Source organism: Salinispora goodfellowii (genome assembly GCF_059570675.1).
The window spans coordinates 1-55,881 of sequence record NZ_JCANTD010000023.1 but is presented as its reverse complement, the minus strand read 5'-3'; the positions used below and the strand labels follow the sequence as shown (position 1 = coordinate 55,881).

The 55,881-nt window shown below is 67.5% G+C and carries 57 protein-coding genes, 2 pseudogenes and 1 riboswitch (1 of these 60 only partly in view); of the genes and pseudogenes, 18 read left to right on the top strand and 41 right to left on the bottom strand.

Annotated features, from left to right (window positions below):
• Nucleotides 1-850 carry the 3' portion of a hypothetical protein gene (locus T398_RS19535; protein ID WP_496448858.1) on the top strand. Its footprint begins 1,142 nt before the window's first position, so only the last 850 of its 1,992 coding nucleotides appear in the window; its start codon lies beyond the left edge, outside the window; it ends in the stop codon at nucleotides 848-850.
• A gap of 88 nt (nucleotides 851-938) precedes the next feature.
• Here T398_RS19535 and T398_RS19530 read toward each other — a convergent pair whose 3' ends face one another.
• The 5 genes and pseudogenes from T398_RS19530 to T398_RS19510 form a co-directional block, all read right to left on the bottom strand.
• Complete coding sequence (locus T398_RS19530; RefSeq protein WP_496448856.1) at nucleotides 939-1,184, bottom strand: DUF6244 family protein; 246 nt, start codon at nucleotides 1,182-1,184, stop codon at nucleotides 939-941.
• A gap of 101 nt (nucleotides 1,185-1,285) precedes the next feature.
• A complete protein-coding gene (locus T398_RS19525) occupies nucleotides 1,286-1,729 on the bottom strand; it encodes a hypothetical protein (protein ID WP_496448854.1) in 444 nt (147 codons plus the stop codon).
• Nucleotides 1,726-1,899 (bottom strand): hypothetical protein, encoded by a 174-nt coding sequence (locus T398_RS19520; protein ID WP_496448853.1) that lies wholly within the window; start codon nucleotides 1,897-1,899, stop codon nucleotides 1,726-1,728. Before T398_RS19520 ends, T398_RS19525 begins: the two co-directional genes overlap by 4 nt.
• A 180-nt stretch (nucleotides 1,900-2,079) precedes the next feature.
• The gene (locus tag T398_RS19515) at nucleotides 2,080-2,556 is read right to left on the bottom strand and encodes a thioesterase family protein (protein WP_496448895.1); all 477 of its coding nucleotides are present in this window, start codon (nucleotides 2,554-2,556) and stop codon (nucleotides 2,080-2,082) included.
• A gap of 21 nt (nucleotides 2,557-2,577) precedes the next feature.
• A pseudogene (locus tag T398_RS19510) lies at nucleotides 2,578-2,670 on the bottom strand (thioesterase family protein); the annotation flags it as partial.
• A 223-nt stretch (nucleotides 2,671-2,893) separates the two neighbouring features.
• Here T398_RS19510 and T398_RS19505 point away from each other — a divergent pair.
• Complete coding sequence (locus T398_RS19505) at nucleotides 2,894-3,397, top strand: nucleoside 2-deoxyribosyltransferase (protein ID WP_496448851.1); 504 nt, start codon at nucleotides 2,894-2,896, stop codon at nucleotides 3,395-3,397.
• Nucleotides 3,398-3,407: 10 nt separating this feature from the next.
• On the opposite strand, the gene T398_RS19500 is transcribed toward T398_RS19505, so the two are convergent.
• From T398_RS19500 to T398_RS19440, 13 genes are all read right to left on the bottom strand, one after another.
• On the bottom strand, nucleotides 3,408-4,013 hold the full coding sequence (locus T398_RS19500; protein WP_496448850.1) for an NUDIX hydrolase: 606 nt from the start codon (nucleotides 4,011-4,013) through the stop codon (nucleotides 3,408-3,410).
• Nucleotides 4,000-4,683, bottom strand: a complete 684-nt coding sequence (locus T398_RS19495; RefSeq protein ID WP_496448894.1) for an HAD family hydrolase — start codon at nucleotides 4,681-4,683, stop codon at nucleotides 4,000-4,002. The genes T398_RS19500 and T398_RS19495 overlap by 14 nt, the downstream gene beginning before the upstream one ends.
• Nucleotides 4,684-4,716: 33 nt before the next feature.
• Nucleotides 4,717-5,862: an acyl-CoA dehydrogenase family protein gene (locus tag T398_RS19490; RefSeq protein WP_496448848.1), complete on the bottom strand. Its 1,146-nt coding sequence runs from the start codon at nucleotides 5,860-5,862 to the stop codon at nucleotides 4,717-4,719.
• A 6-nt stretch (nucleotides 5,863-5,868) separates the two neighbouring features.
• A complete protein-coding gene (locus T398_RS19485; protein ID WP_496448846.1) occupies nucleotides 5,869-7,068 on the bottom strand; it encodes an MFS transporter in 1,200 nt (399 codons plus the stop codon).
• Nucleotides 7,069-7,105: 37 nt separating this feature from the next.
• Nucleotides 7,106-7,639 (bottom strand): GTP cyclohydrolase I, encoded by a 534-nt coding sequence (folE, locus tag T398_RS19480; RefSeq protein WP_496448844.1) that lies wholly within the window; start codon nucleotides 7,637-7,639, stop codon nucleotides 7,106-7,108.
• A 44-nt stretch (nucleotides 7,640-7,683) separates the two neighbouring features.
• Nucleotides 7,684-8,727: a type I phosphoribosyltransferase gene (locus T398_RS19475; protein WP_496448842.1), complete on the bottom strand. Its 1,044-nt coding sequence runs from the start codon at nucleotides 8,725-8,727 to the stop codon at nucleotides 7,684-7,686.
• 27 nt (nucleotides 8,728-8,754) lie between these two features.
• Nucleotides 8,755-9,333, bottom strand: coding sequence for a thiamine pyrophosphate-dependent enzyme (locus T398_RS19470; protein ID WP_496448840.1), 579 nt, complete (start codon nucleotides 9,331-9,333; stop codon nucleotides 8,755-8,757).
• Nucleotides 9,330-9,848: a thiamine pyrophosphate-binding protein gene (locus T398_RS19465; RefSeq protein WP_496448838.1), complete on the bottom strand. Its 519-nt coding sequence runs from the start codon at nucleotides 9,846-9,848 to the stop codon at nucleotides 9,330-9,332. Before T398_RS19465 ends, T398_RS19470 begins: the two co-directional genes overlap by 4 nt.
• On the bottom strand, nucleotides 9,845-10,195 hold the full coding sequence (locus T398_RS19460) for a cupin domain-containing protein (protein ID WP_496448836.1): 351 nt from the start codon (nucleotides 10,193-10,195) through the stop codon (nucleotides 9,845-9,847). Before T398_RS19460 ends, T398_RS19465 begins: the two co-directional genes overlap by 4 nt.
• A gap of 43 nt (nucleotides 10,196-10,238) precedes the next feature.
• Nucleotides 10,239-11,438, bottom strand: a complete 1,200-nt coding sequence (locus T398_RS19455; RefSeq protein ID WP_496448834.1) for a cytochrome P450 — start codon at nucleotides 11,436-11,438, stop codon at nucleotides 10,239-10,241.
• Nucleotides 11,439-11,446: 8 nt separating this feature from the next.
• Complete coding sequence (locus T398_RS19450) at nucleotides 11,447-12,259, bottom strand: thioesterase II family protein (protein ID WP_496448832.1); 813 nt, start codon at nucleotides 12,257-12,259, stop codon at nucleotides 11,447-11,449.
• The gene (locus T398_RS19445) at nucleotides 12,234-14,048 is read right to left on the bottom strand and encodes a non-ribosomal peptide synthetase (protein WP_496448892.1); all 1,815 of its coding nucleotides are present in this window, start codon (nucleotides 14,046-14,048) and stop codon (nucleotides 12,234-12,236) included. Before T398_RS19445 ends, T398_RS19450 begins: the two co-directional genes overlap by 26 nt.
• A gap of 1,220 nt (nucleotides 14,049-15,268) precedes the next feature.
• Nucleotides 15,269-15,712: a hypothetical protein gene (locus T398_RS19440; RefSeq protein ID WP_496448830.1), complete on the bottom strand. Its 444-nt coding sequence runs from the start codon at nucleotides 15,710-15,712 to the stop codon at nucleotides 15,269-15,271.
• A gap of 901 nt (nucleotides 15,713-16,613) precedes the next feature.
• Between T398_RS19440 and T398_RS19435 the strand changes: the two genes are divergently transcribed.
• The 3 genes from T398_RS19435 (at nucleotide 16,614) to T398_RS19425 (ending at nucleotide 18,508) form a co-directional block, all read left to right on the top strand.
• On the top strand, nucleotides 16,614-17,033 hold the full coding sequence (locus tag T398_RS19435) for an NUDIX hydrolase (protein ID WP_496448829.1): 420 nt from the start codon (nucleotides 16,614-16,616) through the stop codon (nucleotides 17,031-17,033).
• 183 nt (nucleotides 17,034-17,216) lie between these two features.
• Nucleotides 17,217-18,290: a nitroreductase/quinone reductase family protein gene (locus tag T398_RS19430; protein WP_496448827.1), complete on the top strand. Its 1,074-nt coding sequence runs from the start codon at nucleotides 17,217-17,219 to the stop codon at nucleotides 18,288-18,290.
• A gap of 29 nt (nucleotides 18,291-18,319) precedes the next feature.
• On the top strand, nucleotides 18,320-18,508 hold the full coding sequence (locus T398_RS19425; protein ID WP_496448825.1) for a hypothetical protein: 189 nt from the start codon (nucleotides 18,320-18,322) through the stop codon (nucleotides 18,506-18,508).
• A gap of 52 nt (nucleotides 18,509-18,560) precedes the next feature.
• Here T398_RS19425 and T398_RS19420 read toward each other — a convergent pair whose 3' ends face one another.
• Both T398_RS19420 and metH read right to left on the bottom strand, forming a co-directional pair.
• Nucleotides 18,561-19,850 (bottom strand): choice-of-anchor A family protein, encoded by a 1,290-nt coding sequence (locus tag T398_RS19420; RefSeq protein ID WP_496448824.1) that lies wholly within the window; start codon nucleotides 19,848-19,850, stop codon nucleotides 18,561-18,563.
• A gap of 380 nt (nucleotides 19,851-20,230) precedes the next feature.
• A complete protein-coding gene (metH, locus tag T398_RS19415) occupies nucleotides 20,231-23,806 on the bottom strand; it encodes a methionine synthase (protein WP_496448891.1) in 3,576 nt (1,191 codons plus the stop codon).
• A 65-nt stretch (nucleotides 23,807-23,871) separates the two neighbouring features.
• A riboswitch (S-adenosyl-L-homocysteine riboswitch) is annotated at nucleotides 23,872-23,947 on the bottom strand.
• Nucleotides 23,948-24,261: 314 nt separating this feature from the next.
• Here metH and T398_RS19410 point away from each other — a divergent pair.
• Nucleotides 24,262-24,834, top strand: coding sequence for a helix-turn-helix domain-containing protein (locus T398_RS19410; protein ID WP_496448822.1), 573 nt, complete (start codon nucleotides 24,262-24,264; stop codon nucleotides 24,832-24,834).
• A gap of 104 nt (nucleotides 24,835-24,938) precedes the next feature.
• The gene (locus tag T398_RS19405; RefSeq protein ID WP_496448890.1) at nucleotides 24,939-26,147 is read left to right on the top strand and encodes an MFS transporter; all 1,209 of its coding nucleotides are present in this window, start codon (nucleotides 24,939-24,941) and stop codon (nucleotides 26,145-26,147) included.
• Here T398_RS19405 and T398_RS19400 read toward each other — a convergent pair.
• The 7 genes from T398_RS19400 to T398_RS19370 form a co-directional block, all read right to left on the bottom strand.
• Nucleotides 26,141-26,338, bottom strand: coding sequence for a hypothetical protein (locus T398_RS19400; protein WP_496448821.1), 198 nt, complete (start codon nucleotides 26,336-26,338; stop codon nucleotides 26,141-26,143). The genes T398_RS19405 and T398_RS19400 overlap by 7 nt on opposite strands.
• 58 nt (nucleotides 26,339-26,396) lie before the next feature.
• Nucleotides 26,397-26,969: a GNAT family N-acetyltransferase gene (locus T398_RS19395; RefSeq protein WP_496448819.1), complete on the bottom strand. Its 573-nt coding sequence runs from the start codon at nucleotides 26,967-26,969 to the stop codon at nucleotides 26,397-26,399.
• A gap of 155 nt (nucleotides 26,970-27,124) precedes the next feature.
• Nucleotides 27,125-27,706 carry a DUF1345 domain-containing protein gene (locus T398_RS19390; RefSeq protein ID WP_496448817.1) on the bottom strand — a complete coding sequence of 194 codons (582 nt, stop codon included), beginning with the start codon at nucleotides 27,704-27,706 and terminating at the stop codon, nucleotides 27,125-27,127.
• Between the two features lie 626 nt (nucleotides 27,707-28,332).
• Entirely contained in the window at nucleotides 28,333-28,719 is a 387-nt protein-coding gene (locus tag T398_RS19385; RefSeq protein ID WP_496448816.1) for a GntR family transcriptional regulator, read from the bottom strand.
• Nucleotides 28,716-29,582: a hypothetical protein gene (locus T398_RS19380; RefSeq protein WP_496448814.1), complete on the bottom strand. Its 867-nt coding sequence runs from the start codon at nucleotides 29,580-29,582 to the stop codon at nucleotides 28,716-28,718. The genes T398_RS19385 and T398_RS19380 overlap by 4 nt, the downstream gene beginning before the upstream one ends.
• Before the next feature lie 62 nt (nucleotides 29,583-29,644).
• The gene (locus tag T398_RS19375; RefSeq protein WP_496448812.1) at nucleotides 29,645-29,785 is read right to left on the bottom strand and encodes an ATP-binding cassette domain-containing protein; all 141 of its coding nucleotides are present in this window, start codon (nucleotides 29,783-29,785) and stop codon (nucleotides 29,645-29,647) included.
• A gap of 53 nt (nucleotides 29,786-29,838) precedes the next feature.
• Nucleotides 29,839-30,237, bottom strand: coding sequence for a hypothetical protein (locus T398_RS19370; RefSeq protein WP_496448810.1), 399 nt, complete (start codon nucleotides 30,235-30,237; stop codon nucleotides 29,839-29,841).
• Between the two features lie 261 nt (nucleotides 30,238-30,498).
• Between T398_RS19370 and T398_RS19365 the strand changes: the two are divergent.
• A pseudogene (locus tag T398_RS19365) lies at nucleotides 30,499-30,600 on the top strand (RtcB family protein); the annotation flags it as partial.
• A 44-nt stretch (nucleotides 30,601-30,644) separates the two neighbouring features.
• On the opposite strand, the gene T398_RS19360 reads toward T398_RS19365, so the two are convergent.
• The 4 genes from T398_RS19360 to T398_RS19345 form a co-directional block, all read right to left on the bottom strand.
• The gene (locus T398_RS19360; RefSeq protein WP_496448809.1) at nucleotides 30,645-31,442 is read right to left on the bottom strand and encodes a phosphotransferase family protein; all 798 of its coding nucleotides are present in this window, start codon (nucleotides 31,440-31,442) and stop codon (nucleotides 30,645-30,647) included.
• Entirely contained in the window at nucleotides 31,439-32,212 is a 774-nt protein-coding gene (locus T398_RS19355) for a class I SAM-dependent methyltransferase (RefSeq protein WP_496448807.1), read from the bottom strand. Before T398_RS19355 ends, T398_RS19360 begins: the two co-directional genes overlap by 4 nt.
• 210 nt (nucleotides 32,213-32,422) lie before the next feature.
• Nucleotides 32,423-32,743 (bottom strand): DUF397 domain-containing protein, encoded by a 321-nt coding sequence (locus T398_RS19350; protein WP_496448805.1) that lies wholly within the window; start codon nucleotides 32,741-32,743, stop codon nucleotides 32,423-32,425.
• On the bottom strand, nucleotides 32,740-33,591 hold the full coding sequence (locus T398_RS19345) for a helix-turn-helix domain-containing protein (RefSeq protein WP_496448803.1): 852 nt from the start codon (nucleotides 33,589-33,591) through the stop codon (nucleotides 32,740-32,742). Before T398_RS19345 ends, T398_RS19350 begins: the two co-directional genes overlap by 4 nt.
• Before the next feature lie 699 nt (nucleotides 33,592-34,290).
• On the opposite strand from T398_RS19345, the gene T398_RS19340 reads away from it, so the two are divergent.
• From T398_RS19340 to T398_RS19315, 6 genes are all read left to right on the top strand, one after another.
• Complete coding sequence (locus T398_RS19340; protein WP_496448889.1) at nucleotides 34,291-34,731, top strand: flavin reductase; 441 nt, start codon at nucleotides 34,291-34,293, stop codon at nucleotides 34,729-34,731.
• A gap of 28 nt (nucleotides 34,732-34,759) precedes the next feature.
• Complete coding sequence (locus T398_RS19335; protein ID WP_496448802.1) at nucleotides 34,760-35,614, top strand: polysaccharide deacetylase family protein; 855 nt, start codon at nucleotides 34,760-34,762, stop codon at nucleotides 35,612-35,614.
• A complete protein-coding gene (locus T398_RS19330) occupies nucleotides 35,611-36,831 on the top strand; it encodes an MGDG synthase family glycosyltransferase (RefSeq protein WP_496448800.1) in 1,221 nt (406 codons plus the stop codon). Before T398_RS19335 ends, T398_RS19330 begins: the two co-directional genes overlap by 4 nt.
• A gap of 61 nt (nucleotides 36,832-36,892) precedes the next feature.
• Nucleotides 36,893-37,396 (top strand): S-ribosylhomocysteine lyase, encoded by a 504-nt coding sequence (locus T398_RS19325; protein WP_496448798.1) that lies wholly within the window; start codon nucleotides 36,893-36,895, stop codon nucleotides 37,394-37,396.
• A 111-nt stretch (nucleotides 37,397-37,507) separates the two neighbouring features.
• Nucleotides 37,508-38,536, top strand: a complete 1,029-nt coding sequence (locus tag T398_RS19320; RefSeq protein WP_496448796.1) for a hypothetical protein — start codon at nucleotides 37,508-37,510, stop codon at nucleotides 38,534-38,536.
• Nucleotides 38,537-38,638: 102 nt separating this feature from the next.
• Entirely contained in the window at nucleotides 38,639-39,886 is a 1,248-nt protein-coding gene (locus T398_RS19315) for an MFS transporter (protein WP_496448887.1), read from the top strand.
• 18 nt (nucleotides 39,887-39,904) lie between these two features.
• On the opposite strand, the gene T398_RS19310 is transcribed toward T398_RS19315, so the two are convergent.
• Entirely contained in the window at nucleotides 39,905-40,360 is a 456-nt protein-coding gene (locus T398_RS19310; RefSeq protein WP_496448795.1) for an Lrp/AsnC family transcriptional regulator, read from the bottom strand.
• A 95-nt stretch (nucleotides 40,361-40,455) separates the two neighbouring features.
• Between T398_RS19310 and T398_RS19305 the strand changes: the two genes are divergently transcribed.
• Entirely contained in the window at nucleotides 40,456-41,379 is a 924-nt protein-coding gene (locus tag T398_RS19305; RefSeq protein ID WP_496448793.1) for an SMP-30/gluconolactonase/LRE family protein, read from the top strand.
• Here T398_RS19305 and T398_RS19300 read toward each other — a convergent pair.
• The 4 genes from T398_RS19300 to T398_RS19285 all read right to left on the bottom strand — a co-directional run bounded on the left by T398_RS19300 (nucleotide 41,366) and on the right by T398_RS19285 (nucleotide 46,169).
• Nucleotides 41,366-42,526 carry an MFS transporter gene (locus tag T398_RS19300; RefSeq protein ID WP_496448886.1) on the bottom strand — a complete coding sequence of 387 codons (1,161 nt, stop codon included), beginning with the start codon at nucleotides 42,524-42,526 and terminating at the stop codon, nucleotides 41,366-41,368. The genes T398_RS19305 and T398_RS19300 overlap by 14 nt on opposite strands.
• A 112-nt stretch (nucleotides 42,527-42,638) precedes the next feature.
• Nucleotides 42,639-43,478 (bottom strand): SDR family oxidoreductase, encoded by an 840-nt coding sequence (locus tag T398_RS19295; RefSeq protein WP_496448792.1) that lies wholly within the window; start codon nucleotides 43,476-43,478, stop codon nucleotides 42,639-42,641.
• Nucleotides 43,479-43,572: 94 nt separating this feature from the next.
• On the bottom strand, nucleotides 43,573-44,352 hold the full coding sequence (locus T398_RS19290) for an SDR family oxidoreductase (protein WP_496448790.1): 780 nt from the start codon (nucleotides 44,350-44,352) through the stop codon (nucleotides 43,573-43,575).
• A 26-nt stretch (nucleotides 44,353-44,378) separates the two neighbouring features.
• A complete protein-coding gene (locus T398_RS19285) occupies nucleotides 44,379-46,169 on the bottom strand; it encodes a glycoside hydrolase family 15 protein (RefSeq protein WP_496448789.1) in 1,791 nt (596 codons plus the stop codon).
• Between the two features lie 335 nt (nucleotides 46,170-46,504).
• Here T398_RS19285 and T398_RS19280 point away from each other — a divergent pair, with 335 nt between their 5' ends.
• Complete coding sequence (locus T398_RS19280; RefSeq protein ID WP_496448884.1) at nucleotides 46,505-47,683, top strand: alpha/beta fold hydrolase; 1,179 nt, start codon at nucleotides 46,505-46,507, stop codon at nucleotides 47,681-47,683.
• 141 nt (nucleotides 47,684-47,824) lie between these two features.
• A complete protein-coding gene (locus tag T398_RS19275) occupies nucleotides 47,825-48,115 on the top strand; it encodes a putative quinol monooxygenase (RefSeq protein WP_496448787.1) in 291 nt (96 codons plus the stop codon).
• Nucleotides 48,116-48,273: 158 nt separating this feature from the next.
• Here the strand turns inward: T398_RS19275 and T398_RS19270 are convergent, their stop codons facing one another.
• The 3 genes from T398_RS19270 to T398_RS19260 form a co-directional block, all read right to left on the bottom strand.
• Nucleotides 48,274-49,305: an AEC family transporter gene (locus T398_RS19270; RefSeq protein WP_496448882.1), complete on the bottom strand. Its 1,032-nt coding sequence runs from the start codon at nucleotides 49,303-49,305 to the stop codon at nucleotides 48,274-48,276.
• 193 nt (nucleotides 49,306-49,498) lie between these two features.
• Nucleotides 49,499-50,083, bottom strand: coding sequence for a ClpP family protease (locus T398_RS19265; protein ID WP_496448785.1), 585 nt, complete (start codon nucleotides 50,081-50,083; stop codon nucleotides 49,499-49,501).
• A gap of 221 nt (nucleotides 50,084-50,304) precedes the next feature.
• Nucleotides 50,305-50,880: a helix-turn-helix domain-containing protein gene (locus T398_RS19260; RefSeq protein ID WP_496448783.1), complete on the bottom strand. Its 576-nt coding sequence runs from the start codon at nucleotides 50,878-50,880 to the stop codon at nucleotides 50,305-50,307.
• Between the two features lie 160 nt (nucleotides 50,881-51,040).
• On the opposite strand from T398_RS19260, the gene T398_RS19255 reads away from it, so the two are divergent.
• A complete protein-coding gene (locus tag T398_RS19255; RefSeq protein WP_496448782.1) occupies nucleotides 51,041-52,060 on the top strand; it encodes a potassium channel family protein in 1,020 nt (339 codons plus the stop codon).
• Between the two features lie 108 nt (nucleotides 52,061-52,168).
• Here T398_RS19255 and T398_RS19250 read toward each other — a convergent pair whose 3' ends face one another.
• The gene (locus T398_RS19250) at nucleotides 52,169-53,203 is read right to left on the bottom strand and encodes a 2-oxoacid:ferredoxin oxidoreductase subunit beta (protein ID WP_496448781.1); all 1,035 of its coding nucleotides are present in this window, start codon (nucleotides 53,201-53,203) and stop codon (nucleotides 52,169-52,171) included.
• On the bottom strand, nucleotides 53,196-55,043 hold the full coding sequence (locus T398_RS19245) for a 2-oxoacid:acceptor oxidoreductase subunit alpha (protein WP_496448780.1): 1,848 nt from the start codon (nucleotides 55,041-55,043) through the stop codon (nucleotides 53,196-53,198). Before T398_RS19245 ends, T398_RS19250 begins: the two co-directional genes overlap by 8 nt.
• Nucleotides 55,044-55,881 lie beyond the last annotated feature (838 nt).

Sequence of the window (55,881 nt, the reverse complement as noted above, 5' to 3'; positions counted from 1 at the left end):
CATGGCCCTCCACGTCGGGGGACTGGCCCTCCTCGCAGCGGGGAGCCTCTGGGCCGTTCCTGCGGTCGTGACCAGCGCCCCCTTGTCCGGCACAGGATGGTCCCTGCTCGCGGTGGCGTCCGCGGTGCCGGCGGTGCGCTCGTCGTTTCGGATCGCCGCCGAGCATCGCAGGGTCGCCGACGACCATGCGGAACGCAACGATAAGGACACGGCCCGCTGGGCGGCATACCACCGGTGGTGCCACAAGCTGTCCGGCAAGCCGTCGGACACCGAGATGGCCACCTGGTTGGAAAGCGACCGCAAAGTCCTGGTCGACCAGGCCATGCAGCAATACCGACTCCGCCCCAGCCAGGTAATCGCACACGCCTTCATCGAGGCGCCGGCACCCTCATGCAAGAAGGCCCGCTATCCGCAAGGGCCATGGCGGTACTCCCGGTATCGCCTGCTGCTGTTTCTCCTCACCGAGGACGGCGTCCGGCAGGTCAACATCGATCTCGACTTCGAAACCTCCGCAAGCCACACCACGCAACGGCTCAACTATCGTTTCGACGCCGTCGCCGCCGTACGGATCGACGGCATCGCCACCCGACGGCAGACCTTCGAGCTGACTCTGTTCAACGGAGAACCCATCTCAATCCGAGTGAGCGATCCTGACAACGGGACGGTCCAGCACGACGAGAACCCAACCAAGATCGCTGAGCTATCGCTAGACGCTGCCGGGCTCAGTCACACCCTGCACGTCCTCGAAGGCGTCGCCGCCGAAGGCAAGGAATGGGTCAAACACCGACGCGACCGCGCCGACGAAAGGCTTGCCAACCTCGCCGGCGCCATACGCGGGCTGCTCGATTAGGTCAGGACGAGTCATCCTATTGCCGAGATTGGTAGTATTCGACCTATCTGAATCGTGCACCTTCACGGTGGATGACCGCCAGCCCTCGTCAGCTTCCCGACGACCCCAACTGCCGGGCCTGCGTGATCGCCCCTTCGACGGCCTGCCGGGCCTCGCCAGTGCGCTGTACGACCAGTACCAGGACCTGCTTGAGATCGTGCAGGCCGAGCGGATCTTCGACGTGGTGTCGGTGCGCGTCGACGCCAACCACTACTCGCGTACCTGCGAGGCGTGGCTGGACAACCTGCGTGCCAACCGGGAGGCCGCGGCCGGCGAGGAGGTGTACGCGCAGCATGAGCGCGCGATGGCGGCCGACGTGCGGGCGTAGGCCGAGCGCTTCACCACCCTGCTGCGGATCTCGTGCGACTAAGCACAGGACACGTGTCGTCGGGACCGTCAGGCGTCGACCGGACGATCGCCGCGCTCGCGGACGGGCAGCCCACGCCGCGGGGTGATCGATGCGATTGCCGCCGCGCCGAGGATGAGCGCCGGGACCACGATGTAGACCCCGTCGCCGAGCCCCAGGAGCAGGCCCCAGGCCAGCGTCACCAGCGCGCACAGCGCCGTCGTGGCGCCGACGGCGCGGCCGGCCAGGTCGGCGGCGAGGGGCAGCAGGGCCGCGACCACCGGCACACCCAGCAGGTAGCCGGTGGCGGCGCCGTTGTCGGACACGGTGTCGGGCAGCAGGGCGACGACGATTCCCAGGGTCAACCCCAGGGCGACCAGCCGCAGTGACCGGCCGAGGGCCGGCGGGGCGCCCCGCCGTCGGCTCAGGTAGAGCAGTGCCGCCACGATGACGAACAGCGCGAGCACTCCGCCGACAATGGCAGCGACATTCATGACGACTCCTCGGCCTCGATGATGTCGGCGACCCGGGCCTCGTTCACGTCGACCGGCCACCGCTTCCGCAACGAATCGGTGAGCTGACGCAGCCGCTCCTCCTGCCGATGGGCGGCCACTGCCGACTTTACCCGGTAGGTGACGTCGACCACCCCGTCGCTTTCGGTCACCTCCTTGACGAAACGGGACAGCACCTCCGGATCAGCGGAGGTACGCCGCGCTCCGTTGCGGCGCAGGCCATCGCCTGCATGAAGCAGGTGGCGATCGGAGTCTCACCCTGGTAGCCGATACCCGATCCAAGAACGTCCATCGGTCAACGACCCGTTCTCGACGCGAACCGGTCAACTGGTTCACGATGACCCCGCTATGGCGACATGGGTCATCAGCTGTCGTGACATGGCCACCAACTGTCCCCGTGAGTCCCACAACTCCACGTCCTGCTCCACCAGGCCACCCGCGAGCATCCGACTGCTGGTGCGCGCCTGAATCCACCCGGACGCGGGCTGACGCCGCAGGTGCACGGTGAGTTCCAGGGTTGGCGCCATGCCGTCCACCGCCTCGAGGACGGCCGCCGGGAAGGCGTCGGCGAACAGCACAAGCGACACCAGGTCTACGTCGCTGCCGTCGGCGAGCCGAATCCATGCGTTCAGGTTCGGTTCCCTGGGCCCGGGGCCCAGCCACCGCGACGGCGGGACCACACGGTACTCGTAACGGTCCGCCAACGTGGCGCCCAGCGCGGCCGCAGCCGCCCGAGGGGGTACGGCGCACTGGTCCGGCTCGGGGATCTCAGGGGGAGTTGGCGCGAAGACCGCCGTCCCGTCGAGCATTCCCTGCACTCCGAAGGTGGCCAGGAGGCGCAGCCGTTCCTTCCCCTCCTGCGCCAGGGCGGCTGTCACCGTGCTGGTGATCCGCCCCCGCTTGACGACCTCCACGGTGAGGTCGGCCGACCCATGGCTCTTTTTCCTGCATCATTCGCTCCATCCGGGCGACCCTTGCCGCCGTCCGCCGGTTCTCAGGGTTGCCGGCCCGCTCGTGTCCACGTCGATCGTCCCACGTGGTCGGTGGTAAGCGAGTGGTACGTGCGCCGGTGCGCGCCGTTTACTCCTGTCCGAATGGGCGGTATGTTACTTCGGTGGCCAAGGCTTTCCGGACGGGAGGACGTAGGTGCGTATCTATTTGGGTGGACCAATGTTTGATCTGCCGAATGTCCTGTTCAATGTAGACTTGACTGCCCGGCTTCGGAAGCACGGGTTCGCCGTTTATTGCCCGAACGAAAATGATGCGATCAACGACAAGACCCGCACGGACATCACGGCTGAGGAAGTCTATCGGCAGGACTGCGTTGAGCTACTGGCGTCCAATGTCTTTCTCTGTCAGGTGGCCGAGGATTCTGGCACGAATTGGGAGGCTGGAATGATGGATTGTCTCTCGACGCACGTGGATCCCGACAAGTATTACGGCGTCCTGGGCTTGGCGACGGATATCCGGCTCGCCACCGCGCCCGACCCGACCAAGAGCGGTATCGACAACCAGTCATGGGCGGTCAACGCCTTCGTGATCGGGGGACTGAAGAGTTCCCTCGGTGTGGTCGGCGACGTGGATGAGTTGGTAGCCCGCCTTCTCGAGGTACGAGCGGATCGAGAAGAGCGGGACACTGTTGACGACTGAAGCCGCCGCTTCAGGATGGCGCGGACCGTAGGTCTGACGCATAGCGCTTGATCAGAAATGCCACGGCGAACGTCAGATCCGCAGACCTGCGGATCTCTGACAGGGACATCCATACCGGTGCGACTCCCTCGTCGTTGATGACGATCTCCTCGTCGCCACCGGTGTTGGTGAAATAACAATGCCAATGATGAGCGTCGGCGCCCCGGCGGCACGAATCACCGATGATGTCCACCCCGCCCAGCGGCCGCAGCGCCTCGGCCTGAATCGACGTTTCTTCCCTCAGTTCACGTCGAGCGGCGAACGCGGAAGCTTCGCCGGCGTTGACGTGGCCGGCCGGTATGGTCAGCCCGAAAGGAAAGCGGGTCCGGCGGAACAGCAGGAACTGACGGGCCGGGTTCCGTACGAATATTCCGGCGGTGTCATGCCAGTACTCACCGTCCGAAGCGATCCACCAGGCGATTGCGGGATCGATGATGAGCGCCCGCGGTCGATGCGCGCGGCACGCCGCACAGACGTAGGAACCGGTCACGTCCCGCGTGAGTCGTTCGCTGTCGCACTCTATGCAGGACGTCCGAGGGGCTGTCCCCTCGACGAGGGCCGGGTCAAGCGTGGTCATGGCTCGCTACCTTCACCAGCTCGTCAAGGCCATCCACCCAGTCAACGCCTTCCCGCATGAACTGCTCATCGGTCACGAGCCCGGTGGTGACCCCGACGAACTCTAGGCCCGCATCGATCGCGGCAGCCATGTCCATAAGCGCGTCGCCGACATAGACCGTCTGCGCGGCCTCAACACCAATGCCTGCGAGAACGCCACGCGCGACAGCGAACACCTCCGGATCCGGCTTGTGCGCGCCGGTGACGTCCGCACCGTGCACAAACAGCAGCTTCCGTACGGGGAAGCCGGTTCGCGTCAGGTCGGCGATCGCCGGCGCAGTGTTGGCAGCGGTGACGATGCCGACGTGGACGCCACGTTGCAGCAGGTGGTCGACTAGGTCCAACGCGCCCTCCATGGCTGTCTTCGGGAACTCCGGCTCGAGCGCCAGGTTCGCCGCTCTCATCTCGTCCAGGGAGGCCGCGGACTGGTACAAACTGGTGATCAACTCGTCGAACGGCCGACCCCAGTGCTGCAGCAGATCGTCATCGGTCACCTTCAGGCCGTAGACGCGGGCGGCGACTGCCTTGTGATGGTTCCATTTGGCCTCCCGGCTCCGCAGAAGTGTGTCGTCCAGGTCGAAGACGACTGCGGCGGCGCCAAGCAGTCTCCGGCGTGCTTGCTGCGCTCTCATAACTCGCATGACGGGTCCCTTGGTTGACATGACTCAGAGGAATACCGTTTCCGGCGCCAAGCCGAGCAGCACCCGCCCGTGTATCTCGAGAGCCGAGTCGGCGTTCAACGCTGCATGGAGACTCATCGCCAGCGAATCGCGGTGGATGCGTTGGATGGGCACGTCGCGCCGAATGGACGAGGCGCCGGACGCTCTCTGGACGATGGCCACGGCCTCGTACGCGAGCCTGGCGCTGTACGCCGCGAGCGCCCGCTGCTCGGCACGTTCCGTGAGCGTGTGACTCATCCGGCGGTTCGCCAGGTCGGATACCCTGGTGACAAGCCGCTCGCTGAGGGCGGTCGCCGCGAGAATCTTCATCCTCACCTCGCCGACTTGGTGATGGGTGATAGCCGCATCACGCTGTGACGTGTGCCGCGTGAATGTAATTGCCCGCCCGTCGACGTGGCCAGCGAAGAAGTCCTCCGCCGCCAGAGCAAGCCCCAGGGGAGGCCCGGCGTTGTAGGCCGACAGCAGCGGATAGAGCTCGTAATGGAAGAAGTCCTCGGACGAGCTCGGGTGTGTCTCCGGTCGCGTCCAGCCTAGATCCGGGAACGGCAGGACACGCTGCGGGGGCACCCGCAGGTCTGCGACGCTGACGGTGCTGCTTCCCGTGCCCTGCAACCCGCTGGTGTGCCAATCGTCGTGCACCGTGAGATCACGCTTCGGCGCCAGTGCCAGCATGTGGCGGCCGTTGAGGCGCGCACCCAGCAGGTCCCATGCCGCATCGTGGATCCCGGTGTTGAACGCCCATTTCCCGGTGAGCCGATAGTCGGTTCCGTGTTCGGTGAGCACCCCACTGGGGCTGGACACGATGCTCGTCCGGCTGGCCGGTATCGCGAACACTTCCTGCGCTACCTCCTCGGGGAAAAGGCCAGCGGCCCATGCTCCGGTGAAGTAGATGGCCGTGCACCAGGCGGCTGAACCGCACCCCCGCGCGATCTCGGACAACACTCGGACCTGGTTGGGGAGCGGCAGTTGCTGCCCGCCGTACTGGGCCGGGACCGGCATCCGGAAGACGCCGGCCGCGGTGAGCGCCTCGATGATCTCGGGCGCGACCCTTCCCAGTTGCTCGGTCTTGGCGGCATTTGCGACAAGCACCTGCGTGGTCTCCCGGAGCGGCGCAAGACAGGGGTCCGGCATCGTGGCTCAATCCTCGCTCTCGTCACGGCGGAAACAGAACATCAGCGTCACGGCGGCGACGATCACCGCGACGGCGCTGAGGACTCCCGTCGCCGACCAGTCGAATGTGGTGACCGTAGCTCCGAACAGTGGCGGTGCGAGCAGTGTGCCGAGGCTGCCCAGTTGGGCCAGCAGGCCATTCGCGACGTCCGTTTCCGAGTCGTGGTCAACCGTGTAGGGAACCAGGGCGAACATCAGCGAGACGAAAAAGCCGTTGGAGACGAACGCCACCAGGCCGGCACCGATGGCTACCCAGGTGGGAACGGGCGACAGGAACGTGATCGTCACCGCCACCGGCACGACGGCGATCCACCAGATACCGCGCTGCGGCGACCGTGATCGTCGCAGCAGGACGGCCGCGCCCACACTGCCGAGGACATTGCTGAAGGACAAGACCGCCGTCACGAAACCCGCGTCCACCACGCTGAGGCCGTGCCGTTCGGCGAGGAATCGGGGCAGCAGGGTGGTGATCGCGACGCCGATGGCGGCGACTGCCGCGAAGGCCACCGCCAGCAGCAACGGCCGGCGGCGGACCTTCACGGGGATGTGTTCCTGCTCCGTCCTTGCCGTCGTCGGCGGCACCGCCTGTGTCATCAGGAGGAGAACCAGCAGCGGAGCGACCGCCAGCATCGCGAGCCAGACCCGCCAGCTCGAGGCCGCGGTCACCGCTCCACCCAGCGCCGCCGAGACGCCCAGGCCGATCGGGATGCAGGTGCCCCATAGGGCGAGGGCGGCACCACGTGCTGGGCCCTTGGCCAACCGCGTGAGCGCCACCGGTCCTGCCACGAAGACGAGCAGGTAGCCCAGACCCGCGACGAGCCTACTGACGAGAAGTACGGCAAACGTGTCCGCTAAGGCGGCGCCGGCTCCGGCTGTGCCGAGGACCGCCAGCCCGGCCAGCAGGGCCGCCCGGAATCCCCGACGCCGGATCAGGACCCCTGTCGGCAGCCCCAGCGCCGCGGCGACGCAGGTGATGACGGAGGTGGCCAATCCGATCTCTACCAGGGAGAGACCGAGCTGCTCCTGCATCGCCCCGGAGATCGGAGCGAGGGCACCAAGCACCGCAGCCGCGAGCACACCCGCGCACCACACCGTTCCGATGGCGAACGCCGTTTTGCGGCGGACTCCGTACTCGTCAAGGGCTGTGGTTGTGCCAACGCTGATCATGGGCTTGGTGCCTCTCGCTCTTCACCGTCGGTGAGGATCAGAAGTTCAGCCCGTAGCGATCGAGCAGTTCCTGGTCCCCGGATACGTAAGAAGTGTCGGTGATGACGGTGTGGTCGGACGGACCCCGGCTGCACATACACATGTGCCTGCCGCTCGAGGACACCCGAACGGCACGGGCACCACCGCTCACCATGATCTCTTCGGCGATGTCCTTCACCAGGTACTCCTGGATCTGGAAACGGCGGCTGTATGCCTGGACGAGGCGGGGGAACTTGCCGAGCCCGAGGATCCGGTCGCCGGGCACGTAGTCAATGTGCACCCTGCCGAAGAAGGGAAGGAAGTGATGGGCGCAGATCGAGAAGTAGTTGATGTCGTGCACGCGGACTAGACCGCGATGTTCCCCCTCCACCTTCACCGTGGTCTTCAGGATCTTGGTGGTGTCGGTGTCATAGCCGCTCAGCAACTGCTTGTAAGCCCGGACGATGCGATCCTCGCATTCCGGCTCCTCGTACCAGGCCAGGGCGCGCTGGTCCTGGGTGACATTCTCTTCGAGCCATTGTGCGATCGTCATCATCTGCTCCGTTCTCAGCTGCGAGTGGTAAAACGCTCCGGCTGTTACTGCTGCAAAACCTGACGCTCGTCCAGGTGGTGACCGACAGTGCCTCCTTTCAATGATTCCCATACGCGTCGACCGGCCTCGTATATCCGGTCGTGGTCAGGGTCGGGTTTGGCGACCGCCGGGGCGGCCACCTCGCGCCACTCAGTGAAGGGCAGTGCGAAGTGATGGAGCCCGGCGGTCACCCGGGCCAGGGACTCCAGGCTCGTTTCCGGATGGAACCCCGTCCACCATTCCTTGCGGAAATCGAGGTGCCCCGTGGGGGAGAAGGCGCGAAGACCGCCGTCGTAGACGGCGCATTTCTCGAGCAGGCTGTCTGGGTGGCTCAACCGCTCCCACTCGAACTCGGGCGCCGTTGCGGGCGTACTGCGGAGAAAGTCGAACGGCGCCTGCGGGAATCCGTTGTCCACGCCGGGCTCGGGCAGTCTGAAGATCGACTCGAGGGCGATGATCGTGGCGGACGGTGGTGCCGGCAGGGCGGCGGCGTAGGTGTTCACCAGCGTCTCGATGGCGGCAAGGCCGGGCGCAGCGGCGATCGTGACCACGACGAGATGCGAGATCCGGCGACGATGCGCGGCGACCTCGGCTAGCACCTTCCGCAGCGCCAGTTCGACGGTGGAGCCGGTGGCGACGATGTCGCCCAGCACCAGAACGCCGCCGTCAGCGTCCTCCCAGCGCTCGTAGTCGACCGTCACCGGACCGTCGCCGGGCCGGCGCGTTCCGATGAAGCTGACCGCCGGTGGTATCCCGGACACCGCTTCGACGGCGCCCGGCGCGTCGAACGTCAGTCCCCCGCGGAGGATGGTGAGGATCTCCGCTCGCGTTCGCGTCAGGGCCGCCTCGAGAGCCGGGACCGCGCTCGTCGTCAGGGAAAGGGCGTCGCGGACACCGGTGCGGAGAACGTGGGCGTAGCGACTGCCCACCAGGTGCGGATCCGTGAGGAGTTGCCGGGTAGCCGGCGTCGAACTCACGATGACGTCGACCAGACCCGCGGTGTGGTGCCGGTAGCACGTGGATAGGTCCCGACGGGCGAGAAGTTCCATTAGCCGTCTTCCGTTCTGCGTTGCCGGTCAGGCCTTGCGCGCCGGACGTCGCGCGGGCACGGCCCGGCGTCGCGCGATGGCACGCTCGATCAAGTACGACGACTCGACGCCGTCCACCGTCTTGGCGACGGTGTCCACCGGCTCGTGGTTGTCCACTCGGCACACCACGATGCGGCTCTTCCACCAGTCGTTCAGTTCACCCGGTTCCTCGGCAATGACGACGTCGAGCCCGACGCCTCGGAACAGGCTTCCCCAGTCCAGTTCGCAGGACCGTGACGAGCTGCCACCCCCGGATTCGTAGATGCCGTTGTCGAGAATCACCAGTCCGTAGTGCGGGAGTGTGGGCACGAGCGCGCCCAGTGCGGTGAGGACGGAAAGGTTCATCAGGAAACTGCCGTCGGTGTCCACCGCCACCACCGGAAAGTCCGGACCATTGAGCGCGATTCCCAGCGAAACGGCGGTTACGTCACCCATGCTGTCCATAAAGAGCGTGGCATCTGGGCGCAAGGCATGCATTTCCTCGCTGGTGCGCCCCAGGGAACACGCGAAGATGGCGTCGCGGCCCATGGTGTCGACCACGGCCTGCAGGGCCTCCCGGGAGTTCACGTCGTTCCCCGCAATTCCTGCAGGAACGGCCGTTCCGCGACCACGCAGACGCTGCACTGTCCGGTACCGAGCATCGCGAATGCCGCCTCCAGCGACTCCCTGAGCTGGGCCACCGACTCGACGCTCTTCGACGGAATGTCCAGCATTTCCAGATGTGCTTTCATGGTGCGGGAATGAGCTATACCCCACCAGTTCTCCTCGCCGAAAGAGCCTCGGTGGGAGACCATCAATGCGATGTGTTGCCGGTGAGCCAGCACCAGCCGCGAGAGGGTCTCGCAGGCTCGGCGCAAGCCGGAATTCTCCATGATGACCAGGACCCGTCTCCCCGCGAGGTTCGCGCCGGCGGCCATGGCGACGGCGGTGGCCTCGTCGTTGACCTGTACGTAGGAGATGGCACCGGAATCGGCGAGACGGTTGAGTAGCGGCGACAGCAGGGAGTCCGGCACCGCGACGACTAGGTCGACGTGCACCGCGACGAGCGCCTCGTAGGCCAGATCCACCGCGGTTGTCGTCACCACGGCTTCGTCTTCTCGCCCAGCAGTTCCACGATGATGTTCCGGTAGCGGCCGGTTCCGACGTTGTGCAGCTGGTGCGGTATGCCCATTCCGTGCCGGACGTGGTCGCCGACGGCGTCGGTCACCGGGTCCACCCGCCCGTCCTGGTGGTGTGTCTCCGTGCTCCCCGGGGCGAGGACCACGTAGACGTAGTCGCACGGATGCTGGTGCACCTCGGTGCTTTCCCCGGGCGCCAGTTCGAGGTTCCAGATGCGGACCTCGTCGTCGGCGTACAGGAGCTCCGTACCGATGGGCGCCACATCGCCGCTCAGTGGAATCGCCGAGCTGGGTCTCTTCGGTTCGATCACGTTTCAATCAGCCTTTCGCTCGTGCGGGAGGCCCGGTGCCGTCTCATCTTCCGGCGCCCGCGTGGAACGTCACCGGTAACGAATCAAAACCCCACAGCAGATTCGACCTCAAACGGCGCACCGGGCCGGCGAGACGCACTTCGGAGACGCGGTTCAGCAATTCATCGAACATTACCGTGAGTTCCATGGTGGCCAGGCCGGATCCTATGCAGTGGTGGTTGCCCTGGATGAAACCTAGATGCCGGTTCGGCGAACGCCTGACATTGAATCGATCAGGATCGTCGAACAGCTGCTCATCACGGTTCGCCGAGGGTAGCCAGGCCACCACGTACTCGCCGGCACGAATGTTTATGCCGCCGAGCTCGACATCCCGTGTCGCCGTTCGAAGGGAGTGCATGACCGGGCTGGTGTAACGCACGACCTCCTGGATGGCCGAGGGGAGCAGATCGCGATTCTGGCGGATCGCGCTCCACTCGTCCGGGTTCATTACGAAGGCTAGGAGCCCTCCGACCGTCGCGTGTCGCGTGGTCTCGTTGCCACCGGACAACAGCGCGTCACAGTTGTAGAGGACGTCTTCGTCGGTCAGGGCCCGCCCGTCCACCTCGCCGTGCACCAGCGCACTGACGAGATCCTCCATGGGGCGCTTCCGGCGATCCGCGGCGAGGTCGAGGAAGTAGGCCATGATTTCCGTGTGCGCCGCTACCTTCTCGACCTCCTCCCGGTCGTCCGCGGCGGTGGAACCCCAGGCGAACCTGGTTCGCTCCGCCATGAAGTCCCAGTCCTGTTCTGGAACACCCAGTAGATCGCAGATCACCGAGACCGGAAGCTTGTGGGCCAGCCGCGTCAGTTCACAACTACCGTCCGCTATCGCAAGATCGATGGCCCGGCCGGCGGTTGCCCTCATGTTTGCCTCCAGCCGCCGGATGGTACGGGGCGTGAAGGCCGAGCTGACCAACTTGCGGATCTTGTCGTGCTGCGGTGGATCGGTGACGTTCAACATTTTGCCCGCAGCCCGTGCCAGCACCTGCGGGTTCGAATCCAGCCGCATGCCGTTGGCCGAACTGAAAACCTTCGGATTCGTCAGCATGTCGGTGCACAATTTATGTGTCATCACCGCCCAGAATCGGGCACCGTTGGCGCGTCGATTGTCGTAGACGGGATGTTCCCGGCGGAGTCTTTCCCAGACGGGCAGCGGATCGCTGTTCTGGTAGAAGATGGGGTCGGAAAGATCTGGAGAAATCATCACGATACCTAGACCTCGATCGAGTCAAGTGCCGCGTGCAACACTTCGTCCCGGCATTTCGTGAGGTAAAAGTGCCCTCCGGGGAATGCTCGGAAGCTGAACTGGCTGTTCGTGACGGACGACCAGGCGCGTGCCTCTTCGGCGTCGACGAAGCTGTCCTCCCGTCCGACCAGGGCGGTGACCTCGACGTCGATCACATCGCGCGGCTTGGCGACGAACGACTGGACGAGGCGAAAGTCGTTCCGGATCGCGGGCAGCAAGACGGAGCGCATGTCGGCGTCGTCCAAGAGTTGGAGTCCGTCGACGCCGAATCGCTTGACCGCCTGCACGAGTTGCTCGTCGCTGAGCAGGCTCGCGTTCTCTTGGCCGGGGTAGGGGCGGGCCAGGTGCGGTGCAGCGGATCCCGAGACGACGAGCCGCCGGACGGCGCCGTGCTCACCGACGCCGGTCAGCCTCTGGGCGACCGCGTACCCGACCAGCGCTCCCATGCTGTGGCCGAAGATGACGACGGGCCGGTCGAGCAGGCCGCGGATCCCTTCCGTCACGTCGTCGACGAGCGAGTCCATGTCGGCCGGGAGAGGATCGCCGAGCCGATTCTCCCGCCCTGGGTACTGGACCGCCCAGAGCTCGATGCCCTCGCGAAGCCGCTTGCCCCAATCCCGGAAGTAGCTCGCGGCGCCGCCGGCATGGGGAAGACACACGAGCCTCAGCCGGCCCGACGGCACGGGGTGAAAGAGCCGAACACCACGTCTCGAAGTCAGCGCGCTGTTTCTCATATCGCTGCAGCCCGCCGCATCACTTGCCGCCTCGCGCCACGGCATTCGCCAGCCCTTCGATGGTTGGCGAGGCGAAGAATTCGCGGACGGGCAGCTCGATGCCGAGCGACGAGCGAACCAGCGAGATGATTCTGGCCGCGACGAGGGAGTGTCCGCCCAAGTCGAAGAAATCCTCGGTGACACTGATGCCCTTCTGCTGCAGCGCTTCCTCCCAGATCTGCGCCAACGCCCTCTCCGTCGCCGAGCGCGGCGGAACATGGTCACGCAACGGTTCCACAACATCAAGGGACTGCAGAGCCAGCCGGTCGATCTTCAGGTTCGGGGTCATCGGCAGCGAAGGTACGACGTGCACGGACGACGGCATCATGTACCAGGGGAGTATCTGGCGGAAAAAGGCCCGCAGCTCGTCAACGAAGGCGGCGCCCTCGCGATCGGCGACGACGAAACACACCAGACGCTTGCCATCGAGTTCGCCCTCCTTGACGACGACCGCACAGGCCCGGACAGCACGATGCCCGGAGGCCGCCGCCTCGACCTCTCCCAGCTCCACCCGGTATCCGCGCACCTTCACCTGGTCGTCGCCGCGGCCGGCGTATTCGAGGCAGCCGCCGGATCCCGATCGGACGATGTCGCCGGTCCGATACAGCCGAGCGCCCGGTCGAGCCGAGAAGCGGTCGGGGATGAACCGGCGGGACGTCAGCTCCGGCAAGTTCAGGTATCCGGTTGCCACGCCTGCTCCGCCGATGTAGAGCTCTCCGAAACAGCCGGCGGGCACGGGGTTCAAGTCGGCACCGAGCACATGCGCCTGAACGTTTTGGATCGGGTAGCCGATGGGGACGGTGGTGAAATCGTCGTTCTCCCAACCCGGTGCGGGCTCGTACACCGTTGCCGTCACGGTCGCCTCGGTGGGGCCATAGACGTTGCACCACCGGATGCGGTCGCTGACGTACCTTTGCCAGATGGACAGCGCGCTTCGGTGCGCCTTCTCGCCGGCCACGATCATCAGACGCAGGGATGATTCCTCGGACAGTTGGGTGAGGCAGTCTTTTTCGAGCACCCATCCGTGCCAGAACGCAGTGGGAACACTGAGGAACGTCGCTTCGGTGGCGATCAACTGCCTGGTCAGGGCCCGGAAGTTCTGGCGCAGTGGATCTCCGGCGATGAGCAGAGCGGCGCCTTGCAGCAAGGGCGGGAAGATCTCCTCCACCGAAGCATCGAAGCTCAATGACCTGCATAGCAGGACTCGATCACCGGGACCGAAGTTGAAGATCTTATTGACCGCAGCAGCATGATTCGCCAGCGAAGCGTGCGAGATCATGACGCCCTTGGGGCGCCCTGTCGAACCGGAGGTATGAGTGACGTAGGCGAGGTCAGACCCGCTGATCGCGGTCTCGATCGGATCGGCGGTACCTCCGCCTAGCATTCCTTCGGCCTCATCGACGAAGAGCAGCACTCCCGGGTAATCGGAGAAGAGGTCTGCGAAGCGACGCTCGGTCAGCAGGATGCCGGCCGCGATATCCGAAAGTGTCAGACGAAGACGCGCTTCGGGATACTCCGGGTCGAGCGGCACGTACGCCGCACCAGCCTTAAGAATGCCGAGCAGACCGATAATCATCCATGGCGACCGCTCAACGCATATCGCTACGGTGCTACCCCGGCCTGCGTTTTGATTCGTGAGGAGGCGGGCCAGTCCCGTGGATTTGCGGTCTAGCTGCTCGTACGGGAGTTCCTCGCCCTCCGAAACCACAGCGGCAGCATGCGGGGTCCGCTTCGCCTGAGCAGTGAAAAGCTCCGGCACGTACAAGGAGGATCGTACGCCTGGTGACGCCGCCATCATTGACCTCCAACGCATTGTGGCCGCGGTTATCGCGTAGGGCGCGGCACCGTTCCCGCGCCACACGAAAGCGGCGGCTGAGTGCGAGCAGTTTGCTGGCCGCCATCCGCCCGCTCCACGGGAAGGGCCCGGATCAAGCGCTTGATGTAGTGGCATCGAACTTCATGGCAACGCTATCGAAGCAGAGTTAACGGGCGATACGGCATAAGACGCGTCATTGTCAATCCCCTCGTGCGGATCGAAGCCCCTCGCTGGGAGTGCTAACCCGATCGACCGCCGTCTCCTACATTGCCCTCCTTGGATGGATGAGTCAAGGCGGCTTCACGTGGTCCTTGGCTCTCATGGACAGGAGAACTAGCTTTATCTCGACGTCTCCAGTTCGAATTGTGACATTAAGTGATCGCGGACCCGGCTTGGCAAGTTTGCAGTCAGGGGTGGCTCGCCATCGGCTAACCTCGCCGTTGACCTGCACTTCCCATGGCAGGATCCGAGACGCCGATCAAGGTTCGGAAGCTGCTGCACAGGAGTGGGGATCGCTACTAACGGTTACGGAAAGAAGCCGTAAAGAAGTCAGTGAGCACGCAAGTAGGCTTTGACCCACCGGAGATCACGTCGATGCTGGGAGATGCTCGCGGCCGACGGTGGGCCTCGACGCCGCCGATTGACGTTAATCCACCGCCATCATGCGCTGGTCCGGCCGCAAACGCCTGCGCGAGGGACAAAGCTATGCCATGCGACCGGGGTACGGCCGTTTCAAGATCGATAGTCGCGGTGGGTTACGGAGCGGCGAAAGGCGTGTCGGATATGGACGGAGCTTCGTCATCTCGCAGTCTGTAGTCTTCGTCACCGATCCGGTGTCCGCACCGCCGCCGACCGGGGATGTGTCGTCCACGCGGTCATGTCCCGGTCTGCTGGAGGTTCCTCGCCGGGTCCGACGGCCGTTCGCGTCAGGGCGGTGATCAGCCGGTCGCGGTCGTATTCGCGTTGGTCCCGGCGGCCACGGTAGCTGGGCTGAAGGGCTACACCGCTATCAGAGGGTGGTCCGTAGATGTTCGAGATGATCTATTCTTTGCGCTTGGTTGAAGATCTTTCGGCTGGGTTCGCCATGGGTAGGTGGCGGCCGGCCCGCAGTATGTGAATCTTGGTCGTGACCGTCGGGCGGTAGCAGCGGACCATCCTCTGGGGACGAGGAATTCCCGTCTGCCGGCGTGCCATGGCGATCAATCCAAACATCTGACTCGGACCGCGACATGCACCCGCTGGGCGTCGCCGTTGTCCCAGTCAATGACGGTCAACTCAGCGCGGCGGTGGTCCATGGAAACTGGGCTGCCGCCCTCTCCAGCCAGACAGGTCGGATAGGTGTGACCTTGGTGAATCGTTCCCGCAGCGTCCTGCCAACCGTCGGTGAGCACGGAGTAGAACGTGTCCCCATCGTTGGGCTTACGGGCGACGCCATCCGTCTCGAACGCGATCAGTCGCGTCTCCTCGTTAGACCAGATTACGGTCCCCGTCAACACGACCGCGGTCGCCGAATGCCGCTCACGCGACACCCCCACTCGATAGCCGCCGAGCCCGGCGATGACTGCGACGATGACCGCGAGCGCTATCGACACCCGCGCACGCCGCATCTGACCGGCAAGACGTCGCACTCCCATGATCGGCATCATGACAGGGTATGGCAGCGAGGCACGGTTGCCCCGCCTGGTCCAGGAGCTGCGGCAGGTCAGGCTGTCATTCCGGGGTAACAGGGCCCTAGGCTGCCGGCCTGGCTAGATGCCGGATCCCCGTCCCGTCTCGGGGTGCTGAACAGACTGACGGCCGTTCTCATCGCCGCCGTATGCGCCGTGGCGGCTAGCAATCGCTCGTACACCGCGATCGCCGAGTGATTCGCTGACGTCCAGGATGCCACCGCGCTTGCGGTGGGCATCGCTCCGGGCCGCCGCCCGTCGGAATCGATGATCCGCTGCAGGTTGCAGGCCGTGAATCCATGCCTGTTCACCGCCGCGGACAGCGGCTGACTGGCCACTCCGACGACGGCGACAGCACCGTGCCAGCTGCAGGCGGTCGCCGAGTACGGCAAGATTCTACGCTGCTCCCACACTACCGACACCGCCGCTCAGCGTGTCCTCGCCGCCTGTGATCAAGCTACCGCCGGAGTGGTCCTGGTCAGCACCGAGGTGGACGGCAAGGCCAACGAAATCACTCGCTTCGCGCCGCTGCTTGACCAGATCGGCGACCTGTGCAAACGGTGATAACCGTTGACGCGTTGCACTACCAGCGCGACCATGCCACCTACCTGGGCGAACGCGGCGCTTATTGGATTCTGGCCACCATGGTCAACCAGCCCAGCTTGCCCGTCCAACTCGCCGGCCTGCTCTGGCGGGCCGTCCCGGACAGGACCCGCGACACCGACCGCGGACATGGCTGCCGCGAGATCCGCAACTGCAAGATCCTGACGATCTCCACCGGGATCGACTTCCCTAACGACTGTTGGAGGAGGCGCACCGGGGTCGGTCGCCGAGTGGAGGGGCCGGCTCCGGCTTCCGGGGTAGTAGCATCTTAGCGATGGCCGTGCAGAACCGATCAACGTTGATCGACAAAGTCGCCTGGATCTACTTGAAGGATCGGCGGGTGCTGAGCACAAGGTCTGTCGGTAAGGATGTCTATTACCTGCCGGGCGGCAAGCGTGAGACGGGTGAATCCGACCTCGAAACACTGATCCGCGAGATCCAGGAGGAGCTGTCGGTTCGAATCGATGCGCCGACGGTTGTGCATTATGGAACGTTCGAGGCTCAAGCGCACGGACATGCCGTCGGTGTAACCGTGCGAATGACGTGCTATGTGGCCGGATACACCGGTGAGTTGACCGCCGCGAACGAGATTGCGGAAATCGCCTGGTTGACCATGCGTGACCGGGAGAGAGTCTCACCTGTCGACAAGATAATTTTCGCTCACTTGCATGAAGCGCACTTGCTGAGTAATTGACTCACGCCCCTGCGCGCACGCCGACTGAAGGCGTCTGCTGGATGTGTTCCGTCAGACTGGACTCGATTTGTCCCGGAAGAAGCATGATGAGCCCGCCGAAGACGACCCAGCTCCCGGCTCGCCGCAGTGTTAGGCATGCACACGCCTTGACTCCAACCGGGGTTGAGGCTGAAGACTCGGCCCATGGATAACGTGGACAGCAAGGTGCGCGTGGACGTGGTGCTGGACCTCATCTGCGTGCACTCGTACATTGGCTTCACCCGGCTGGAACGCGCCGCCGAGCGCTGGCGGGAGCAGGGTGGCGAGATCGAGATCCGGATCGCCCCGTTCGAGCTGGCCCCCGGCGCGCCGACGACGGGATCGCCACTGCTGGAGGCGCTGGAGCAGACGTTCGGTCCAGAGGCGGCCCGCAACGTCGGGCACATGGCCGCGGCGGCGGTGCAGGACGGCCTCGAGCTGCACTACGAGCGGGCGATCGCCACCGGGACCTTCGGCGCGCACGCCCTGGTCGCACGGGCCGCACGGCAGGGTCTGGCCGAGCCGGCGGTCGAGCGGCTCTTCCGGGCGCATTTCACCGACGGCCTGAACATCGGCGACCCGCGGACGCTGGCCCGGCTGGCCGGCGAGCTGGGCGTGACCGCCGGCGACGAGGGCATCGACCAGGAGGTCAGCGAGGGGTTGCGCCTGGTACGCGAGGCGGGGGCGACAAGCGTGCCGGTGATCCGCTTCGTCGGCGGCCCGGCCTTCGTCGGTGAGCAGTCGGAGGAGGTTTTCTGGAACGCCATCCGCGCGACGGTCGGAACGGGGGCCACGTCAGGGCCGGCTTCCGACGGGGTGGAGAACAGCAAGGTCCCCGAGGTGTCCAGCCACGTCCAGCAGTACCTGGCGACCGGCGGCGAGTTCGGGCACGACCACTACGGGTTCCCGTCGCTGCTGCTCACGTACACCGGTCGGCGTAGCGGCAAGCGGTACCGCACCGCGCTGATCTACGGCCGTGACGGCGACAGCTTCGTGGTGGTCGGTTCCAACGGCGCCAAGCCGCGCAACCCGCTCTGGTACGAGAACCTGATGGCCGAGCCGGACGCGATTGTCCAAGTGAAGACCGAGATCTTCCCGGTGGCCGCGCGCGCGGCCACGCCGGCCGAACGCGAGCGGCTCTGGCCGTTGATGACGGGCGTCTTCCCCCGCTACCTGGAGTACGAGAAGCAGACCACCCGCGAGATTCCGGTAGTCGTCCTGGACCCTCGCCGGGACTGAGCATCGGGGAACCGGTGAGGTGCCCGAGCATGTCGGGGCACCGCACCGGGCCGGGCTCGCACCGACAGACCTTCATCATCGAGTCGGGCTGGGCCGCGGCGTCGCGCCGGCCCGACCGTATTGATCTTGACGCCGTCGCGTGGAGCAGCTTCGCGCCGTGCCGGATGCTCCCGCCGTGCTCCCGCCGTGCTCCCGCCGTGCTCCCGGCCGGCACGTGATGCCCGAAGCCGGGCGGAGGGCCATCGTCCAGGCAGCGGTGCGCCGCTGCACTCAGCTTTCGGCGTTGCGTCGTCGCCGGTGCGTGAGACCGATGGTGAGCAGGAGGGCGGTGCCCGTTAGCACGGCCAGGCTGCCGGCGAAGAGCATTGACCCGTTGGACGATCCGGTGATTGGTAGGCCGGTCCCGGTCGGGCTTGGTGTGACGGTCGGGGTCGCCGTCGGATCGGCGGTCGGGCTGGCGGTCGGCGTCGCCGTCGGGCTGGCCGTCGGGGAAGCGCTGTCGCAGGCGAGGGTCGTACTGAAGGGGTAGTCGTGGATTTCCCCGCCGCGGTGCTCCAGGGTGCGCGCGATGATGCTGCCTTCGGTGTTGCTCTGGTCAAGATCGGTGAAATCGGCGCGCGGCGCGTAGATCGTTCCTTCGACCGTGGCGCCGCCGGGCGCGAGGGTGAGGGTGGTGGCGGTGGGGAAGTTGAACAGGATGAACCGGGCCTCGGGCCCGCCGATGCCGGCGAAGTTCGGTGCGGTCCAGACGAAGGTGTCCCCCACGTCGGTGGTGTCGACGTTGACCAATAGCGGGCTGCTCGCGGTCGGCTGGTCGGGGAAGGTCAGGATGCCGATGTTGTCCAGATCGGTCGAGTTGATGTTGAGTACGTTGGTGGTGTTCGGGCTCAGGTTGACGAGGGCGTTGGTCCCGGGTGGGATGGGGGAGGAGATCGGGTCGCCGTTCGGGTCCCGCAGCACGACGGTGTTCTGGCACGTCGCGAGCTCGGTGGAGTTCGACCGGAAGGTCTGGAACGCCTCTGCGAAGTCGATTACCGAGACCGGGCCGACACTCGGTACCGACTGGTTGGTGACGAGTTCGATCCGGGGCAAGGCGTCATAGTCGTCGGCCGGCAGGATGCGCGTATTGACCGGCGCGTTGTTGTTGTCAAGATTCCGCACGAAGGTGTCGTTCAGGTTTCCGATCTTGGCGAACCCGCCCTGCAGGACCTGGAGGCGGGTGCCGGCCACGCTGTTCGTGAAGTCCACCTGCCCGTCCACCACGAGCGCCGTGGGGACGCCCTCGCCGGGTGCGAAGAAGTTTCCCGCGCTCACCACGGCCAACTGGTACTGCGAGAACGCGAGGTTCCCACCGACGGCCAGCGTCCCCTCGTTCTCCGTACCGATCAAGGTCGCGTTTCCTTCCGTCATGACCAGGAATCCTTGGGTGGCCTGGACGGGGTCGATCGGGCCGACGGGCGCGGCGCTGACCACGTTGCCCATCATCACGAATGCGGTGGTGGCGGCTATCGCAGCGGTCGCGGTGGTGCGGGTGGTAGTCACCTTTGCGTACTTGTTCATGACTTCCCATCACATAGACGACTTCTTGCCCTCCTCGGTGATGATAAGTACGGAATGGGTGATTTATGCGTCTTGACCTACCCGGGCCTGTCGCGTCGAGACCGCGTAGCACCAGACCGGGGCCAGCGCGCCCGACCATCCCCCCGCGGGACCGCCCGACCATCCCCCCGCGGGACCGCCTGCCGGCGCGGGACCCCTGCCGGCGCGGGGGTGCGGCCGCTCTGACCGTCGGCTCCGCGCGGTCCACCGGATCGGCCCATTCCTGGCGGTCGCGCTGGTCACACGCTGCGGCCGGCGCGGAGGCGGCTGCCCGACGATGTTATGGCGTGGCGCTCCCGCCCGGCCGGTACACCACGTGGTCGGTTCGGACGCGGCCGGCGTCAGGACGGTTCATAGGCCAGATTGGGTCGCAGCCACCGCTCGGCCTCGGCGACGCTGATGGCGCGGCGGGCGGCGTAGTCTTCGATCTGATCTTTGCCGATACGGCCCACGGTGAAGTATCTCGCCGCCGGGTTGGCAAAGATCAGCCCACTGACGCTGGCTGCCGGCGTCATCGCGCAGGTCTCCGTCAGGCCGATGCCGAGCTCGGCGGCCTCCAGCAGGTCGAACAGGTCCCGTTTCTCGCTGTGGTCCGGGCTGGCGGGATAGCCGAGCGCCGGTCGGATGCCCCGGAAGCGTTCGGCGTGCAGGTCGGCGAGGTCCGGCGTGGCGTCTGGCTCGAACCAGTCGCGGCGGGCCTTCAGGTGGATGTACTCGGCGAAGGCTTCGGCAAGCCGGTCGGCCAGCGCCTTGACCATGATCGCGCGGTAGTCGTCGTGCTGGGCCTCGTAGTGCGCGGCCAGGGAGTCGGCGCCGTGGATGGTCACGGCGAAGCCACCCAGGTGGTCACCGTCGGGGGCGACGTAGTCGGCCAGGCAGCGGTTGTTCCGGCCGGCCGGTTTCACCGTCTGCTGGCGTAGCATCGGCAGGCGCACCCCGCTGCCGAGGACGATGTCGTCGCCCTCGGAGTGCGCGGGCCAGAAGCCGTAGACGCCTCGGGCCTGGAAGGAGCCGTCCTTCGTGATCTGGTCCAGCAGCGTGTTGGCGTCGTCGTAGAGCTCGCGGGCGACCGGCTGATCCAGGATCGCCGGGAACTTGCCCTTGAGCTCCCAGGCCAAGAACAGGAACTGCCAGTCGATCATCTCGCGTAGCTCGGGCAGGGTGGGCTGGACCGTCCGCCAGCCGGTGAAGGCCGGGGTCGGCAGGTCGCTGAAGTCGACCTGCTCGCGGTTGGCGCGGGCCTCAGCCAAGCCGAGCATCGGCTGGGAGTGCCGGTTGGCGTGCGCCTCGCGCAGCTGCTCCTGCTCGACGCGGTTGGCGCGGTCCAACTCGCGGGCCCGACCGTCGTCGAGCAGGTCAGAGACCACGCCGACGACCCGGGACGCGTCGAGCACGTGCACGGTGGTGCCGTCGTACGCGGGGGCGATGCGCACGGCGGTGTGTTGACGCGATGTGGTGGCCCCGCCGATCAGCAGGGGCATCTTGAGTCCGCGGCGCTGCATCTCGGCGCCGACGGCGACCATCTCGTCCAGCGATGGCGTGATCAAGCCGGACAGGCCGATGGCGTCGGCGCCCTCGGCGACGGCCGTGTCCAGAATCCGGCTGGCCGGAACCATCACGCCCAAGTCGATGACCTCGTAGTTGTTGCAGCCCAGGACCACGCCGACGATGTTCTTGCCGATGTCGTGCACGTCGCCCTTCACGGTCGCCAGTACGACCTTGCCCTGCCCGCGGCCGGGGTCGATCCGGCCCTCCAGGCGGGCCTGCTCCTTCTCGGCTTCCATGAACGGTTCGAGGTAGGCGACCGAGCGCTTCATGACCCGGGCGCTCTTGACCACCTGCGGCAGGAACATCTTGCCGGCGCCGAACAGGTCGCCGACGATCTTCATTCCGTCCATCAGCGGACCCTCGATGACGTTGAGGGGCCGGTCAACGCCCTGCCGGGCTTCCTCCGTGTCCTCTTCGATGAAGTCGACGATGCCGTGGACCAGCGCGTACGACAGCCGCTCGTGCACCGGCGCCTCGCGCCAGGAAAGGTCGACCGCGCGCCTCGTGCCGGAACCGGTGACGGTCGACGCGAAGGTGACCAGGCGGTCGGTGGCGTCCGGGCGCCGGTCGAAAATCACGTCCTCGACGAGTTCGACGAGGTCGGCGGGGATGTCGGCGTACACGGCGAGCTGGCCGGCGTTGACGATGCCCATGTCCAACCCGGCGCGGACAGCGTGCAACAGGAACGCCGAATGCATCGCCTCGCGAACCACGTCATTGCCGCGGAAGGAGAATGACAGGTTGGAGATGCCGCCGCTGGTGCGGGCACCCGGGCAGCGCGCCTTGATCAGCGGGAGGGCGTCGATGAACGCCTTCGCGTACCCGTTGTGCTCGGCGATGCCGGTGGCGACCGCGAGGACGTTCGGGTCGAAGATGATGTCCTCCGGCGCGAACCCGACCTGCTCGACGAGTAGATCGTAGGCCCGGGCGCAGATGGAGACCTTGCGTTCGGTGGTGTCGGCCTGGCCCTGCTCGTCGAAGGCCATCACCACCACGCCGGCACCGTAGTCGTGGATCCGGCGGGCCTGGGCCAGGAACGACTCCTCGCCTTCCTTGAGGCTGATGGAGTTGACCACGCCCTTGCCCTGCACGCACTTGAGGCCGGCTTCGAGCACCGTCCACTTCGAGCTGTCGATCATGACCGGGATCCGGGCGACCTCGGGCTCGGTGGCGATAAGGTTGAGGAAGGTCGTCATGGCGCGCTCGCTGTCGAGCAGGTCCGCGTCCATGTTGACGTCGAGCAGGTTGGCGCCGCCGCGGACCTGCTCCAGGGCCACGTCGACCGCGCCCTGATAGTCGTCCGACTCGATGAGCCGACGGAACTTGGCCGAGCCGGTGACGTTGGTGCGCTCACCGATCATCACGAACCCGGTGTCCGGTCCGATCGCGAACGGTTCCAACCCACTGAACCGGGTGGCTTCAGGTGGGGCGGCAACCGTCCGTGGCGGGGTGTCGGCCACGGCGGCGGCAATCCGGGCGATGTGCTCCGGTGAGGTGCCGCAGCAGCCGCCAGCGATGTTGAGCAAGCCGGCCGCGGCAAAATCGCCGAGCAGGCCGGCGGTTTCCTCCGGCGTTTGGTCGTAGCCGCCGAAAGCGTTCGGCAGACCGGCGTTGGGGTGACACGCCACGTAGGCTTTGGCGATCTTGGAAAGCTCCTCGACATGCGGGCGCATCTCGGCCGCGCCCAGCGAGCAGTTCACGCCAACGACCAGCGGATCGGCCCGCTCGATCGAGCGCCAGAAAGCCTCCACGGTCTGCCCCGACAGGGTCCGGCCGCTGAGGTCGACGATGGTCACGGAAATCCACAGCGGCAGCTGCGGCGCGACCTCACGAGCTGCGGCGATGGCCGCTTTCGCGTTCAACGTGTCGAAGATCGTCTCGATCAGCAGGAGGTCGACGCCGCCTTCGGCCAGGGCCGAGATCTGCTCCGCGTACGCCGCGCGCACCTCGTCGAAGTCGACGGCGCGGTACGCCGGGTCCTCGACCCGCGGCGACAGCGACAGCGTCACGTTCAGCGGCCCGATCGAGCCGGCCACGAATCGGCCACCGAACTCGTCCGCCGCCTGCCGGGCCAGCCGCGCACCCTGAACGTTCATCTCCCGAACCAGTGACTGGAGCCCGTAGTCGGCCTGGCCGATGCTCGTCGCCGTGAAGGTGTTGGTGGTGGTGATATCGGCGCCGGCGGCCAGATACTGCCGGTGTACGTCCAGAATGACGTCAGGCCGGGTGAGGTTGAGCAGGTCGGGATCGCCATTGACGTCCTGCGGATGGTCGACGATCAGGTCGCCTCGATAGTCCGCGGCGGTGAGCTTCGCGGCCTGCAGCATCGTGCCCCAAGCGCCGTCCAGCACCAGAACCCGCTGCGACATCAGCTGCCGCAGCGACGATGCCGTGCCTTTCTGGCTCAATATCGCGCTCAAGCAGCCGCCTCCAAAGCTCGGAGGCGCCCTTGTTGAGGAGATCAGGGCCGAGCGTGGCGGGCTCTGCCCGTCGCAGCGCCTCTCGACCCGAGAGTCAGATAGTACCCGATCAGCTTGCCCTGGGGTCCCTATGCGGCGTCGGTATCTGGCTGCTGCGGTCACCGACCTGACCACCAACCCCTGCCGCTACCGGCCTGAAGGCCGTTAACCGGGGCTCTGGGATTTTGCGCGTCCGCAGCGTGACGGGGCAGGCCATACTCGCCAGAGACGGACAAAACGGTCAAGCCGAATCGGTGAGACCGGAAGCGGGGCCCGGCTGACGAATCGAGGCTGACCCGTCCATCCCTTGCTGCCCGACAGCTTGGGAACTAGTGTTCCGGAACATGTCTTCCACAATTCGAGCGGTGACCACGCTGGAGGGACTGCGGGCGTTGGCACATCCGACGCGCCTGGCTCTCCTCGACTTGCTTCGGGTCCGGGACACGCTGACGGCGAGTGAAAGTGCCACGCTGCTGGGCCTCACCCCCAAGACCTGCTCCTACCACCTGCGTACCCTCGCCGCGCAGGGCCTGGTCGAGCCGGCCGTGGTGGAGGGAGCCAGCCTTCGGGAGCGCCCCTGGCGACGGGCGACCTGGGAGACCGACGTGCCCTTGGCGGACGTGCCGACAGATGACCCGGAAGTGGAGCTGGCGCAGGAGCAGTTCATGCGCGCCCGGCTGCACCGGGACCAGGCTCTGTTGCAGGAGTTCGTGGCCGTGCACGACGAGCGGCACGCCGGGTGGAACTCGTCGGTGACGATGCACAGCCGCACCGCGCTGATGTCGCCCGCCGAGTTGTCCGCCTGGGGGCGGGAAGTGGAGTCGGTCACCCGGCAGCATGTGCGCCGCGCCGAACTGGCGTCCTCGGAGGCGCAGGAGCCCGTCCGGCTGATCCTCTACGGGTTCCCGCAAAGCATGCCCGGGGGAAGGCAGTCTTGAGTGCCGCCCCGGACCAGACCTCCGCGCCGGACCAGACCTCCGCCCCGGACCAGACCTCCGCCCCGGACCAGACCTCCGCGCCGCCGGTGGCCGTCCCCGTCGGAATGCGTCGGTACCTCGTGGTGGTCGCGCACCGGACGATTCGGTGGGCGTTCCTCGGCTCGCTGATCGCACGCCTCACCCAGACCATGGTCCCGCTCGCGTTGCTCCTGTTCGCCCAAGAACACCTCGGCGGGTTAGGAGCAGGGGGTGCGGTTGTGGCCATCTACGCGGTTACCGCGAGTTTCGGCTTCGTCGTCATCGGCCGGATGGTCGACCGCCGGGGGTCGTACGTGTTGGTCATCGCGGCGGCGATCAATGCGGCGGGCATCATCGCCCTCGTCGTGGTGCCCACGCCCTTCATCTGGCCGCTCGCAGCGGTCGCTGGCGGGTCGACCCCGCCGCTGGGTGCGGCTATCCGCTCCGTGTTCATCCGCAGCTTCGGCAAGCCGAGTGAGCGGACCAGTGCCCTGAGCCTGGACACGATCGGCACGGAGGTCATGTTCATCGCGGGTCCCGCGCTCGTCGCCGCACTAGTGGTAGTGGCGTCGCCCATGACCGCGCTGCTTATCGCTGTCGTCGTGAGTCTGGTCGGCACCGGGCTGTTCGTCGCCCTGGCGGGCTGGTCGAAGGGTGAGCAGATTCGGGCGACCACCCGAAGCCGCAGGTTGCTGGACCGCGGGTTGTTGGCCCTTGCTCCCCTACTACTCATCGTGGCGATGCAGATGGCGGCGGTCGGGTTCATCGAGGTCGGGATCATCGCCCGCGCCACCGAGCTCGGGTCGACGTCCGCAGCGGGAGTGTTGTTGGCGGTCTGGGCGGCCGGGAGCGTGGCGGGAGGGCTCGCGTTCGGCACGCGGGACTGGCCCGGAGGTATCCAGCGGCAGTGCGGAGTCCTACTGGGCCTGACCGGCCTCGGATTCTGCACCTTGTTGACTGGTCAGAACCTCGCGGCCCTCTATCCCCTGATGTTCCTGGCCGGACTCGCGATCTCACCGGCAGCGACCACGCTGGCCACGATCTGCGGTCTTCTAGCGCCCGCACGCTGCCGGACCGAGGCGTTCACGTGGCTCGCTTCCGCGACCGGTCTCGGCGGCGCCGGCGGCTACGCTCTCGGCGGCGTGCTGGTCAGCCACACCAACGCCGGCACGGCCTTTCTCATCGCTGCGGCGATTCCGGTGCTCGCGGTCGTGCTGGTCCTGACCCTGCCGGCCCGGCGCCTGTCGGGCGTGACCGGCGGTGGTACCGAAGACAGCGCGTTTCTATATCAATAATTCGGCCCGGTGCCGGAGGACCGGATCACGGGGGTCAGGGTGGCCGCCAGCAACGGTACGAGCGCTCGGCTGATCCCGTCGGCGAGGTTCGAGGCCGCCGTCGCGCCGAACAACCGCCAGAATGCTGCGTTGAGCCGACGGTCGAGGCGCTCCGGCGGAGCTGTCGAGGCCGGTTGCTCAACCTCGGTCACCGGGGTCACCTTCAGTGGTGGCGATGGCATCGACGAAAGCTCTCAGGCAGGCCGACGTTCACAGGTCGTGGTCGAGGCGGGAGTGGAGGTGCATGTCGTGCCAGCCGTCGGTGTGGCGGGCCTCGCTGCGTTTCGTGCCTTCCAACGTGAAGCCGGCGTACCGCGCGACCCGGCAGGACGCAAGGTTCACCGTCGAGTGGCAGAGTTCGACACGGTGTAGCCGGAGGGTGGCGAAGGACCAGGCGGTAACCGCGGACAACGCGCGGGGGGCAACCCGGCGACCTCGTGCCGACGGCAGTACCCAGTACGACACCTCCGCCAAGCCCTCGGCGAGGTCTACCCGGCGCAGGCTGATCTGCCCTACGACATGTCCCGCAGCCAGCACCGCCCAACCGGCACCGGTCTCCCCGCTCCACCGGCGGGACCAGGCGGCTATCCAGTCACCGGCTTCGTCGTCGGTCATCGAGCGGCAGTGCCAGCGCCGAATGGCCGGGTCGGCGTAGCCGGCCACGACCGTACGCCGATCTGACGGCTGCCACGGGCGAAGCAACAGATCCTGGGCGGGGAGCTCGGGTTGGGCCAGCGCCGCCATCGAGCCGCGCGGCAGTGCGGGTGCGGCGAGCGACGGCATGGGTCAACTGTAGAGCGACCGGACCCCTCATCACTCAGTGGCCGGACTGGTCCTGACCAGGGTGCGGCGTCGCTACAACCACATCTTGAACAGCGAGACCCGGGCCGAACCGAATGGCAACGCCGAATCGGCCCGGGCCGCCGACGACCGAAGCGTTAGCTGGTGATGACGCTAACGACAATACCGAGGGTCGCAGTGTTGTAGAGGAAGGACAGGATGGCGTGTGAGAGCACCCGGAGCCGGACCGTCGAAGTTTGCGTTTCTACGTCCGGGAGCGCAAACGTCGCGCCGATACTGAACGACATATAGGTAAAGTCAATGAAGCTTGGTCGATCCGTGTTGGGGAAGACGAGTGTTTGTGTCGGCAGGGCGGCATAATAGCTCTGCGCGTACCGTTCCGCATAGCCAAAATGAAGGATTCCCCAGGCGAGCAGTACGGTGGGAACGCCGATTATCTTGGCTATCAGTGTTTCTTCGCTGTTGTCGTCGCCCATCACAATCGAGAGGCCTGCGGTGATTCCGACCAGGCTCGCGAAGATGGTAAACAGCAGGCCGAGGCGGGGTCCCAAGGTTCGCTTGAGCCACGCATCACCGTCATCCAATCCTCTCTTGCTCCGAAGGCGACGGATGCGGATTGCGAGGTAGAGTATTCCGACGAAGTTCCAGAGTGCGATGTAGAGCATACTATCCAAGGCGAAGGTACACACGCCCAGGATAATGAGGGCTGCCTCGATCATCCGAGACACCGCGAATCTGATTCTGACCATGACAATCCTAAGGGGGTAGGGAAGGGGTTCACCGACGGCTTTTTGAAAGCCCTGCGGCGGTCGCATGCTACGGCATGGGGTTCAACATGGACGCAGGGGGTCGACGTGCCGCACGTAGAGCTAAGGTGAGGCTTAACGCCATGCAGTGCAAATTTAACCGCGTGCTTGTTTCGTTGGGACTTCCTTTGACTACTCGCTAGTAGGATTGCTATCCGGTCGAGGACGAAACGGGCATTTCGTTCAATTCGGATGGTGCTGAAGGGCGGCGTGAGGCCCTCACGTTGGCTTTCTTGGCTCCGGGAGTGGACCCAGGCATGCTGATCGGTCCACGGCTAGCCGCCGGGCCGTGGCACCCACCAGTCACCGAGCGTTTGATGGAGGAATATCAGGACGGCGCTCACCTTCATGATCGTAGTGTTCCAGTGTTCGCGCCGAGCCGGCGTACCGCCAGGTCCCTTCTGGCAACGGTGGCTCGGCACTGGTACCTGATCACTGCCGCAGAGTCACGCCGAGCATGGTGCTGGCAGCGAGACCTGCGTCCATGATCATCGTCTGATGACGCGAGTTGTTCCCGGTGCGGCGGGGCCTGATTCGTGTCACGCGTCGGTGGGCCAGGCGCGGCGTACGGCGTCGAGGGCGGTTTCCCGGTCGGCGCCGAGCAGCTGTGCCTGTCGCCGGTAGGCGGCCGCGTGCCGGTCGAGCGCTTGGCGGTGTCCGTCAGCGGGTGGCGTGGTCGCCTGGTCCGTGACGCGGGTGCCGCCGCCGCGTCGGGACCGGACCAGCCCGGCGGCCTCCAACTCGCGGTAGGTGCGGGCCACGGTGCCGACGGCCAAGCCGAGGTCGCCGGCGAGCTGCCGCAGCGGTGGCAGGCGGTCGCCGGGTTTGAGCGCTCCGGTGCGCATCAACTCGGACAGTTGCCGGCGCAGCTGCTCGTATGGGGGCGTGGGGTCCTGCGTGTCGACCCGCAGGGTCGGGGTGCTCACGCCGACACCGGGGCGGGCCGATCGTGGCGGGGGCCGGGGCGAAGGACGGCGACGGAGCTCCAGGCAAGCAGGACGGTCCAGGCCGGGACGAGCAGGAACAGCCCCCAGGCCGCAGCCGTCCACCACAGGGGCCGGCACGGGCTGGACAGCAGTCCGGCTGCGGTGACCAGGCTGATCCCGATGAGCGGGATGGTGACCAGCAGGCCGCAAGCGCCGGTGACGGCGGTGGCGGAGTGGCGCCGCTCGGCGTCGTCGCGCACCAAGTCACCGGCGGGGGCCTGCGGGCGCGGACGCCCGACGAGCCGGTGCATCGCCAGCGCGGCGATCAGCACGCCGAGGCCGACCAGCGGGGCGAGTGGGAGGCTGTAGAAGGAGCCGGCCCATGGGCCGTGGGCGCCGGCGAAGTCGCCGCAGTCGTAGGCCAGGGCGCGGCCGGCGCGGCCGAGGTCGTCGGCGGAGCCAGCGGCGGTGGTAGCGGCCAGTAGGACGGCTAGCGCGGTGCCGGCGGCGGCCACCGCCCGGAACGGTCGGCGGGGCAGGTAGTGGCGGACCTGCCGGCTTTCCAGAGCGGCCTGGCGGGTGCTGCCGGCGGGGCGCGCGACGACCCGGCTTTCTCCCGCCACCACTCCGGCCAGCACGCAGAGCCCGAACAGGGGTGCGGCCAGCAGGACGCCGCGTCCCAGCGGGTCGTAGCCGGCGGCGACGGCGGCGACCGCCGCCCCGAGGGCCAGGCCGGCCCACCGCCAGCGGCGGGTGGTGCGTCGGATGTGCTCGGTTGCGGGCTCGCCCGCCGCGGACGGGCCGGCCAGCGCGATGCCGAGCAGCGGCACCAGCAGGAGCCCCACAATCCATGCATCAACCACGATGACACCCACTTGTATCAAGCAACTGATACAAGTGAGGATGCCGGGACGCCTTGGTTGTGTCAAGTGGTTGATACAACCAAGGTCAGCCAGACGGCGCGGTGCGGTCGAAGCCCCAACAGCATCTTGAGGATGGTGGACTTGCCCGCACCATTCGGACCGAGGTGCCCGGGAATGGTGCTGGGGGCACAGGTAGAGCTCACGTCCTGTACCGCTGCCCGCCGGCCGAAGTCCTTGCAGATGTCGGTGATGGCTATCAACTGCTGACCTCGCTGGCGGGGCGGAACTCCGGCGGCACCCGGTGGTCGGCAATGATGGCTGCGATCACGACCACGACCTGGATAGCGAGTAGTATGAAGATCACTCGCACTGAGCCCACCTGCAGGTGTATCTCGCGCGTCATCGTCAAGATGAAGTCGACGGCGGTGATCGCGATCGCAATCACCAGGCAGCCGATGGCCAACCGTGTGGGCAACGACCGAACCGTGCCCTTGGGGAACTTCTCGGCGTAGGCCCCGGCCGGCCCGAACTGCTGCTCCGGCGCCTGACCCGATGCCCGGGAGAGCTCGCGCACCTCCCGCAAGATCTCGACGATCTTAGGCTCGGCGATCCTCCGAAGTCGAAGGTAGAACGCAAGGCTGCCGTAGTAGCTCACTTCTTCTCCATCTCAGCAGTTGGGGAGGGCAGCGCCGACGCGACGGTGGCGCCGAGTCGGCGCCACTCGCTCACCAGGCGTTCGAACTCCCGCCACCCCCTGTGGTCAACCAGAACACTTTGCGTGCCGGACCCGGCGAGTCGACCTCCCGTCGGTGGTCGACGACGCCCAACTCCTGCTGCCGAGCCAGAAGGGTTAGAGCGTGCCGCCCTTGACGGAACCGTATCCAAACGAGTCCAAGGTCCGAAGGATCACATATCCGTGCCCGGCGCGTACAAGGACATTGAGGCCGTGATGGCGCAGCAGACCGACCTGGTCGAGGTGGTAGCGCACCTCAAGCAGGTGGTCTGCGTGAAGGGGTAGGCAGGCGGTGCCGTGCCGTCGAAGCCGCAGGGGAATGCCGCCCGTTACCGCGTGGTCTGGGGACGAAGGCGCTCAAGGAGAGCGATGAGGGTGGCTCGTTCGACCGCGATGCCCTCCGCGAGGCGAGCCGCGGCCTGCACCGCCAGCCAGGAGTCAACCTGCCGGGGCTGCCGTGCCGCGCCAGCACGGTAGGCGCGTGCGTAGCGGCGGGCGAACATCGACCGGCTGCTCGTGACCAGTGTACGAAGAACCGGCGGTATCTCCGGCAGTGGAGCGGAGTAGCGCAGGAGCAGCTTCGTCCGGGCATGGTCGGCTGCGGGGTCGCCGCGCATCGCGTTGGGCCAGTCGATGACCGCGGCTCGATCTGCGGCGAGCATGAGGTTGCCGGGGTGGTAGTCCCCGTGGCAGAGGCGGTCCCCCTCGGGTAGGTCGTCGAGTAGCCGCAGCGTGTGGTCCCGGAGCCGCGTCGGCATGGTGGCATCGGTGATGCGGGCGGCCAGGACCGAGCGGAGTTCGGGCAGTTCGGCGGGGGCCGCCACCTGGTGTACGGCGAGGTGGGTGGCGGCCAGCGTGCGGGCCATGCCGAGGATCCGCCACGGCTGTCGCGGCAACAGGGTGAGCATGTCCGCCCCGTGCAGGCGTTCCAGCACCAGGCCGACGCGCCCATCCCACTCCACTGTGTCGTGCAGTATTGGGGCGAAACCATGCTCGGCCAGCGTGGCCAGCGCTCTCGCCTCGGCGCGGTGTCCGGGCAGCCCGGGGCGGTACAGCTTGATGATCGCGTCGTCGCGCCACGTGTGTACGTCCGCCTCCCGCCCGGCACCGATCCTGGGTCCGATCACTTTCGTGTCCTTCGGTTGAGTACGCGGCTGGCCTCGATCAGGGTTCGGGTGGAGTGCGCGACGAAGGAACCGTGGGTACGGATGTGGGCGTCGAGCCGTTCGAGTCGGCCGCGGTGCCGCTCCACGGTGAAGTCGGGTACCCACCAGGCGCACTTGCGCAGGGTGTAGACGACCGCGCCGATGTCGAAGAACTCCATCCGGCAGCGGGCGGTGCGCAGCTCCACGATCTTCAACCCGGCGCTCCGCGCGGCGGCGACCTCCCGGCGTGGGTCACGAGCGAAACGCTGGTGGGGCAGGGGGCCGCGGAAGTACTCGATGAGTTCGAACGGGGAGGCGGGTCCAACATGTTGGGTGAGGTAGACACCGCCATCCTTGAGCACCCGGGCGATCTCGGACCAGTCGGGGCGGACGGGGTGGCGGCTGGTCACCAGTGAAAAGCTGGCGTCGGCGAAGGGTAACGATCGTCCCGGTTCGACTGCGACGACCGCGACGCCGCGGGGCTGTAGCAGCGCCCGGGCGCGCTCCACGTTCGGTGGCCAGCCCTCGGTGACCACCATCCGGGAGGCCAGTTGTGGCACGGCGGCGATGACCTCCCCGCCGCCGGTGTCGATATCCAACGCCGAGGGGGAGTGGGGCAGCCGGGACGCGAGCAGGCGTGAGTAGCGCCAGGGCGGTCGCTGCTCGGTGGCCCGGCCGTCGAGCCAGTTGAAGCTCCAGCCGGACACGTCCGCCGCTGCTGCCTCGTCAACCAGTTCCTGGAAGGCGCGCATCTCCGAATTCTGACCGTGCCGTCAACCGGTTTGACCTTTGCCGACCGAGGCCGATGACCGTGCTCACGAGGGGTGATACCTGACATCGAGGGCCGGGCATGCTTAAGCCCTCCAGCACGCCAGCGCTGGAGGGCTTAAGTGCTTGTCCGCGCCGGGCGTGCGTAACGAACGCCTGCCACGCCTCCGGACCGAACAACAGCGCGACCAGGTCTATACGCCTACCGGTGCACATTCTCCATCGTTGATCCCTGCACGGAACGCGGTCCACTCTGCCGACGTGAACCGCAACTCCTGCCCGTCCTTGCAGACCTGGACGCCGCTGGGTAGCTGGATGACCCATGGGTGCTCGTGGCCCGCCCCCACCGCCCGGATGAGGTCTTCCCACTCGGGGTAGGTGGCGGCCAGCTCCGGTCCAGCCGGGTCTTTGCTGTCCCGAATGTAAACCGTATGGGCTGTGTGCGCCCATTCGACACAATTGCCACCGGATCCCCCAGATCGGGTGCTTTTACGGTATTCGCGGAGCTGAGTCATGGCTGATACTCCAGGATCGGAACGGCTTGGCAGCAGACAAGCCTGAATATCGTTTCGTACCGGGCGATCTCGACGCCCTTTTGCAGGTATGCGGCGGAGCTGGGCGAGTCGAGATAGACAACTGACGGGTCCTCCGCAGGGTCCGGAAAGTCCAGGATCACGAACGCGGACTCCATCGCGGCGTGCGCGCCACCTGCGAGCGGTAGGACCGAGATGTTGGTGTTGGGCCGGGTTGCCACCTGACGCAGCCTGGTGATTTGCTCGGCCATCACATCCGACCCGCCGACCTCGCGCCGCACCGCCGCCTCGTTGAGTACGACATGCAAGGCCGGTGGTTGGGGGTCGGCCCGCGTGAGGATCGCCTGGCGGCTGATCCTTAGCGAGACACGACTTTCGATTTCGTAGTCGCTGTCGTCGGGGTTGCGCGCCTGGTAGACGGCGCGCGCGTACTCGGGCGTCTGCAGCAGACCCGGGATCAGTTCGGACTCGTAGGTCCGGATCATGGCCGCAGCGGGCTCGATCTCCAAGTAGAGGCTGAACCACTCCGGGACATCGTCGCCGTAGACGTGCCACCAGCTCTGACCGCCCGTCGCCAATGCGAGCGCGGTCAGCTGCTCGGTTTCGTCCGCCGATGCCTGGTAGTGCGCACACAGCACCGCGACATCTTGGGGCTTGACCGGGTGCCGTCCGGCCTCCATCTTGAACAACTTCGCTCGACTGATGCCGAGCCGCCGATGCGCGACTACCTCGTCAACCGATGCGCGGGTGGTGTCGCGTAGCCGGCGCAGTTGCCGGCCGAGTTGGCGGCGGACCACGGTCGGGCCAGCTGCTGGGGCTGGAGTGGGCATGTTCCTCTCCTCGTAATCCCTGGCCACACCCACATTGTCTCAGCCTGAGACCGCACCGTTGGCGCTGGGGGTCAGCAGGACGGCAGCGCGAGGCCAGTGGAACAGAAAGCAATCGTGATACTTGTGTCGCGAGAGTATCACTGCGATAGTCGAGTGGAGTTCGGTCACCATGCGCAAACAAACCGAACCCCCCGGGAGTTAGTGCGATACCTCGTACTCCCGGTCTTTGCCTGATCTGAGAGGGGAACAGACCATGGTTCGCTGGCTACTTCGCCGCTGCCGCCGCCCCGCACCGTTGGACGCCACCGGTACCACCACCCCGAACGCGGCGTGCGCTAGTGCCTTCCACCCGAAACGACCAGCCAACCTGCCGGCGTGGATGACTCAACCCACCGTCGCCAATCCCCAGGTAGGCCGCGTCGGTTGGCTTACTCCGGCCCAGCAGTGGCGGGCAAACGGGGGCCGCTGGTGACCGCGCACCGGCCGCCTGCCCAGAGCGTCGACAGGCGAGACTGAGGAGACGTCAATGGTCGTCGTTGCTATTGCCGTAGTCGTTGGGCTCGTCGTTGGGGTGGTCCTGGGCCTGGTGACCAAGAGCCGTTCGGGCAGTTGGTGCCCCCGCTGTGGTGACCTCAAGCGCTGCCTACGTGACCACCACACACGCGGGAGCTGGCCGTGAGGAGAAAGGCACACGACCCCATGCGCCCGCTGTGGCGGTGCCGGGCCTGCGGCGCCGACTGGCCCTGCCAGCCCGCGCGGCTCGCGTTGCTGGCCGAATATCGCGGCCGGAGGTCAGCCCTCCTGGCCCACCAGGGCAAGCTCCTGGCCGAGGCATCTGATCAGCTATCCCGGCTCAACGGCACCAGACCGGACCTCAGGGAGAGGTTTGTGCACTGGTGCTGGCGGGCGGAACCCGAACATCCCACAACCAGCGCCTTCGAGCCGGGAGACCTGGAACTGGACCTGGTGTTTCGCGGAATCGAAATGATCATCCGTAGCCACTGGGGAGGACGGACCTGCCCCCGGTGCGTGAACACAGGTTGTCCACATCTCGACTGGGCCGACGGCTGGCTGGCCCGCCTACGACGATCACCGCAAGGCCGCCCAGCCGGGAGCGGTGCTCCTTTCCGAAGCGGGTAGCGGAGTCCCAAGCGGGTAACGGAACGCCGTGGCAGGTGGCGTCGGGGCAGGTGGCGTCCGGGTCGGGGGGCCCGAACTTCGGCGTTGGTTGGCGGGGACGGCCGCGGTCGTCGCGGGCGGGGCGGTGGTGCACGCGCTGCCGGTGGTCGCCGCCAGCGGTGTGCTGCGGCGCCGGTGCTGGCCCCGGCTGGCGGGGGTGGGTGCGGCCAGTCGGATCGCGTTGACCTTCGACGACGGGCCGAGTCGGGTCTCTACCGCCCGGTTTCTGCGGGTGTTGGCGCGCGCCGACGTGCGGGCGACGTTCTTTCTGCTCGGCACCCTGCTCGACCGCGATCCCGGACTCGGTCGGGAGATGGCGGCGGCCGGGCATGAGCTCGCGGTGCACGGATGGGAGCACCGGAACCTGCTGTGCCGATCGCCTGCCGCGACCTACGCCGATATCGCCCGCGCTCGGGACACCGTCGCGGCGGTCACCGGAGCCTCGCCGTTGTGGTACCGGCCGCCGTACGGGGTGCTGACGGTGTCGGCGCTGCTGGCGTGCCGGCGGCTGGGCCTGACCCCCCGCCTCTGGACCGCCTGGGGACGCGACTGGGACGCGACCCGGTCGCCGGCGGCGATCTGGGAGACCATCGTGCAGGACCTCGACGGCGGCGGCACGCTGTTGCTGCATGACTCGGATCATGCTGCCAGCCCGGGTGCCTGGCGAGGTGCCTTGGCCATCCTGCCTCGCCTGGTGAGCTGGGCCCGGGAGCGGGAGCTGACAATCGGGACGCTCGGCGCACACGGGGAGACCGAGACCGCCGGGAGCCCGGGGCGTGGCGCACGCCGGTCCGGGCACGACCGGGGCATGGCGACGTACCGGGTGGGTAACCGCAACCGGTGAAGCCACGGCCGGGCGGGAGAAGTCCGCGCGCCGGTACGTCCCCGGCTGCCGCCGGTACGTCCCCGGCTGCCGCCGGTACGTCCCCGGTTGGTGCCGGTCGTGACGACCCCGGCGGCGGCCCGGGTCGGCTGCGGATCCTGGTTGTCTCCGCCGACATCGGCGCGGGACACGACGCCGCCGCGGCCGAACTCGCCGCCCGGCTCGCCGGCGACGGAGTCGTCGTGGAGCAGCTCAACTTCTTCGCGGCCCTGCCCCGGCCGCTGCACCGGCTCGTCCGGGAGGGCTATCGCACCATGCTCCAGCGGTTTCCCTGGAGCTACGACGCGCTCTTCCGGTTCACGGACCGGTCGTCGCTGATGGTCCGGGCGTTCCGGGCCGCGCTGCGGGCGGCCGTACCGCGGATGCTGTCGCGGATATCGGCGGACACCTGCCTGGTGGTGACGACACACCCGTTCGCCAACCAGCTACTCGGCCCGATGCGCGGGACGGGGCAGCTCACCGTGCCGGTGCTCAGCTACGTCACGGATTTCGTCGTCCACCCGATCTGGATCTCGCCGGGTGTGGACACCTACTGCGTCGTTCACGACGGGACACAGCGGCAGGCGGCGGCACGTGGGGCAGCTGATGTCCGGGTGGTCAATCCGCTGATCTCCGCCGAGTTCGCGGCGTCGGCAACGGCCTGCCAGCGTACGGCTCGGGCCCGTTTCGGCCTGCCCGAGCAGGAGCGACTGGCGTTGATCGTCGCTGGCTCCTGGGGGGTGGGCGACGTGGCCCGTACCGCTCGGGATGTGCTCGCCGCCGGCTGCGTCACCCCCGTCGTGGCGTGTGGGCGCAACGTCCGGCTGCGTCAGCGCCTGAGTGCCTTTCCCGGACATGTCCTGGGCTGGGTCGAGGACATGCCCGCCCTGATGCGGGCGGTTGATGTGGTGGTGGAGAACGCCGGCGGGCTCACCTTTCAGCAGTCGCTGGCCGGTGGGCTCCCCACCGTCACCTATCGGCCGATCTCCGGGCATGGCCGGGCCAATGCGCAGCTGCTCGCCGAGGCCGGGCTCACCACCTATGTCACCACCGCCGCCGAGCTGGCACCGGTGCTGACCGCGCTGACCGGCGCGGCGGCCAGCCCGGCTCTTCCCGTCGGCAGCGCTACCGACATGGCCAGTTTGGTTTCGGAGGTTGTCCGGAGCGGCGACCGGCTTGACCGGAAGCGGTCAGGATGAGCGCGCATTCCTCCTAGGCTGGGGGCGAGTCCGCCTCGGGAGTGACCTAGGAGTCCTGGTTATGCCGCAGTCACACGACTTGGATCATCGGTACGTCGTGCCGCCCTACCTGCGGATCGTCAACGAGCAGACGGTGCCGGGCACGAGCCAGCCGGTCGCGCTCTGGGACTTCCGGGTGGCGCAGCCGAACGTGACCCAGGTGCCAGGCCCGGTCATGCACTCACTCGAACACTTTCTCGGCACCTACGTACGCCAGCATCACCCCACGATCATGAATGTCGCGCCGATGGGCTGCATGACCGGCGTGTACGTCTGGACGGTTGGCCGATGGAGTTTCGACGACCTGGCGGAGGTCATCGCCGCCGGGCTGCGCTCCATCGAGGACGCCACCGAGGTGCCGCTCGCGAACGCTATCCAGTGTGGCTCGGCGGAGTACCACTCCTTGGTGGGTGCGCAGGAACTCGCCGCGCAACTGCTCGCGAAGCGGGATGAGTGGGGAGATCCGGGCCCCGACGCTCATGAGGTGAGCCCGGCGGACCTGCGGGAACTCGCACCGGGCCAGTGAGCCGACACCAAGGTGGTAGCGGGGGAGAAACGTCCCGCAAGAAGGTGAGAACGATTTTACTTTTGTCCCTAGCGGGTCCGGCGGTCGTGCCCGCCCGGTGGAGGGGGACGAATGATTCGCCGTCGGTTCATCGCCTGCGGGCTGCTGCCGGTCGCCACCGGACTGAGCCTGCTCGCGCCCGCCGCCCCGGGTTCGGCGCAGCTCCAACACGGGGCGGACAGCCCAGCGGCCCGCGACGCGGGTGACGCTTCCTCGACCGAGCGGCTTGAGATCCGGGCGCCCCGCGAGTTCAGCGGCATCGCCTGGCTCACCACCGAGGAGAGCGACGGGGTGGTGCAGGAGGTCTTCCTGGTCTGCCACGACACTCGGGACAACGATGCCGAGCGTGACCTGCCGCGACTCTCGATCGTGCGGACGCCCGTCGATCCGAACGGGATCATCGTTGACGAGCTCGATGTCGACTTTCCCGGTCGTGGTATGCCGAATGATCTCGAGAGTATCGCCCGGCTGCCCGGCCGGAACGCGGCCCTGCTGGCGGAGAGCAACGCCGACGGCGACGACCCCGACCCCACGATCTACCTCGCTCGGTGGGACCGGGACCTCAACGTCGAGATCGTGAGCGCGGTGCCGTGGCCCGAGACGCCCGAGCCGCTGGTGAATGTCGAGGCGACGGCCGTGGCGACGATCCGTGGAGAGGACTACTTCCTCTACGCCGAGCGCGCCGAGGGCCGGGACACCACCTTCATCAACATGACCCGCCTGAAGGTGTACGAGGACGGCGAGATCAGGTTTGGCCGGCGCTGGACCTCAGTCCCCTTCACGGCACCCGAACCACCGGACGGGCGACCCGCCTCCGGCATGGACATCGACCGGTGGGGCAACATCTACGTCTCGTCCGCGTACGACCCGGGTGACCTCGGCCCCTTTGACAGCGCGGTGTACCGGGCGGCGACGGTCCGGGAGGCCGGACGCATCGGCGCGCGGCTGCGTCCGGTCGAGCCGCCCCGGCAACTGGCGCGCAGCTCGGGCCTCAAGGTCGAAGGCGTGGGGCTGGTCGCCGGCTCACTTCCGATCTTCATCGGGGACGACGACGAGGACTACGGCGGCCTGCTGCGTCAACTGCGGGTGACCTTCGAGTAGGCCGCTCTCGCTGCTGGGACAGCGAAATGTGTGCCGCTTTGAGAGCATCCCGGGGTGACTTCCCGAACGGATGAACAGACAACGCCTGGCCCAGAAAGCCACCTGGCTGCTCCGCGTCGGGACGCCGAGAAGCTGGGCACCCCGTTCTGGCAGTTGTGGTCCGCGTCCGCGGCGTCGAACCTCGCGGACGGGGTCGTCAAGCTCGGGTTGCCGCTGGTCGCGGTCACCTTGACGGGTTCGCCGATGCTGGTGGCCGGGGTGGCGATGGCGTTCAGCCTGCCGTGGCTGTTTTTCGCGCTGCCGGCCGGCGCCCTGGCCGACCGGCTGGACCGCCGCCAGGTGATGGTGGCCGCCAACACGGTGCGCGCGGTGTTGTTCGGTGCGATGGCGCTGGCCGCGGCCCTGGACGCGGCGTCGATCTGGCTGCTCTACGCGGTCGCGTTCGGCGCCGGCGTCGCCGAGACGCTCTACGACACCTCGGCCCAGTCGATCCTGCCGCAGGTGGTGTCGCGGGCTGCGCTGCCGCGCGCCAACGGGCGACTGCACGCGGTCGAGTTGACGGCCAACCAGTTCGTTGGCCCGCCCCTGGCGGGGTTCCTGGTCTCCGCGAGCTTGGCGTTGGCGGTGGCGGGGCCGGCGGGGCTGTGGGCGGTCGCGGTCGCGGCGTTGCTGCTCATCCGGGGCCGCTTCCGGGTCGAACGGGAAGCGCCGACCGGCCTGCGTGCCGACATCGCGGAAGGACTCCGGTTTCTCTGGCGACACCAACTGCTGCGCACCATGGCGGTGATGGTGGGGGTCAGCAACTTCACCACGAGTGCCGTCTTCGCGGTGCTGCCGCTCTACGCGGTCGGTCCCGACTCGGCGATGGGGCTCACCGAGCCGGGGTACGGGCTGCTGCTCGCGACTCTGGCCGTCGGCATTGTGCTCGGCTCGTTGGTCGCGGGGGCGATTGAGCAACGGCTGGGTCGCTCCGCCACCCTCGGTGTGGCAATGGTCGTCGCCGCCGTGGTTGTCGGCGTACCGGCGTTGAGCGCCAACCCGTTCGTGGTGGGCGCGGTCTACTTCGGGGGCGGGATTCTGGTCGCCACCTGGAACGTCATCACGATCTCGCTCCGCCAACGGATCACCCCCGACCGGCTGCTCGGCCGGGTCAACAGCGGCTACCGGCTGCTGGCCTGGGGCGGCATGCCCCTCGGTGCGCTGACCGGCGGTCTGCTGGCGGAGTGGCTTGGCCTGCGCTCGGTCTTCGCGGTCATGGGTGTGCTGGCGCTCAGCCTGGTCATCGGATTGTTCTGGGTCACCGACAGTGCGATTCACGCGGCCGAGCGGGATGCGGAGCAGCAGGTGTGAACGCCGTTCGTCCCGCGCTCAGCGAACCGGGTCAACGCTGATCGGCCGTTCGAAGAACGACTCCAGGACGACGATGGTCTGGGTGCTGGTGACTCCGTCGACGGCGAAGAGGCGTCTCAGGAGGGCCTGCAGGTCCTCGGTGGTGGCGGTGCGCACCTTCACCAGCACGCTAGCCGTGCCGGCGATGATGTGTGCCTCCTGGATCTCGGGTATGGCCGTTAGCGCGTCCCGGGTGGCCGCGTCGCCCATCCACGCGTCGGCGCCGAGCAGCACGTAGGCGAGCACGTCCCGGCCGACCGCGGCCGGATCAACGTCAACGGTGGTACGCCGGATCACGCCCCGCTCGCGCAGCTTGCGGACGCGTTCGTGCGCCGAACCAGCGGAGAGGTCAACGGCCGCGCCGAGGGCCGCGTAGGACTGGGTTGCGTCCTGCTGCAGGCGGGTCACCAGTACGCGGTCAATGTCGTCAAGCATGGAACACCCATCGGGATCGGAACGGCGACGACTTGACCGTATCAGATTCGGAAGGCAGGCTTTGCTGCAGAACACCATCTTGCGAGGAGGCCGATATGCCTGACACAGTCCCTGCTGAGTTCCGGTTGCTGGACGAGCGCTTCCGGGACCTCGATGGTGACTTCGTGCTGGCGGTCCTGCACGGCGACGCGCGGAAGTCGGAAGGCCCGGCCTACTTCGCTGCCGGGCGCTACCTGGTCTGGAGCGACATTCCGAACGATCGGCTGCTGCGCTGGGACGAGACCACCGGCGCGGTCGGGGTGTTCCGCCAGCCCTCCGGCTACGCCAACGGCAACACGGTCGACCGGCAGGGCCGGCTGATCACCTGCGAGCAGGGAAACCGGCGGGTGACCCGCACCGAGCACGACGGAACGATCACCGTGCTGGCGGATCGCTACACCGGCAAGCGGCTCAACAGCCCCAACGACGTGGTGGTCCGGGCCGACGGCACGATCTGGTTCACCGACCCGACCTACGGCATCAACAGCGACTACGAGGGCAACCGGGCCGAGCCCGAGTTCGGTGGCGCGTGCTACGTGTTTCGGCTTGACCCCCGCACCGGGGACCTGCGGGTGGTCGCGGATGACTTCTTCCGCCCCAACGGTCTGGCGTTCTCCCCGGACGAACAGCAGCTGTTCATCGTCGACACCCGGCAGGAGCCCAGCCACATCCGGGTCTTCGACGTCGCCGCTGACGGGACCATCAGCGGCGGCAAGATCTTCGCCGAGTGTGACTACGGGCGCTTCGACGGGCTGCGCATCGACGACGCCGGCCGGGTCTGGGCCGCGGCCTGGGACGGCGTGCACTGCTTCGCTCCCGATGGCAGCCTCATCGGGAAGTTGCTCCTGCCCGAGCCAGCCGCCAATCTCACCTTCGGTGGGCCGAAACGCAACCAGCTCTTCGTCACCGCCGGCCGGTCGGTGTATGCGCTGCGGGTCACCTTCAACGGCGCCCGCTACCCGGAATCTAGCGCCCGATGACCGTGAACTGATTCTTGACCTCACCGCCCAGAGCGGATCTCTTGATAAGCGGCATCGATGCGGTGACGAGCGCGGCGAGCATGATCGTGGCGATGCCGGAATATAGTAAAGTGTCTGCGGCGCCCCAAAGTGTGACCAGTGGGCCGCCGAGCGCCGCACCCAAAGGTGTTGCCGCGGTGGTGACGGCTGACCGGGCTGCCAGGACGGACGTAAGTTCAGAAGCGTCTGCGGCCTGCTGGAAAAGAGAAATAGTGAACGCTGGAAATGGGCCGTAGATCAGTCCGCCGAGGGCGAACGAAGTCATGGTTACTAAAGTGTTGTCGGTCATGCCAAACGGAAGTAGGGTCAGACCCCAGCCGAAGATGATGACGATTACGGCCGGCCATCTGGGCGCGCGGGCCAAGGCGCCGCCGGCGAAACCGCCGATCACTGCGCCGACACCGAACGCGGTCCAGAATGCTCCGAGTAGCTGGCCGTTGCCAGCCAGGTTGCCGGCCACGTAGAGCGGAAGCCCAACCTCGACCGGGCCGTACAGGAAGAAGAAGACGGCCGTGATCAGCAACAGGGCAACGAGTTGGGGTCGCTGCGCGAGTATCCGAAAGCCGGCCACCACACCAGCCCGCCGCGCGACCGCCGGTTGTCGCGGAAGCTTCAGGCGGGCGACCGTGGTGAGAAGCAGCAGGTATGAGACCGCATTGACCGCGAGGATCGCCGCCCCGTCTAGTTTCAGCAGGATCATACCGGCGATTGCCGGGCCGATGATGATGCTGATCTGCTGGGATACGCTCAGCAGAGCATTCGCGGGAAGCTGACGACCATCGGCAAACAGCTGACTGACAACAGTGAAGAGACCTGCGTTCCCCCACGCCGAAAAGAGAGACGAAGCGGCGAGGAGGGCAATGTAGGAAAAGGCGTCGAGCTGGTCGGCGACGGCCAGCGCGACAATCGTTGCCAGCCCAAGAGCTCGCAGGCCGGTACTTGCGGCGACCAACTTCTGTGCGCCCATGCCGCCGAACCACCGGCCCAGCACAAGAGCTCCAAGGGCGCCGGGCAGCGTGTACGCCGCCAGCGACAGTCCAGCGACAACTCCCGCTTGCTCCGGCTTGGCCAGCTGAATCGCCAACCACGGTATTCCTACAAGTGCCATCCCATCGCCAAGGAAGGAAACGGCTGCAGCGGAGATCAGTCTGGAGTACCGGTTGTCGGTGAGGACAGGGTGATACGCGGAAACCAGCCACCACATCGGACTGCCGGACGGTTCAGGCGAAGTCTGCGGCGTGGTCGGCGGCCCACTGGGCGAAGGTGCGCGCGGGCCGTCCCAGTATCGCCGCGACATCGTCGGTCACCTGCTCCGGTGTCTCCACCATCGCCGCCCAGCCGGCCAACGCCAGCTCCGCGAAGCCGGCGTCGCCGAACGCCTCGACCAGCATCGGGCGGATGGCCTCCGCCGGGATGTCCTGCCACCGCACGTCGCGCCCGATCGCGGCGCCGATGCGGCGTACCTGCTCGGCTTGGGTGATCGTCTCCGGGCCGGTGAGCACGTAGGTTTGCCGGTCGTGCTGGTCGCCGGTCAGCGCCTCGACGGCCACCGCGGCGATGTCGTCCTCGTGGATCAGGGAGCGGGCCGCGGCGCCGTGCGGCCAGCGTACGACCCCCTCGGTGCGAATAGCGTCGGCCCAGCCCAGCGTGTTCGTGGCGAAGCCGGTGGGACGCAGCACCGTCCCTAGGAGGTCGCGTTCGATGAGGGCGCGTTCCACCACCGCCCAGAACGAGTTCGGGTCGGCTTCGGCGGAGGCGGCCGACAGGTACACCACCCGGGGGGACCCGGCGCCGGCCAGCACGTCCGCGAGGGCCGGCGCGAGCGCAACGGTGACGGCAGGGTCAACGTACGGCCAGATCAGGAACACGGCCCGGACCCCGTCCAGGTGCGGGCGGAGGGTCGCGGGGTCACCCAGGTCGGCGGTGACCGCCGTTACCCCCGCCGGGAGTGTTGCCCGGCTGGGGTCGCGGACGGCGGCGCGGACGTCGTGACCGGCGGCGGCCAGTCGCGCCACCACCCGCCGTCCGACGTTGCCGGTCGCGCCAGTAACCAAGAACATGGGTCTCCTCCAGGAACGCTCCGAACGCGATAGGGCGACGGTAGAACCTCAACCTGGGTTGAGGTCAACCGTCTCCCGCGCGCCGGAGCGCGTCCTACGCGCCCTGTCCCTGGTTCTGCATGAGGCCACCGTCCATGAAGTAGGTCGACCCGGTGACGTAGTTCGCGTCGTCGCTGGCCAGGAAGACGGCGAGCTTCGCGATCTCCTCCGGCTGGGCGGCCCGCTTCCACGGGATCGACTGCACCTGCTCCTCCAGGTACTGCGGGTCGTCGATCGCGCGTTGGTTGAACGGAGTGAGCACCATGCCCGGCCCGATGTTGTTGACGTTCATGTGGATCGGGGCGACCTCCAGCGCGATGCTCTTGGCCAGCTCCAGCATGCCGCCCTTGCTGGCGTCGTAGTCGGCGCCGCCGGCCCGGGCCACCTCCTGGTGGATCGAGGTGATGTTGATGATCTTTCCGTGTCCGCCGTGGTCGCGGCGGTGCCGGACGAACCGTCGACAGCAGAAGAACATCCCGTACAGGTTGGTGCGGATGGCGCGGTCCCAGGTCTCGGTGTCCAGGTCGACGACCGGGGTGCCGGAAGCGTCCACCCCGGCGTCGTTCATCAGGATGTCCAGCTCTCCGAACGTCGCCAGGGCCTCGTCGAACATCGCCTCGACCTGGTGCTCGACGCTGATGTCGCCCTGCACCACCACGGCGCGCCGGCCGGCCTTCTCGATCTCGGCCTTGGTGTGGCTCGCCCCCGCGTGGTCATGCAGGTAGTGCACCACGACGTCGGCGCCCTCCCGGCCGAACTCGATCGCGGTGGCCTGCCCGATGCCGGAGTCCGAGCCGGTGATCAAGGCGGTTCTGCCCATCAGTCGTCCGCTCATCAACGTGCTCCTTTCCTCGACTGCCACTACCTACTGGTTCCTGCGGCCTCGGCCTGGCCGATGGTCCAGGCGGCGTTGATCAGACCGATGTGGGACAACGCCTGGGGGAAGTTGCCGATCAGGCGCCCGTCGCGTCGGTCGATCTCCTCGGCGAGCAGGCCGAGATCGTTCGCCCGGGCGGTGACGGTCTCGAAGACCTGCCGGGCCCGGTCGACGCGTCCGGCCAGGGCCAGGGCCTGAACCAGCCAGTACGAGCAGATGATGAAGGCGCCCTCGTCCCCGGCCCGGGTCCAGCGTTGCACCAGGCCGTCCTGGACTAGGTCCCGTTCGATGGCGTCCACCGTGGCCAGGATCTTGTCGTCGTCGGCGGGGAGGAACCCGAGGATGGGCATGACCAGGACCCCGGCATCCAGGTGGTCGGAGCCGAACGCACCGGTGAACGCCTTGACCGAGCTGTTCCACCCCTCGTCCAGGATCGCCGCGCGGACCTGCGCCATCGCCTCCGACCACCGCGGGACCTGCGCCTCGGCATCCAGCAGCCCGGCGAGCTTGACGGCCCGGTCGAGGGCCACCCAGCACATCACCTTCGAGGTCAGATAGTGCCGCTGGCCCTCGCGTCCCTCCCAGATTCCGGCATCCCGCTCCCGCCAGGTGTCCGCGGCCCGGTCGGCCAGGGAGCGGAGCAGGTTGGCGGCGGCGGGCGACAGCTCGGTGAGCTGGTCCCGCAGGACCCAGGCGCACTCGATGACCTCGCCGATGACGTCGAGTTGCTTCTGCAGCCAGGCGTCGTTGCCGACCCGTACCGGGCGGCTGTCCCGGTAGCCCTCAAGGTGTTCGAGGGTGTGCTCGGTGAGATCACGCTCGCCACCCGGGCCGAACATGATCGGGACATGGTCCTCGGCCTCCACCGAGCCCACCGACTCGGCCATCCAGTCGAAGAACCGGTGCGCCTCGTCCGGGCAGGCGGCGACCCAGAGCGCCTTCAGGGTGAAGGCGCCGTCGCGGAGCCAGCCGAAACGGTAGTCCCAGTTCGCTCCGCCACCGACCTCCTCCGGCAGGGAGGTGGTGGGGGCCGCGATCACCGATCCGGTCGGCTGGTAGGTCAGCGCCTGCAGCACGAGGGCACTGCGTCGGACCTGCTCCCGGTACGGCCCCTGGTAGCCCTGGTGGATGCGGTCCCAGGAGCGCCAGGCGGCGATGGTGTCCCGCAGCGCCGCCCGCCCGTCGAGGGGAACCGTCGGTGGGTCGGTGGCCCGTCGGTGGTGTAGCGCGAAGACCGCACTCTCCCCCTCGGCGAGGCTGAACTCCCCGGTCACCACGGAACCGTCGATGGTCAGGTCATGGTCGCTGGTAAGGGTCAGTCGGTCGGCACCACCGGAGATCTCGATCCCGGTTGGGGTGCCGGAGACGGTGGGGCTGATCAGTCCGTACTCGGGCCGGGCCGCCACCTCGACCGTCACCTGCGCCGGGCCGGCGATCGCGTCGACCCGGCGCAGGAGGATGTGCGGTGAGCCGAGGCCGATCTGGTGACCGCGTTCCCCGACCCCGAGGCTGAGCGCATCGGTCAGCCGCAGCACCCCGTCCTGGGTGTGAAAGTCGGTCTGGACGACCATCGTGCCGTCGAGGTAGCAGCGGCTCGTCGTGTACTGCCCGTGCGGTCGGATCCACCAGTGGCCGCCGACGGAGCCGAGTAGCCGCGCGAAGACGCTTGGCCCGTCGAACCGGGGTGGACACCACCAGTCCACCGAACCGTCTGCCGACACCAACGCCGCGCCTTGGCAGTCGCCCAGAAACGCATAGTCACTGATCTCCGCCACACCCGGCTTCTACCCGCGATGGCGCCTGTTACGCCTCCGATGGTGATCACGGCTTTCGCCCGCGCGTGTTCGCCTTCAAGGCTGGACATCCGCTCGCCGAGGCGCTGATGCGGCCAGCAAGCCGCATCGCGCGCCCAGTTCGGGTAGGGCTGCCCCCAGCAGCGACTGGCTGGTACGCCGTATTTCCTGGCCCACCCCGCGTTCCTAGGCTCGGGACGACGGGAGCGGCTCGCCGGGCGGTGCGCTGGGATCGTGCTGCTCTCCGATCGGCTCGGGTGGGGATTGGGGAGGTTGCCGTGAGCGGTAGGTCGAGGAAGTTCTCTGTTCGTCTTTTCGTGGCGTCGGGGGCGCTGGCCCTCGCCGCCCTGGCCCTCGCCGCCGGCGGCGTTCCGCAGCGGGACGGCAGGGCTACTATCCCGGGGTGGGAGCGTCCATTTCCGGTGGCGAAGAGCGTCTATCCGTTCCAGTCGAAGGTCTACGAGTGGAACGGGTTCGCATACCACTACGTGGATGTGCCCCCAGCCGCCGGCCATACCCCCAAGGGCACCGTTCTGGCGGTCCACGGGAACGGCGCCTGGAGCATGATCTATAGGAAAATCGTCGACCCGTTGAGCGCGGCGGGATTTCGGGTGATCCTCACCGACCACCTCGGTTTCGGTTTCTCCGACAAACCGCGGGTGAGTGAATTCGACTACTTGCCGAGTTCGCATGCGACGGTGTTGCGGGACTTCATCGCCGACCTGGCCCTGGAAGATCTCTACCTGGTGCTCCAGGACTGGGGTGGGCCCATCGGACTGGCCGCCGGAGTCGCGACCCCGGAGAAGGTGCGGGGTCTTGTGCTGATGAACACCTGGGCCTGGCAACTCGACCACATCGACCAGGGACAGACCGGATTCATGCACGCGGTGCACGACCGTGGGCGCCATGCGCAGTTGGAGCCGGAGTTCTACACGCAGGGCGAGCTCATCCGCCGCGGTGCGATCGGGGTCGCCGAACGCAACGCGGTGGAAGGATCGGCGGAGTACGCGGCGCTGCGGGACGCGATGTGGGGGCCATACCTCACCCTGGAGCCCCCGCATGAGCTGCGCTATCCGGAGGTGACCCAGCCCGTGCACATCTCCGCCATGGCGACCGTCGCGGGCGGCGCGTTCCTGGATCAACTCGACCGGGACTTGGCCGCGCTGCGGTCGAAGCCGGTCTTCTTCGCCTTCGGCGACGACACGGCCTTCGGGCCCTACAAGGTCGACCTGGCGATTCTCGGCGGCGACCGGGAGCTCTGCCGGCCCGGCTATCACCCGGAGAGCGAGGAGGTCACCACCCGGACCAATTGTGTCGACGACGAGACCGGTGCTACCTACTGGTATCCGCTGGAGCGGTTTCTGTCGGAGTGGCACCCCACCGCGGTCGTCGGTCAGTGGCGGGACAGCACCCACGGCCACTGGGTGCAGGACGAGGTTCCCTCGGTGGTGGTCGAGGCGGTGCAGTCCGTCTATGCGGCCGGTACCCGACCGTGAGTACGGCTACCCTCACCCCGTGCCCCGGAACCACCTGATCAGCTTCGAGCCGCATCTGGTGACTTGCCGGGCCTGGTGCGGGTTCTTCCGCTAGCGTGAAGAAGTTACCCAACAAACGACGAGGCGACCAGGGAGTATCGCATGTCACGCCTGACTATCGTTGCCAACATTCACGCCAAGCCGGACCAGGTCGACCTGGTAAAGGCGGAGTTGAAGAAGCTCATCCCGATCACTCGGGCAGAGAAGGGGTGTATCAACTACGACCTGCATCAGGATAATAGCGACCCGACCCATTTCGTCTTCTACGAGAACTGGGAGTCCCGTGACCTCTGGCAGGCGCACATGAACGCCGCCCACATGGAGGCTTACGGAACGGCGACCGCCGGCAAGGTGGATGAATTCGTACTCAACGAGATGACCCAGATTGACTGACGGTTCGCGAACCGCTCTATTGGGCTGAGGAAGTTCCACAACGGAACGGTCAGACGAGCCGGGGTGCCGAAAGTCCCGGCACCAACCTGACGTACCTTGATTGACGAATCGTTGGGGTTGGCACGGGTGCGCCGTACCGGGGTGGCGGGGGAGCGAGGTCACCCCGCTTGCGCCCAGTGGATCCAGAGCGGCAGCAGCAGTAGCGCCGCGACGGAGCTCTTCACCACCAGTGCGGCCGACAGCTCAACATCGACGCCGTAGCGCTGCGCGACGATGAACAGGTTCTGGGGCGCCGGCATCGCCGCGATGAGGACGAGATAGGTCAGCCAGGGGCCGTCAATATCGAAGACATGCGCGGCGGCCAGCCAGACCGCAAACGGGAACAGCAGGCACTTGACGGCGATCAGCCAGAGCTCCTCGCCGGTGGTGTGGCGGAAGCTGATCCCGCTGCCGCCCAGGTGCAAGCCCAGGGCGAAGAGCGCGATCGGCGCGGCGGCGGCACCGACAAAGTCGAATCCGCCGAGCAGCGGCTCCGGTATCCGGACGGCCAACAGGTTGAGTAGGAGGCCGGCGTTACACGCCAAGACGACCGGGGTGTTCAGGGCACCCCACACCGCCCGGCCCACTCGGCCGCGTCGGCTCCGGAGTCGAGGCGGCGCCGGTGGCCCGCCGGTCGCCACCCACCGGCCCCCGGCCGAGGCCGGTACGGCCTGGCCAGCCGGGACGGCCTTCACCGGCGCCCCGTTCAGCTCCATGATGGCCAGGACGACCAGCGTGAGGACGCATACCTGGAACAGCAGCACCGGAAAGACCGGCGCTGCGTCGCCAAAGAGCATGATGAACACGGGTACCGCGACATAGGCGGTATTGACCTGGACCGCCGCCATGATCCGTACCGCGAGCTGTCGCGGCTCGCGGGTGGTGGTCAGCCCCGCCAGCGCCCCGACCACGGCCATCGTGATCCCCGCCGTGACGGCGTAGCCGGCGAGAGCGGGCCAGGCGAACAGGGCGCCCAGATCGCTGCGGTGGATGTTGGCGAACAGGTAGCATGGCACGGCGAAGAGGAAGGCGAAGTCCGCGAACACCTTCGAGCTCGCCGCGCTGACGACGCTCCGCCGGGCGAACAGCACACCGCCGCCGAGAGCCAACGCCACCGGCACGAGCTTTTCGAAGACGGCGAGCGCTTCCAACGGCACGACCCCCAACAGTCCTGGTTGGCCGGCCTGATCCGGGTCGGCAAAAGGCGTCCCGTGCTTCCGGCGGAGGCTCCGTTACTATCAGGGGACAAGGGTCGGCGCCAATCGGGGAGCGGGCGAACGATACCCGCCGCGGCCGTAGGGCCGGCCGAACCGTGCGGCTTCTGCCCGGCCGATGGCTGGTAGCTCAGCGCACGAGCTCCGCCGCCTGCGTGATGACGTGGTCGATGAGGCCGTACTCGCGGGCTTGCTCCGGGGTGAACCAGCGATCCCGGTCCCAGTCCCGCTGGATCTCCGCCAGCGTCCGCCCACTGTGCTGGGCGATCAGCCCCTGCATGGTCTTCTTCACGTGCAGGAGGTTCTCCGCCTGGATCCGGACGTCGGCAGCGGTGCCCCCCATCCCGCCGGAAGGCTGGTGCATGAGGATCCACGAGTGGGGCAGCGCGCACCGTTTGCCCGCCGTACCGGCGCAGAGGAGGAACTGCCCCATCGAGCCGGCCATGCCCAGCGCCAGCGTTGCCACATCGTTGCGGACAAACCGCATCGTGTCGTAGACGGCCATCCCCGCGCTCACCGAGCCGCCGGGCGAGTTGATGTAGAGCTTGATGTCGCGGTCCGGGTCCTCGGCGGCCAGCAGCAGGATCTGAGCACAGACCCGGTTGGCCGACTCGTCGGTCACCTCGGTGCCGAGGAAGACGATGCGTTCCCTCAGCAGCCGCTCGAAGACCTGATCGCCGAAGCCCTGCTGCCTATCGTCCAACATTTTGATCATTAGGTGCTACCTCCAGCGCGTCGGCGGGCGGGGGACCGCCCGGGAGCCGGCCCGTCCAGCGTGCGCGTGCCGGGGTAGGCGGAGGTAGCTGATCTGCCAGCAGCAGATCGGCTCAGAGCAGATCGGTCGAGGGGCGGATCGGTCGAGGGGCGGATCGGTCGAGCACCAACTCGTGGTCACCAAGCCGGGCGAGCACCGCGGCTCGGTGCGGTCCGGTGGGGCTACCGTCGGTCCCGCTGCCGGCGTGCCCGGACGAGCCGCCGGGCCCGCCACGAGCGTCGTGCGGTGGGGCGGTCAGCCGGCGCGGCAGCGATCAACCGGGCTCGTAGGCTGGCCCCTCCCGCCGGGCCGCCGGTCAGCGCGGGCCCGATCGGCGCCGGCCCCGCGGCACCGATGGGCAGCAGCCCCGGTGCGCCCAGTCGAAGGTGCACCTGGCCGGCGCCGCAGGAGGTGGGGCCGCCGCCGCGTAGCCCGGCCCGGACCGAGTGCTGCCGGGCCGGCTCGACGCGGGAACTCGGCGTGCGGTTGACCTCGCCGATGGTGAACCCCATCGGCTCGGGCCGCTCCAGGCGCCGTAGCTCGTCACGGGCCTCCCCGAGCAGGTCGGAGAGGCGAATCCCGAGTGCCCGGCAGACCGCCGCGAGCACCTCGGACGAGGCCTCCTTACGCCCCCGCTCCACCTCGGACAGGTACGGCATGGAGACCCCGGCGGCGGCAGCTACCTCCCGCAGCGTGCGGCCCTGCCGCATCCGGACCCGGCGCAACACCCCGCCGATGACTCGTCTGAGCAACGACATGCTCCGCCTCGCTTTCGTTGGCTGTGGTCCGCGGGGGACAGCTCCCATCATGCCCGTCGGGACTGTTGTGGCGTCGTCCCGGACGCCTCCCATGTGCGTTACCCCCGACCCGTTATGTTGTGGGCGTGCAGGTAACAGCGGAGTCTGGGCGAGGCGAACGGTGATTCACTTCCCGGCGCAACGGCGCGATCCGCTGAGCGCGTTGAGTCTGCGGTTGGCCGCGGCCCTCGGGCTCGTCCTTGCCAGCGTCGCCGTGGTGTGGTTCGACCGGGACGGTTATCGGGACGCCAACCGCGACGCGGACGGGCTGAGCCTCCTCGACTGCTTCTACTACGTTGTGGTTTCCCTCTCCACCACCGGGTACGGCGACATCGCCCCGGTCTCGGAGTCGGCCCGCCTGATCAACGTCCTCTACATCACCCCGGCCCGGGTCATCTTTCTGATCATCTTGGTCGGCACCACCCTGGAAGTCCTGACCGAGCAGTACCGGACCGGCCGCCGCCTGTCCCGGTGGAGGAGAGCTGTGAAGGACCACGTCATCATCTGCGGCTACGGCACCAAGGGCCGCAGTGCGATCTCCGCCCTGCTCGAGAACGGTTGCGACAAGTCCAGGATCGTGGTGGTCGAACGCAGCGGCGCCGCGCTGCGGCAGGCGACCTCGGCCGGTCTGGTGGCGATCGAGGGATCGGCGACCCGCTCGGCGACCCTCAACGAGGCGCACATCCGGACCGCCAAGGCGGTGATCATCGCTACCGACAGTGACGACGCTTCGGTGCTGGTGGCGCTGACCGTCCGGCAGCTCACCGCGGGACAGGTGCGGATCATCGCTGCGGCCCGGGAGGCGGAGAACGCCCCGCTGCTCAAACAGAGCGGCGCCCACCACGTGATCGTCTCGTCGGCGACCGCCGGTCGACTACTGGGCCTCTCCACCTCCGCACCGCCGCTGATCGATGTCGTGGAGGATCTGCTCACGCCCGGTCAGGGGATGGCGCTCGCGATGCGGTCGGCCGAGCGGCACGAGGTCGGCCGTTCCCCCCGCGAGCTGGAGGCTCTGGTCATCGCGTTGGTGCGCCGGGGCAAGGTGGTCACCCTCGCCGATCGGGCCGGTGGGGTCATCGAAACCGGCGACATGCTCGTGCACGTCCGGGACGACCGTCGGACCTCCACCCCGATGTCCTGAAACTCCGGGCCGGAGCGCCCGTGCCGCTGTCCGGAGCGCCCGTGCCGCTGCGCCCGGTGCCGCTTCCTGAGCCGGGCTACCCGGCGGGGACGGGGACCAGCCGGCGGCTCAGTCGATCGTCCAGGTATCGCCGCTGTGCAACAGGCCGGCGAACAGCTGTTCCCGAGTCTCGGTCACCGTCGCCCGGGCGGCGTCGAGCTGCTCCTGCACCACGCTGTCGTACGACGGCCGGCGCACCGAACGCAACACCCCGATCGGGGTGTTGCGCAGGTCCAGACCCGGCAGCCGAGACAGCGCGAACGCGTACGCCGGGTCGGTGATGGTGGCATCGTGGACGACGATCTCCTCCGCGGCGGTGGCCGCGGTCTCGCGGACCTCCAGGCCGAAACCGCCGGGCGGGTGTACGACGCAGAACTGCCCGTCCCGGCCGAACGTGATCGGCTGGTTGTGCTCCAGCCGGATCAGCGAGTCGTCCCGGGTGGCGGGCCCCTTGAGCTGTTCGAAGGCCCCGTCGTTGAAGATGTTGCAGTTCTGGTAGACCTCCACGAAGGCCGAGCCCTCGTGCTCGGCGGCTGCCCGGAGTACCGACTGCAGGTGTTTGCGGTCCGAGTCGATGGTGCGGGCCACGAACGTGGCCTCGGCACCCAGCGCCAGCGAGAGCGGGTTGAACGGCGCGTCCGCCGAGCCGATCGGGGTCGACTTGGTGATCTTGCCGATCTCGGAGGTAGGGGAGTACTGCCCCTTGGTCAGGCCGTAGATCTGGTTGTTGAACAGCAGGATCTTCAGGTTGACGTTACGCCGTAGCGCGTGGATCAGGTGGTTGCCGCCGATCGACAGCGCGTCGCCGTCCCCGGTGACGACCCAGACGGAGAGGTCGGGGCGGGTGGTGGAGAGGCCGGTGGCGATCGCTGGGGCGCGCCCGTGGATCGAGTGCATCCCATACGTGTTCATGTAGTACGGGAAGCGCGACGAGCAGCCGATGCCGGAGACGAACACGATCCGCTCCCGGGGGATGTTCAGCTCCGGCATGAAGCCCTGGACGGCGGCGAGGATCGCGTAGTCACCACAGCCGGGGCACCACCGCACCTCCTGGTTGGACTTGAAGTCCTTCGCGGTGAGCTTGAGGGCGACGGGCTCAGACATTCTTCAGGACCTCTTCCAGCATCGTCTCCAGCTCGTTGGCGGTGAACGGCAGACCGTGTACCTGGTTGTAGCCGATCGCGTCGACCAGGTACCGGGCGCGGATCACGTGGGCGAGCTGGCCGAGGTTCATCTCGGGAATGACCACCCGCTCGTAGGAGCGCAGTATCTCGCCGAGGTTGGCCGGCATCGGGGCGAGGTGCCGCAGGTGCGCCTGGGCGACGGAGAGCCCGCGTTGGCGGAGGCCCCGGCAGGCCGCGCCGATCGGCCCGTAGGTGGACCCCCAGCCGAGCACCAGCACCCGAGCGTCACCGTCTGGGTCCTCGACCTCAAGGTCGGGCACCGGGATCGCCTCGATCCGGGCGGCACGGGTCCGCACCATGAGGTCGTGGTTGGCCGGGTCGTACGAGATGTCGCCGGTCTTGTCGGCCTTCTCCAGCCCGCCGATGCGGTGCTCCAGCCCCGGTGTGCCGGGGACGGCCCAGGGCCGGGCCAGGGTCTCCGGGTCCCGCAGGTACGGCAGGAAGGTGGCACCGTCCTCGCCGTTGGGCCGGGTGGCGAAGTCGACCCGCAGGTCGGGTAGGGACTCGACGTCGGGGAGTAGCCACGGCTCGGAGCCGTTGGCCACGTAGTTGTCGGAGAGCAGGAGCACCGGCGTGCGGTAGGTCAGCGCGATCCGGGCCGCCTCCAACGCCGCGTAGAAGCAGTCGGCCGGGGACTTCGGCGCGAGCACCGCCACCGGCGCCTCACCGTGTCGGCCGAAGAGGGCCATGTTCAGGTCGGCCTGCTCGGTCTTGGTCGGCATCCCGGTCGACGGCCCGGCCCGCTGCACGTCCACGATGACCAGCGGCAGCTCCAGCGCCACCGCGAGCGAGATGGTCTCGCTCTTGAGCGCGACGCCGGGGCCGCTGGTGGTGGTGACGCCGAGTGCCCCACCGTACGAGGCGCCCAACGCCGCGCCGATGGCCGCGATCTCGTCCTCGGCCTGCATGGTGAGCACGCCGAAACGCTTGTGCTTGCTCAGTTCGTGCAGGATGTCCGACGCCGGGGTGATCGGGTAGGCACCGAGGAAGACCAACAGCTCGGAGCGGACCCCGGCGGCCACCAGGCCGAGCGACAGGGCCGCGTTGCCGGTGATGTTCCGGTAGGTCCCGGGCGGCATCTTCGCCGGCTTGACCTCGTACCGGACCGCGAAGTCCTCGGTCGTCTCGCCGAAGTTCCAGCCGGCCTTGAACGCCGCGACGTTGGCCCCGACCAGCTCCGGCCGGGTCGCGAACTTGCGCTCCAGGAACCGCAGGGTCGACTCGTACGGCCGGGAGTACATCCAGCTCAGCAGGCCCAGCGCGAACATGTTCTTGGCCCGTTCGGCATCCTTCTTGGATACCTCGTGGTCGGCGAGCGCCCCGACGGTCATCGAGGTCAACGCCACCGGGTGCACCGTGTAGCCGGCGAGTGAGTCGTCCTCGAGCGGGTTGGCCTGGTAGCCGACCTTGGCCAGGTTACGCCGGCTGAACTCGTCGGTGTTGACGATGATGTCTGCCCCGCGCGGCAGGTCGGCGAGGTTGGCCTTGAGCGCGGCCGGGTTCATCGCGACCAGGACGTTCGGTGAGTCGCCGGGGGTGAGGATGTCGTAGTCGGCGAAGTGCACCTGGAAGCTCGACACCCCGGGTAGCGTCCCGGCGGGAGCGCGGATCTCCGCCGGGAAGTTGGGCAGCGTGGAGATGTCGTTGCCGAGTTGGGCGGTTTCGGAGGTGAATCGGTCCCCGGTCAGCTGCATCCCGTCGCCGGAGTCCCCGGCGAAGCGGATGACCACGCGGTCCAGTTGGCGAATCTTCTTGCTCATGACCGCACCCCGCCTTGGTCGGCGCGGTCGCCCGGATCGCCGCACTCGCTCCTGACCTCGCCCTGCCCGGTCACATGGCCTCCTCGGCGCGCCGCCGTGACCCACCTCGTGTGGTTGTCCGGCCTGCTGTCGTTTCTCACCTGAGAGCCTACGTCGGATCACCTCCACGCCAGCTCGAGAGGTCCGTCGACTGAGACTCGATTTGGCGAGTAGATGACCGTTTCATTGCTATTTTCAGCCCACTGTCGTAATCCAGATCACCCGATTGCTTCGTCGGTCCCGGCGGCGGTGGACTTCCGCTGTCCTTCGGCTGCTCCGGAGGCTGTTGGCCGAGCGGGGGATGGTGCGCTGAAGGCGTTTCTTGGCCGCCGGCGGCACCCGCAATGCGGTGCGGTTGCGGATGAAATGGGCGCTTTTGCGGAATTGGTTTCGTCGAATGTGAGGTATCCGACGTTTTGTCGGGTGACCCGGGTCACATCCGGCGGGGAATCGGCGGTGGGGGCCGGTGGTTATACCTGGCGTAACCACGTGGGGCAGCCGCGAGCGCCCCGCCGGACCCCGGACCCCGGTGGTCGCCCGCCGGCGGAATGCCGCGGGGCCGGCGTTGGTTACCTCCCCGGGCCGCCCGAGTAGCACCCCCGCCGGGCGGAACCCCCTTTCGATTTCTTCTCGAACCACCTCGCCCGACCCCGCTGGCGCGCCCCCGCGCGTCCGCGGCACCCCCGAGCGGAAGGCTTCGATCATCATGCGTACCGACATCCTCCGGAAGACCGCCCTGACCGCTGCTGGCCTGATCGCCACCGGTGGCGCCATCGCCGCCCCGGCGACCGCCGCCTTC

Excerpts from the sequence above, each read along its gene's own strand:
- T398_RS19430 (WP_496448827.1), top strand. The coding sequence starts at position 17,217 with ATGGATAACGTGGACAGCAAGGTGCGCGTGGACGTGGTGCTGGACCTC.
- T398_RS19435 (WP_496448829.1), top strand. The coding sequence starts at position 16,614 with ATGGCCGTGCAGAACCGATCAACGTTGATCGACAAAGTCGCCTGGATC.
- T398_RS19275 (WP_496448787.1), top strand. The coding sequence starts at position 47,825 with ATGTCACGCCTGACTATCGTTGCCAACATTCACGCCAAGCCGGACCAG.
- T398_RS19250 (WP_496448781.1), bottom strand. The coding sequence starts at position 53,203 with ATGTCTGAGCCCGTCGCCCTCAAGCTCACCGCGAAGGACTTCAAGTCC.
- T398_RS19265 (WP_496448785.1), bottom strand. The coding sequence starts at position 50,083 with ATGATCAAAATGTTGGACGATAGGCAGCAGGGCTTCGGCGATCAGGTC.
- T398_RS19495 (WP_496448894.1), bottom strand. The coding sequence starts at position 4,683 with ATGAGAGCGCAGCAAGCACGCCGGAGACTGCTTGGCGCCGCCGCAGTC.
- T398_RS19475 (WP_496448842.1), bottom strand. The coding sequence starts at position 8,727 with ATGGAACTTCTCGCCCGTCGGGACCTATCCACGTGCTACCGGCACCAC.
- folE (WP_496448844.1), bottom strand. The coding sequence starts at position 7,639 with ATGACGATCGCACAATGGCTCGAAGAGAATGTCACCCAGGACCAGCGC.
- T398_RS19345 (WP_496448803.1), bottom strand. The coding sequence starts at position 33,591 with ATGCCCACTCCAGCCCCAGCAGCTGGCCCGACCGTGGTCCGCCGCCAA.
- T398_RS19355 (WP_496448807.1), bottom strand. The coding sequence starts at position 32,212 with ATGCGCGCCTTCCAGGAACTGGTTGACGAGGCAGCAGCGGCGGACGTG.
- T398_RS19290 (WP_496448790.1), bottom strand. The coding sequence starts at position 44,352 with ATGAGCGGACGACTGATGGGCAGAACCGCCTTGATCACCGGCTCGGAC.
- T398_RS19420 (WP_496448824.1), bottom strand. The coding sequence starts at position 19,850 with ATGAACAAGTACGCAAAGGTGACTACCACCCGCACCACCGCGACCGCT.
- T398_RS19395 (WP_496448819.1), bottom strand. The coding sequence starts at position 26,969 with ATGCCGTCGCTCGCCGCACCCGCACTGCCGCGCGGCTCGATGGCGGCG.
- T398_RS19450 (WP_496448832.1), bottom strand. The coding sequence starts at position 12,259 with ATGCCGTGGCGCGAGGCGGCAAGTGATGCGGCGGGCTGCAGCGATATG.
- T398_RS19305 (WP_496448793.1), top strand. The coding sequence starts at position 40,456 with ATGCCTGACACAGTCCCTGCTGAGTTCCGGTTGCTGGACGAGCGCTTC.
- T398_RS19300 (WP_496448886.1), bottom strand. The coding sequence starts at position 42,526 with ATGGCACTTGTAGGAATACCGTGGTTGGCGATTCAGCTGGCCAAGCCG.
- T398_RS19525 (WP_496448854.1), bottom strand. The coding sequence starts at position 1,729 with ATGAATGTCGCTGCCATTGTCGGCGGAGTGCTCGCGCTGTTCGTCATC.
- T398_RS19295 (WP_496448792.1), bottom strand. The coding sequence starts at position 43,478 with ATGTTCTTGGTTACTGGCGCGACCGGCAACGTCGGACGGCGGGTGGTG.
- T398_RS19245 (WP_496448780.1), bottom strand. The coding sequence starts at position 55,043 with ATGAGCAAGAAGATTCGCCAACTGGACCGCGTGGTCATCCGCTTCGCC.
- T398_RS19530 (WP_496448856.1), bottom strand. The coding sequence starts at position 1,184 with ATGCTGCGCGTACACCTCCTCGCCGGCCGCGGCCTCCCGGTTGGCACG.
- T398_RS19445 (WP_496448892.1), bottom strand. The coding sequence starts at position 14,048 with ATGGCGGCGTCACCAGGCGTACGATCCTCCTTGTACGTGCCGGAGCTT.
- T398_RS19350 (WP_496448805.1), bottom strand. The coding sequence starts at position 32,743 with ATGACTCAGCTCCGCGAATACCGTAAAAGCACCCGATCTGGGGGATCC.
- T398_RS19340 (WP_496448889.1), top strand. The coding sequence starts at position 34,291 with ATGCGCCCGCTGTGGCGGTGCCGGGCCTGCGGCGCCGACTGGCCCTGC.
- T398_RS19320 (WP_496448796.1), top strand. The coding sequence starts at position 37,508 with ATGATTCGCCGTCGGTTCATCGCCTGCGGGCTGCTGCCGGTCGCCACC.
- T398_RS19490 (WP_496448848.1), bottom strand. The coding sequence starts at position 5,862 with ATGCCGGACCCCTGTCTTGCGCCGCTCCGGGAGACCACGCAGGTGCTT.
- T398_RS19515 (WP_496448895.1), bottom strand. The coding sequence starts at position 2,556 with ATGCTCGACGGGACGGCGGTCTTCGCGCCAACTCCCCCTGAGATCCCC.
- T398_RS19260 (WP_496448783.1), bottom strand. The coding sequence starts at position 50,880 with ATGTCGTTGCTCAGACGAGTCATCGGCGGGGTGTTGCGCCGGGTCCGG.
- T398_RS19405 (WP_496448890.1), top strand. The coding sequence starts at position 24,939 with ATGCGTCGGTACCTCGTGGTGGTCGCGCACCGGACGATTCGGTGGGCG.
- T398_RS19325 (WP_496448798.1), top strand. The coding sequence starts at position 36,893 with ATGCCGCAGTCACACGACTTGGATCATCGGTACGTCGTGCCGCCCTAC.
- T398_RS19390 (WP_496448817.1), bottom strand. The coding sequence starts at position 27,706 with ATGATCGAGGCAGCCCTCATTATCCTGGGCGTGTGTACCTTCGCCTTG.
- T398_RS19425 (WP_496448825.1), top strand. The coding sequence starts at position 18,320 with ATGTCGGGGCACCGCACCGGGCCGGGCTCGCACCGACAGACCTTCATC.
- T398_RS19455 (WP_496448834.1), bottom strand. The coding sequence starts at position 11,438 with ATGATTTCTCCAGATCTTTCCGACCCCATCTTCTACCAGAACAGCGAT.
- metH (WP_496448891.1), bottom strand. The coding sequence starts at position 23,806 with ATGTCGCAGCGGGTTCTGGTGCTGGACGGCGCTTGGGGCACGATGCTG.
- T398_RS19500 (WP_496448850.1), bottom strand. The coding sequence starts at position 4,013 with ATGACCACGCTTGACCCGGCCCTCGTCGAGGGGACAGCCCCTCGGACG.
- T398_RS19485 (WP_496448846.1), bottom strand. The coding sequence starts at position 7,068 with ATGATCAGCGTTGGCACAACCACAGCCCTTGACGAGTACGGAGTCCGC.
- T398_RS19310 (WP_496448795.1), bottom strand. The coding sequence starts at position 40,360 with ATGCTTGACGACATTGACCGCGTACTGGTGACCCGCCTGCAGCAGGAC.
- T398_RS19440 (WP_496448830.1), bottom strand. The coding sequence starts at position 15,712 with ATGCCGATCATGGGAGTGCGACGTCTTGCCGGTCAGATGCGGCGTGCG.